The organism is Arthrobacter nitrophenolicus (assembly GCF_000332815.1).
In the GTDB taxonomy this organism is placed as follows: domain Bacteria; phylum Actinomycetota; class Actinomycetes; order Actinomycetales; family Micrococcaceae; genus Arthrobacter; species Arthrobacter nitrophenolicus.
On the sequence record NZ_AOFD01000039.1, the window covers coordinates 1 to 42116 of the forward strand.

Consider the following 42116-nt stretch of genomic DNA (forward strand, 5'->3'; position numbering starts at 1 on the left):
TTGGTCGTGAAGGAGACAGCCTGCCTGACCGTGGAGGACCGAATGGCGGTGGACGAGGAACTCGCCGCGGACACCGCCGCCCTGGACGGTGCCGGGGACCGCGCCATCATCACCGCCGTCCGCGCGGCAGCGTACCGGCGTGACCCCCGGTCTGTCGCACGCAGGGCGGCGCATGCGGTGACGGAGCGGACGGTGTCGTTGCGGCCGGCGCCGGATGCGATGACGTACCTGACCGCGCTGATGCCCGTCGCCCAGGGTGTGGCCGCCTACGCCGTGCTGGTCCGGGAGGCCGATGGCGCCCGGGCGGGAGGGGATGAACGGTCCCGGGGGCAGGTCATGGCCGACACCCTGGTCGAACGCGTCACCGGCACCCGGGCCGGGATCACGGGTATCGACCTCCAGGTCGTGATGACGGACCGGGCCCTGTTCCAGGGCGACAGCGAACCGGCCAGGATCCCCGGCTACGGCATCATCCCCGCCGAAACCGCCCGCACCCTCCTCCTTGATCCCGAACGCACCGGTACCGAAGTCCATGACAGGCAGGACCTGGCCCTCTGGATCCGCCGGCTCTACACCGCACCCGGAACGGGCGAGCTTGTCGCGATGGACTCCCGGGCGCGGCTCTTCCCGGCCGGGCTCAAACGGTTCCTCCAGGTCCGGGACGACACCTGCCGCACGCCCTACTGCGACGCGCCGATCCGCCACCACGACCACATTCTCAGCTGGGCCAACGGCGGAACCACCACCGCAGGCAACGGCCAGGGGCTTTGCGAGGCCTGCAACCACACCAAGGAAACCCCCGGCTGGTCGGCAAAACCACTCCCGCTGCCCGGCCTCCGGCACACAGTCGAAATGCGCACCCCCACCGGCCACACCTACCACTCCACCGCACCGCCCTTGCCGGGAACACCCTGGTCAGCTGTGGATCTGTGGGCCATCCATACTCGCAGCCCTGGATCACTACCGCCTCCTGCGGCGGTGAAGAACGGGGTCCAGGTGCTGGGACGGGTCATCCAGCCGGCATGACCTTGACCTATCGAGCATCACTCACCCACAAACAGCTCCGTCTTAAACAGCTCCGTCCCGGAAGGAACCCGTGGTTCCTGCCGGGACGGTGCTGCCACCCGCCGTCGGACGCTGTGGGCGGAGGAGGCTTCCACCCAACTGTCCGGAGCCGTGTTGGCGGTGTGGGGTCTAGCTGCTGATGGCCGACTTCATTTCGTCATGGGCCTTCTTGCCTGCTTCTTGCGGGGACAGCCGTTCGAAGAGGACTTCCGAGGTGTACCGCTTGATGATCTCCTGGATGGAGCCTGCGCCCTTCGGCGGCGGTGCCGGAGCCTCGCCAAGTTCATCCTTGATCTGGTCGATGAACTTGACCACCTTGACGTCGGCGGGGGTCAGCTTGGGCTCGATGGCTGCCCGGACTTCGGAGTTCGGGTAGACACCGCGGTCGGCCAGGAGGGTTTCGCCGGCCTTGACATCGTTTGCCAGGAAGTTGATGAACTTGGCCACTTCCTCAGGGTGCTTGGTGCGTGAGGAGGCTGACCAGAACTGGGATGCCTTGTACCAGAGCCCGGCATCGGCGGCGTCACCGGTCTTGGTGGGGAACCGGAGGATCTTCAGGTCGCCACCGGAAGCCTTCTCCAGTGCGGGTGCCTGGTTGGACCACCAGAAGGCCAGGGCGTTCTTGCCCGTTGCCAGTCCGCTCTGGTCAAGCGGCGCGGCTTCGGCCTCAACCACCTCGGATGCGGTCGGCACCGCCTTGTTCTCGCTCAACTGCTTCAGGTTGGCCCACCAGCCGGCGATATCGGCGGGCTCAAAGCCCAGCTTTCCATCAGATGTGTAGAGGGACTTTCCGTCCTGGCGGAGCCAGACACCCAGCGAGGCCTCGTCGGTGCCGTAGGCTGCAGCACCGTAGGTGCCCTTGGGCGACTTCTCCGTGATTTCGGCGGCGATGCGGCCGAAGTCCTCCCAGGTCCAGGTGGAGTCATCCGGCAGCGGAACGCCGGCGGCCTCGAAGACAGCCGGGTTGGCCAGGATGGTGGCGGCATTGATGCCGGCGGCAATGCCCGTCAGTCCGTCTTCGCTCTTGCCGGCGTTCAGGGCGGCTTCATCTAGCTTGGAGGTGTCAATGTCGTACTTCGACAGGTCCAGGAGGGCGCCGCGGCTTGAGTACTCGGTGATGTACTTCTCGTCCATCTGGATGATGTCCGGGGCGTCATTGGCGGCCACCTGGGTAGCCAGCTTGTCCCAGTAGCCGCTCCAGTCGCCGAACTCCGGCTTGATCTTGATGTTCGGGTTCTCGGCCTCGAACTTCTTGATGGCTTCCTGGGTCAGCTGGGCGCGCTTGTCGCCACCCCACCACGAGAAGCGCAGCTCAACAGGGCCGTCGTCACTTTGCGCACTTCCTCCGCCGCCACATGCACTGAGGGCCATGACGACGGCGGCGGCCGCGGCCACCACGCCGGTCTTGCGGATGCGGCGGGCTGCGCCGGAGGATGAATTTTCTGCCTGCCTCTCAGCAGATGCAGAACGGGGGAAAAACGGCACTTGGTACTCCGATCTTCGTTGATCTTGATGCTGGGGATTTGTGTGGGAATCGGTTCCGCTCTGCAGGATACGAGGGAACTGCATCCGGCGCCGGGAAAACGCTTTCTGCATCTAATGCTACAAGTGTACGACTTGTAATACAAGACATTGGATGGGGAGTTTTCGAAAGTCCGCCGGGACGGCCGAACGGCCCGCCACGGGGACGGGCCGTTCAAATGTGATGCCGGCGCCGGGTGCAGAACCACGGGTTATGGGGTTCTGCGGCAGGGCTGGGCCTACTTGATGCCGGTGGTGGCGATGCCCTTGATGAGGAACCGCTGGCCAAACAGGAAGACCAGGAAGACAGGCAGGAGGGAGACGATGGACATGGCGAACAGCGATCCCCAGCTGGTGGCGGACTGGGAGTCCACGAACGCACGCAGGGCCACCGGCACCGTGAACATATCCGGGTCCGTGAGGTAGATCAGGGCGCCGAAGAAGTCGTTCCAGGTCCAGATGAACGTGAAGATGGTGGTGGTGGCCAGGGCGGGCACCATCAGCGGCAGGATGACCCGCAGGAAGATACGCGGGTGGCCGGCACCGTCGATCCGGGCGGCCTCATCGAGTTCGCGGGGAATACCGCGGATGAACTGGACCATCAGGAAGACGAAGAACGCGTCCGTGGCGAGCAGCTTGGGCACCAGCAGCGGCCAGAAAGTGTTCACCCAGCCAATCTGCGAGAACAGGATGTACTGCGGAACGATCACCACGTGGAAGGGAAGCATGATGGTCAGCAGCATGATGCCGAAGAACAGCTTCTTCCCCGTGAACTGCAGCCGGGCAAAGGCGTAGGCGGCCATGGAGCAGGAAATCAGGTTGCCCAGGATCGAGCCGATCACCACGATGGCCGAGTTGATCATGTAATGCCCGAACGGGTGGGTCAGGGCGGACCAGCCGTCCGTGTAGTTGCTCATTTCCAGGCTGTTCAGCCACAGGCCCGGCTCCCGGAAGATCATCTCGTTGGGACGGAGCGAGGAGACCACCATCCAGAGGAGTGGGTAGATCATCAGGCCGCCGGCGAGGATCAGGATGCCGTGCTTCATCAGCGACTTGCCGCGCTGGGCCCGGCTGAAGGCCAGGGTCCCGCGGGATTCACGGGGCTTGCGGTGGTTCGTAGGCTTACCGGCGTTCCCGGACTTCTTGTCCGAGGCGGGCAGCGTCTCCAGGTTAGTCGTCATAGAAAACCCAATACTTAGAAGCGATGAAGTTGATGGCGGTGAAAACACCGATGATGACCAGCAGGAACCATGCCATGGCCGACGCGTAGCCCATATCGAACTGGCCGAAGCCCTTTTGGTAGAGGTACAGCGTGAAGAACATCGTGGAGTCCGAAGGACCGCCGTTGCCGCCGGAGACGATGAACGCCTGCGTAAACGACTGGAACGAACCGATGATCTGCAAAACCAGGTTGAAGAAGATGATGGGGCTCAGCATCGGCATGGTGATCCGCCAGAACTGCTGGAGCGTGGTGGCCCCGTCCACCCTGGCGGCCTCGTAGTACATGTGCGGAATCTGCCTCAAGCCTGCCAGGAAGATGATCATGGGGGCGCCGAACGTCCAGACGTGGAGCAGGATGATGGAGCCCAGGGCGGTGCTGGGGTCCGAGATCCAGCCCGGGCCCTGGATGCCGAACATCGCCAGGACCTGGTTCACCAGGCCGGTGGTGCCGAAGATCTGCTTCCAAAGGATGGCCACAGCCACCGAACCGCCCAGCAGGGACGGCAGGTAGAACACCGAGCGGTAGAACGGCAGTCCGCGCAGGCCCTTGTCCAGGACCAGGGCGATCAGCAGTGCGACGGCGAGCTGCAGCGGAACGCCGATAAAGACGTAGGTGAACGTCACACCGAGCGAGTTGTGCAGCCGGGCATCGGTCAGCATCCGGGTGAAGTTGTCCAGCCCGGTCCATTCCGGCGGCTGAAGCAGGTTGTAGTCCGTGAAGGACAGGTAGAGGGACATCAGCATGGGGCCGATGGTGATGGCTACCAGGCCAACCAGCCACGGCAGCAGGAAGATGTACGCGGCTTTGTTGTCGCGGCCGTTCGCCTTCTTCTCCTCGGCAGTGGCTTTGCCCTTCCGCCGGGACAGAGTACTCAGTTCACTGATGGCGCTCACTGCAGGTGCCCCGTCGGGTACGGGCCGGCTGCGGCCGGCTGAAGTGCCGGACGCAGGGCCCTGGGTATGTGCTTCGCGGCCATGTGGTCTCCTTTGGTCATCGTGGCCTCCACGTTTTTGTCATCGCGGTGCGATGGTTGCGGGCACCTGTGGCGCCGGTTGTGAGGGCGAATCCGCAGAATCTGCGGAATGCGCTTGCCGAGCGCCGCCCGAGGTGCTGGATGAAAAGCGGCTCGCTACCAAAGTAAACGGTTTCTTGACTGATGTATAGCCCTTTGCTAATTTTTGAGAAAGCGTTTTCTGTAACCGGCATCACTCAACTCTAGAACAGTAGCTATGGAACACCAGCAAGGGGGCAGGACCATGAAGTTCGTTCGCAAAAGGTCAGTACTAGGAGTGGCGGCAGCCACCGCCAGCCTGGCCCTGGCCCTGACCGGCTGCGGCAGCAGCCCCCAGGCCGGAAAGGTGGGCACCGAAGAGGACCCGGTGACCATCCGCTTCGCCTGGTGGGGCAACGACTCCCGTGCCAAAACGACACTCGAGGTCATCAAGGACTTCGAGGCCGCCAATCCCACCATCAAAGTCCAGGGCGAGAACACCGAGTTCAGCTCCTACTGGGACAAGATGGCCACCCAGATTGCCGGGGGAACCACTCCTGACGTCTTCGCCATGAGCGGTTCCTACCCGAGCGAGTACGCCTCCCGCGGCGTGCTGCTTGACCTGGACACAGTAAAGGACCAGCTCGACACGTCGAAGTTCGCTGAAGGAACGGTGGACCTGGGCAAAATCGACGGCAAGCAGTACACCATCACCGCGGGCGTGAATGCCATGTCCATGGTGCTGGACCCCACTGTTTTCGAGGCAGCCGGCGTCCCCCTGCCGGATGATGAAACCTGGACCTGGGACGATTACGTCGACATCGCTGCGGAGATCACCGCAAAGTCTCCCGCCGGCACGTTCGGCACCACGCCGATGTCCAACGACTCCTTCGTTGCCGTCTGGGCCCGCCAAAACGGCGAGGAGCTCTACACGGAGGACGGAAAGAAGATGGGCATCAGTGAGGACACGCTCACCAAATGGTTCGAGCTCAATAAGAAGCTGATGGACACCGGCGGAGCGCCCTCGGCTTCGCAGACGGTGGAGGACGGCTCGGCCCAACCCGAGATGACCCTCATGGGCCAGGGCAAGCAGGCCATGAAGATTTCCTGGAGCAACCAGATGACCTCCTACTCCGGCGCTCCGCTGATGATGGTGAAGCTTCCCGGCGAAAGCAAGGCTCCCGGCACCTGGCTCCGCTCTTCCATGGAATACGCCATCTCCGCGAAGTCGCCGCAGTCCAAGGAAGCCGCGCTCTTCATCAACTACCTGGTCAACAACATGGACGCTGCCAGCAAGATCAAGAGTGACCGCGGCATGCCCGCCAACACCGAGCTGAAGGCCGGCATCACGCCCCTGCTGAAGGAAACCCAGCAGAAGGAAGCCGCCTACCTGGACCGGATCGCCGAGATGAAGATCGATCCGCCGAAGCCGTTCCCTGCGGGATCCTCCGCCACCATGGAAGTATTGAACCGTTACAACACCGATGTCCTTTTCGGGAAGGTTTCCGCGCGGGACGCCGCCAAGGGCGTTATCAACGAGGTCAACTCGAACCTGGGCTGACCATCCCGGCAGCACCGGCACAATCAGGAAGGAGGCAGGCCAGTGGAGACCGCTGCACGCCCCAGCGCCATCGGCGGGTTCGAGGACTGGCCTGCCTACATCCGCGAACAGCCACGCTTCGCCGCTGCGACGCCCGGCCGCCAGGAGCTTGCTGACGCGTTGGGAGTTCCAGGCACGTCCGGCACGCCCCGTGTGACGGTGGAGTGGGAGAAAACGTACGACGGCGTCACCACCTCCCAGCTCAGCTGGCAGTTGGGGTTCGGGCCGAGAACCACGGGCTGGCTGGTGAGGCCTGCCGGCGAACCCAGCGAACTGCCCGGAGTCCTGGCGCTCCATTGCCATGGCGGCAACAAATTCGGCGGGGCCGACCGGCTGGTCGAACTGCCGGACAACCACCCGTCCGCTGCCGCTGCCCGGGCGGGGCATTATGACGGCCGTGCCCTGGCAACAGAGACCGCCCGGAAGGGATTCGCCGTCCTGGCGCACGACACCTTCGCCTGGGGCAGCCGCCGCTTTAACCTCTCCACCCCGCCCTGGCGGACCGCCGCCGCGCTCGAGGCGTGGCGGGCGCAACGGCGGCAGGACGGCGTCGTGCCTTCGGCAGCGGATGATTACAACGCCGCGGCGGGATTCCACGAGGAAACGGTGGCCAAGACCGCAGGGTTGCTCGGTACCAGCCTGGCTGGCATGGTGGCCCACGATGACCTCGCTGCGCTGGACGTCCTCGCGGACCTTCCCGGCGTGGACCCGCATCGGTTGGGCTGCCTCGGTTTCTCCGGCGGCGGCGGACGGTCCCTGGCCCTCGCCGCACTCAGCCCCAGAATCAAGGCGTCGGTGGTGACCTGCATGATGACGACGTTCGAGTCGCTCCTGCCGGCCTACCTGGACGCCCACTCCTGGCTGCTGCAGACACCCGGACTGTGGAAGCTTGGCGACTGGCCCGAAATCACAGCCCGCTCGGACGCCTCGTTCCTGGTGCAGTACGCCCTGGCCGACGAACTCTTCCCCGAAGAGGGAATGCGCGAAGCCCACCGGATATTGGAGCGGCTGCACGCTGCCGGCAAGGGCGCCAGAACCCCGTACACGGGCAGCTTCTGGCCCGGCGGTCATGTGTTTACTGCCCCCATGCAGGAAGAAGCCACAGACTTCCTTGCCGCCAACCTCGCCCTCAAGACATACGCCTAATCCCTCAACACCCAGCCTGCAAGGATCCTTGATGACTCAACACTCCGCCACTGCCGAACACGGCCACAGCATTCCGGGTGCCGCGCCTGTTCCGGCTGCCGTTCCGCGCATCGCCCTGGTGGGCGTCCACGGCTTTGGCGAGCGGCACCTGGCCAACCTCGCCCGGCTGGAAGAGGCCGGCGTCCTGGAACTTGTGGCGGTGGCTGATCCCAACCCTCCGGCACCTGGCCGGCTCAAGGACTCGGTAGCCGTCTTTCCCGATTTGGACAGGCTGCTCGCCGCCCAATCCGCTGCCAACGCGCCTGCCGACGTCGTCATCCTTGCCACCCCCATCCAGACGCACGCGCCGCTGGCACTTGCCGCCCTGGGCGCAGGCATGGACGTCTACGTGGAAAAGCCGCCGGTTTCCTCGCTGGCCCAGTTCCAGGAGGTACTCGCCGCAGCGGACGCCGCAGGGCGGCTGGTCCAGGTGGGTTTCCAGAGCCTCGGCTCGCAGGCCCTGCCTGCCATCCGCAGCCTGGTGGAGTCTGGTGGCATCGGAGACGTCCTGGGTTTCAGCGCCAAGGGCCAGTGGGTCCGGACCAAGGCATACTTCAGGCGCTCCCGCTGGGCAGGAAAGCGGAGCCTGGACGGCACGGATGTGGTGGACGGCGTGGCCACCAACGCACTCGCCCATGCCGTAGCCACGGCACTGCGCCTGGCCGGCGCACACACGATGGCGGATGTCGCCGCCGTGGAAACAGACCTGTACCGGGCCCACGATACCGAGAGCGATGACACCTCGGTGATCCGCGTCCGCACCGCGCAGGGAGCCACCCTCCTCTGCGGCCTGACCCTCTGCGCACCGGAACAGCTGGATCCCTCGGTGACCCTGCACGGCACCCTGGGCGAGGTGACCCTGTTCTACACACGGGACGAGGTGGTCATCACCACCGCCGACGGCGAGCGCCGGGAGGCCTACGGCCGCACGGACCTGCTGGAAAACCTCCTCGCGGCCCGGTCCACGGGCGCGCCGCTGCTCTGCTCGCTGCCGGATACCGGTGCGTTCACCACTGTCCTGGAAGCCATCCGCACCTCCCCCGCGCCGCAGGCCATCCGGCCGGACCACATCACGTGGGAGGGTGCGGGCGACGACGCGCACCCCGTGGTGCACGGGCATCGCGGACCTTATCGAGCGTGCATCCAAGGCGCAGGCCACGTTTGCCGAGCTCGGGGTCCCCTGGGCCCGCCGGCTTCCGCCGGTCCGGAGCCTGACCGTTGACGGCACGGCCGTGGCGGATTACCAGGACGGCAGCCACATCCGCGCGGTGTCCTCCCCCCGCCCCTACCTGCACCCGGTCCGCACGCTCGGCGGCACCGTGGTGACGGACCACCAGCCGCTGGACCACGTGTGGCACCTGGGCGTCGGGGTGGCGCTGCAGGATGTGGACGGCGTCAACTTCTGGGGCGGCCGCACCTATACCCGGGAGGCGGGCCAGTACATCTGGCGGCCGGACCATGGCAGCATCGCCGTCACCGAAACGCCGGTTGAAGAGACCGCCGCTGTTTCCGGCAGCCCGGGCAGGCTGCGGGAACGCCTCAGCTGGAACGGCCCGGACGGCGCCCCGGTCCTGGCCGAGGACCGCACGTGGACCTGGGCCGGCGTCGGCCCCTCCGTCTGGAGCCTTTCCCTTGAGTTCGCCCTGTCCCCCGCCGGGAGCAAGCCGGTCAGCCTGGGCAGCCCCGGATCCAACGGCCGCCACGAGGGCGGCTACGGCGGCTTCTTCTGGCGGCTGCCGGAATGCCGGTACGCCACTGTATGGACGCCCGCCGGCAGCGGCGAAGCCGGAGTGCATGGCAGCGTGACCCGCTGGCTCGCCTGGGCAGGAAAGTTCGACGGCGGGAAGGACGCCACCCTGGTTTTCGTGGCGCCCCACGACGCCACGGACCCATGGTTCGTCCGCGTGGACGGCTACCCGGGCGTGGGCCAGTCACTGGCCTGGGACGCACCTGTCATCGCTGAACCCGGCAAACCGGTACGCCGGAAAATCACCGTCTTTGTGGCCGACGGCATCCTGGCCACATCCGATATCGACGCTTTGATCAACCAGGGGGACCCCGCATGACCCAGACAACCGCCGCAGCCGCCCCGCCGGCAGTCCCGGCATCCGCCACCGGCCAGGCCGGTTTCACGGCCGCCCGCGACGCCCGGGTTGCGCCCGCCTCCGCCGCAGACCGGGAGGTCAAGCGCCGCCGGGTGCTGGACATCCTGGATGCCGCCGGCCGGGATTCGCTGCTGCTGACCACGCACACGGCCCTTACCTGGTACCTGGACGGCAGCCGCGTCCACATCAGCCTTGCCGGCGACCCGATCGCCGCGGTGCTGGTGGACCGGACGGGCGACCACCTGGTGACCTTCAACAACGAGGCCGCGCGCATTGCGGCCGAGGAACTCCCGGCGGGCGTCTCCCTGCACACCGTCCCCTGGTACGGGAACCTGCACGAGGCTGCCGCCGCCGTCGGAACGTCCGCAGCAGCCGGGCAGCAGCCACTGGCCGAGGCTGAGGTCGCGGCCGAACTGCGGGCCGCGCGCCAGCAGCTGCTGCCGGGCGAAAGTGCCCGGTATGCCCGGCTCAGCGCTGAGCTGGCGGCGATCATGACCGACGTGCTGTCCGCAGCCCGGCCGGACACCACCGAATTCGGGCTGGTTTCACAACTGGCGGAGCGTGTGGTGGCCTCGGGGGCCGAGCCGCTGGTCCTGCTGTGCAACGGCAGTTCCCGGAGCGATTTCCGCCACCCGCTGGCCACGCACTCCCCCCTCGGCCGGCGTGCCATGGCCGTGGTCTGCGCCCGCCGCGACGGCTGGTAGCCAACATCACCCGCTGGGTGCGGTTCGACGCCGGCACCGCCGAAGAGCGCGACGCAGAGGCCCGGATCGCCGCGGTGGAGGCGGACATCTTCGATGCCACGGTCCCCGGCGCGCGGCTGGACCGGATCTTCACCGAAATCAAGGCCGCGTACGTCCACCACGGCTTCGGAATGGACCAGTGGGAACAGCACCACCAGGGCGGACCGGCCGGGTACGCCGGACGTGACCCGCGCGTCACGTCGTCCGCCACCGACACCGTGGTCCCGGGCCAGACCTTCACCTGGAACCCGTCCGGTCCCCGGGTGAAGATCGAGGACACCGTGCAGCTCACCGAATCCGGGCTGCAGGTCCTGACGGTCGACCCCCGCTGGCCTTCGACGGCGGTCAACGGGCTGCAGCGCCCCGTGACGCTCCAGCTGTAACAAAGGTGCAGGCAAGAACCCCGGAGCCGAACGGCTCCGGGGTTCTTCTCTGCCTGACGGCCGCTATCGACGCGCAAACCCACTGTCGACCCGCGCGTATTCTGGCGCACCCCATATTTGGGCGCGTCAGGGAATCTCCGCATCGGAGGAAAATTTGCGCGTCGCCAGCGAAAAACGCTCCCTCAGTGTTACCGGAGCCGCGGTAACAACTGAGGGAGCGTTTGTGCTCGTCCCGTATTAGGTGAGAGAGCGTTTTACGGAAGCACCAGCTCCCCGTCCACGCGGCGCGGGATGCGCAGCGGGTTCTCCTCGTGCAGGGCGGGGTGCAGCACGGATTCCGGAGCATCCTGGTAGGCGACAGGGCGCTGGAACCGGCGGACCGCCGTCGCGCCCACCGAGGTGAACAGCGATGTGGTGGCCGGGTACGGGCCGCCGTGCTGCTGGGCCCAGTTCACTGCTACGCCGGTGGGCCAGCCGTCGAACAGGACCCGGCCGGCAAGTTCGGAGAGCTGCTCCACCAGGGCGACGACGTCCTCGCCAGGCTGGGCGTGCAGGGTGGCCGTGAGGCTGCCGGGCACCTTGGCCAGCACCGCGGACAGCTCGGCCTGGTCCGTGTATTCGATCAGCATGGTGGTGGGGCCGAAGCACTCCTCCAGGAGCTGTTCTGGCCGTTCCAGCACCGCGGCCGCGGTGGTGGAGAAGACCACGGGCGCGGCACCGTTGGCGGCGGCGTCCTGGTCCACGCTGCCGCTGACCACCTCAACCCCGGGCACGGACGCGAAGCTCCGCAGACCGTCGGGGTAGGCCTCGGCGATCCTGCTGGTCAGCATGCCGGCGGCGGGCTTGTCCTTGCTGGCCTCGGCCACTTCCCGGGCAAAGGTTGAACCGGCCGGGATGAAGACCAGGCCGGGCTTGGTGCAGAACTGGCCGGCACCGAGGGTGAAGGAAGCGGCCAGTCCGGCGGCGAGCCGGCCGCTGCGTTCGGCCAGTGCTGCCGGGGTGATTACCACCGGGTTGAGGCTCCCCAGTTCCCCGTAGAACGGGATCGGATCGGGACGGGAGGTGGCCAGGTCGAAGAGGGCCCGTCCGCCCGGGATGGACCCGGTGAAGCCCACCGCCTTGATGGCCGGGTCCTGGACCAGGGCGGTGCCCACTTCCCGGCCGCTGACCAGCGCGAACAGGCCTTCGGGCGCACCCGCGGCACGCAGCGCCCCGGCCACGATCTCCGCTGTGCGCTCCGACAGCCGCAGGTGGCCCGAGTGGGCCTTGACGATGACGGAGCAGCCCACCGCAAGCGCGGAGGCGGTGTCGCCGCCGGCCACCGAGAAGGCGAACGGGAAGTTGGAGGCCGAGAAGACGGCCACCGGCCCGATGGGACGCAGGATGCGGCGAAGGTCCGGCCTCGGCGGGGTGGCAGCCGGGTCGGCGTGGTCGATGACGGCTTCCAGGTAGGAGCCCTCCGTGATGACCCGGGCGAAGAGCCGCAGCTGCCCGGTGGTCCGGGCGACCTCGCCGGTCAGGCGGGTGCTGCCCAGGCTAGTCTCCTCGTCTGCGATCTCCACCAGTTCGGCGGCGTTGGCGTCCAGCGCATCAGCGACGGCGGTGAGCCAGCTTGCCCGTTCGGCATCGGAGGCCGCGGCGGAGATCTTGGCTGCTGCCGTGGCAGCCGTGGTGAGTTCGGACAGGGAAAGCGTTGCAGTTGTCACGTCGGATACCTGTTCGTCGTATGGTTCATGGTTACAGCCCGTCCCGGAACCGGAAGCCGAGCCCCGGCTGGCCGGAAAGCGCCACGCGGCTGTCGCGGAAGCGCACCGGCGAGGGCCCGTCCAGGATGCCCAGTTGCTCGAATGATGCTTCCTCGACGTCCTCCACCAGGGTGGGTTCGGCCAGGGTGAGCGCCAACTGCCCGGAGAGCTCCGGAAGCAGGTGGGGCATCACCCGGATGCTGTTGGTCCGGGCCAGTTCAACAATCCGGCGGAACGGGGTGATCCCGCCGACCCGGATGATGTTGGGCTGGATGATGTCCACCGCCTCCGCCTCTATGAAATCGCGGAAGCGGTAGATGGTGTGCAGGTTTTCGCCGAGGGCAATCGGAACCGGGGAATGCTTCCGGAGCCGGCGGTAGGCCCACAGGTCGTCGGCGCGAATGGGCTCCTCCAGCCATTCGAGGCCGAATTCGGACAGGACATCCAGGGCCCGGAAGGTGGTGGGCAGGTCCCAGCGCTGGTTCGCGTCGATCATGAGTTTGCGGTGCGGGCCCAGGACGGCGCGGACAGCCTGCACCCGTTCGTAGTCTTCGCGGAGGTCCGGCTTGCCCACCTTGATCTTGACCGCATGGTGCCCGGCAGCCACCCACCGTTCCGCCTGGGCAACCAGCTCGTCCAGCGTGTAGTGCAGGTTCACCCCGGACCCGTAGACCTCGGCGGACTCCTGCCGCTGGCCGATCAGGCCGGTGACGGTGGTTCCCGCCTGCCGGGCCTGCAGGTCCCACAGGGCCAGGTCGGCGCCGGCCATGGCGATGGTGGTGAGCCCTCCCCCGCCGGCTTCGTGCAGGCGCTTCCAGAGTGCATCCCAGACGGCCTCCGGCTGCGCGGGCAGCCCTGTGACGAACGGGGCGATGTCGTACTCCAGCAGCGCCTTGACCGCCTGCGGCCCAATGGTGGGCGTCCAGGAAAAACCATGCCCCGCACCGCCGTCGTCCGTCTGGATCTCGGTGACGATCACGTGGTTTTCGGGCGCCTCGGCACCCCAGTGCCGCCGCAGGGGCACCGTGAGGAGCCTGCTGCTGAGCCCGGTGATCCGCGGAATTGTACGGACGGCCTCGGTTGCGGGGGCACTCATCAGCGTCCGGCCAGCTCGTAGCCCCTGGCGAGGATGGCCTTGAGCTCCAGTTCCTGGTCCTCGGTGGGGTCCACCAGCGGCGGGCGGACGGAGCCGACAGGAAGGCCGCCCAGCCGCAGCCCCGCCTTGATCAGTGACACGCCGAAGCCAGGGGTCTGGTCGCGGAGGCGGACCAGGGGCGCGTAGAAACCTTCGAGCAGGGCGTTGCGGCGTTCCTCGTCCCCGGAAACATAGGCGTCGTAGTAGGCCTTGGCGATTTCCGGGGCCATGGCGAAGGCAGCGGAGGAGTACAGCGGGATGCCGAGGCCGCGGTAGGCGCCCTGGGTCAGTTCGGCGGTGAGCAGGCCGTTGAAGAAGGCGAAATCTTCCCGGCCGGCGGCCTTGACGGCGGAGACGATCTCCTGCGCCAGGCCAACGTCGCCCAGGCCGTCCTTGAAGCCGATGACCTTGGGGTTTGCTGCCAGCCGTGCCATGGAGGCGGCGGTGAACTTGGCGTTGCCGCGGTGGTAGACGATGACGGGCAGGCTGCTGGCCGCCGCCACGGCCTCGATGTAGGCAACGAGCCCGTCGGTAGGACCGGTCACCAGGTAGGGCGGCAGCACCAGGAGGGCATCGGCCCCGGCTTCCTCGGCCGCGCGGGCGGCGGCGAGGGCGTGGCCCAGCGGTCCGCCGGCTCCGGCGACAACCGGAACCTGACCGGCCACAACCTCGACGGCGGCCGCCACCACGGTGCGGACCTCGTCGATGCTGAGGGCATGGAACTCCCCGGTGCCGCAGGCGGGGAACACGCCGCCGGGGCCATAGGGCAGCCGGGAGCTGATGTGCTCCTTGAGCAGTTCCGTGTCCACGGCGCCTTCGGGCGTGAACGGGGTGACGGGGAAGAAGAGTACGCCGTCGAAATTCATGATGTCTCCTTGGCTCCAGTGCCGGCAGTCACCAGCGTGGAGGTCTCGTCGTTGAGGGTGGGATGGGACTTGAGTTCTGAGCGCCAGCTCCGCTTGGGCTGCCAGCCCAGGAGCGCCTGGGCCTTGGCGATGGAGAAGGCGGGGCTGGTTCCGGTGAGGCCCGCACTGAGCGCCTCGCTGCCGGGCAGGAAGCGCGGCATGAGGTCCGCCAGGGGCGCCGTTGCCAGTGCATCCGCGGCCCCCACGAAGAAGGTTTCCCCGTTGGGAATGGACTCCATCTTCTGCAGCAGCAGGTCCAGGAAGTCCGCCACGTCGCGGGCGTCCACGTAGTTGAACAGGGCCGGGGCGGACAGGGCGGGATCGGCCAGCCGTTCAGCCAGCGTGTGGCCCTGCTGCGTGGGCGCTCCCTCCCATTCCTCGGGTGAAATCACGAAGCAGGGACGGAAGGCCGCGTAGCGGATCCTCTCCCCCTGCGCCGCGGCGAACATCTGCGCCGTCTGTTCCGCGATCAGCTTGGACAGCGCGTAGGCGTTCCACGGTTTCGCCGGTGTCCGTTCGTCGAGCGGGAACGACGGCGGAAGCCAGCCGGCGGGTGAGCCGTAGCCCAGGACGGTGGGGCTGCTGGCGGTGACGATCTTCGGCACCCCGATTTCCGTCGCCGCGCTGATGACGGCGAAGGCGAGCCGGGTGTTCGTGCTGAAAATGACGTCCTCCGGCGCGCTGAAAGGTACGGCGATGGCTGCCAGATGGATGACGGCGTCGGGCTTGGTCTCCCGGAGCAGGCGCTGGGCCTCACCGGGTGCCAGGAGGTCCGCGGTTTCCTGGACGGCGCCGGCCGGCAGCTGGCCGGCGGGCACGGCGTCGCGGTCCACCGAGATGACGTGGTGGCCGGCTTCGGCGAGCCCCGCCACCACGCTGCGTCCCAGCCGGCCGGAGCCGCCGGTCACAAAGATCCTGCTCATGGTTGTTTCCTAACGTTCAGGGCAGGGGCTAGGCGCCGCGGCGGAGGTCGACGCCGAGGTCCAGGTCCTCGATGCGTACGGGCAGGGATGACTCAAGGGACCGGTTGCCGGCGATGCCCACCGACACGGAGCGCAGACCGTCCAGGTAGCCCGAGGGCCGGCCCAGCGGGTCCTCGCCCGGGCCGTTGAAGAGGTCCGAGAGCAGGAGCTCGTCGCCGCCGCCGTGGCCGCCTTCACCGTTGACGATCGGCACCTCGTAGGCTGCTTCCCAGTGGCGCTGGACCACCAGGCGTTCACCGTTGCGGCGGATGGCGTCGTCTTCCTCGATGGGGGTCGCGCTGGGATCCACCACCGTCTTCTTGTCCGTGCTGGACGTGACGGCGGCGCGTTCCACCACTTCCAGTTCCGCGCGGCCCTCGGTGCCGTTGACTGCCACCCGGTAGCCCTCCCAGGGGCTGTGGGCGTTCAGCGAGTAGCTCAGGCGCGGACCGCCCTGGTACTCGACCACCAGAGCGAGGTTGTCCTCGATGGTGATGCCGCCGGTGAAGACGTCCTGGTCGCGGCGGTAGCCGTCGTAGTGCTCGTTGTCCAGGAAGAGGGCCTTCAGCCGCTCGTCCTCGCGCAGGTCAAGCGTGAACGGGTCCTTCTCGGCGGCGGCCGGTGCGTCGGCGGCGGGAGTGCCTCGTTCCGGGCGGGGGCCCAGGCCGCGCTCCGCCGCGTTCTTGTCGCCATAGAACTTCAGGCCGCCCGAGGCGAAGACCCGCTGGGGAACGTCGTCGATCCACCAGTTGACGAGGTCGAAGTGGTGCGAGGCTTTGTGGATCAGCAGGCCGCCGGAGTTTTTCTTCTCGCGGTGCCAGCGGCGGAAGTAGTCCGCCCCGTGGACGGTGTCCAGGACCCAGCTGAAGTCGATGGAGGTGACCTTGCCGATCACGCCGCTCTGGATGATCTCCTTGAGGGCGCTGTTGCGCGGCGAGTAGCGGTAGTTGAAGGTGACCACCACGTTGCGGCCGGCCTCCTGCACGGCCTGGGTGATGCGGCGGCAGCCTCGGCGTCGATCGTGAGGGGCTTTTCGACGACGACGTCGGCGCCTGCCCGGAGGGCCTCCACGATGTAGTCGGCGTGGGTGTAGTCCGGCGTTGTCACCACTACGCGGTCGATGGCGTTGGCCTGGATGAAGGCGGTGAGGTCGGCGGGATCGAACGATGCGACCGGACCCGGCGCGCCCAGTTCCTGGATGAGCTTCTGGTAGAACTCCACGCGGCCGGGGTTCACGTCCGAGAATGCCACCAGCTCCGCCGTCGAGGCGTAGTTGCCAAAGATGGCGCGGATGTACATTTCCGAACGCCCACCGGTGCCGATCAGGGCGATGCGGGCCCTGCCGCCGTTGCCCGGAGCAGCGGCTGCGGAGGTGGCGGTGCCGGCGGCAGCACCGGCACTGGAGACCGTGGCTGCTGAACTCGACTCGGCTGTGTTGACCATGGGGGTCCCTTTCGAAGGCTCAAGACGCGGCCGTTCTGGCGGCCGTTCCGTGGAGGTGGCCGGCGGACTGCTGCACCGGCCTGAGAAAGCGTTTTCTCGGTTCGCTATATGATTTGTATCAACAGCAGCCGGTATCCGTCAACCATTCTGGCTGCTGGAAGAAAGCGTTTTCTGTTGCAGTACCGCGCGGCAGCCCGTGACCGCCGGGAAAATCGGCGGGAAAACACGGGAAAAGGATAGAAATCGGTTTCCCGCCGCGTTATATGCTGTCATTCAGGACACCGCCACCAGACGGCCGGGCACTGCGGCCATTCGCCGCGGAACGGCCCAGGGCCAACAGGCCTGTGGCGCTAAGGAAGGGTCGCTATGGTCAGGAAGTCTGCATCCGGCAGGATCGGCATCGCGGATGTCGCCGCGAAGGCGGGGGTTTCGCATGCCACGGTGTCCCGCGTCATGAACGGCAACTTCACGGTGGATCCGGACATCGCGGCCCGCGTCCGGGCCGCTGCCGCCGAGCTGAAGTACCAGCCCAACCCGGTCGGCCGAAGCCTGGCCCTGGGCAAGACCGACACCATCGGGATCGTGGTTCCGGACCTCGCCAACCCCACCTTCCAGGCCATCCTGCGCGGACTCAGCCGGGCCGCCGCCCAGGACGGATACCGCGTCCTCATCGCCGATTCCTTCGAGGTCTCCAGCGAGGAGGCCATCCTGGCCGGTGAGGCCCGCCGTCGTTGTGACGGCCTGGTCCTCTGCGCACCCCGTATGACGGACGCCGAACTGGAGGAGATCGCCCCGTCGCTGCATCCCCTGGTCCTCATCAACCGCACCACCGCAACGGCCGGGGTTCCCAGCCTGGTGGTCGACTACGGCCAGGGGGTGCAGGACATCGCCGAACACCTGGTGGAACTGGGACACACCCGCCTGGCGTTCCTTGCCGGGCCGCCCCGCAGTGCGTCGAACGGCCTGCGGCTCCAGGGCCTGGAGTCCTTCAAGGCCGCCCATCCGGACGTGGAAGTGATCATGCTCGAGGGCGGCTCGGACTTCGATACGGGACACGGGGCCGTGGACGCCGTCCTGGACAGCGGCGCCACCGGAATCCTGGCCTTCAACGACCTCGTTGCCATGGGCCTGATGAGCGGCCTGCATGAACGCGGGCTCGACGTTCCGAACGATATCTCCGTCACCGGCTTCGACGATATCCCCTTCGCCAAATACACGACGCCGGCCCTCACCACCGCCGCGGTCCCCATCACCGAACTGGGCGAGCAGGCCTGGCAGCAGCTGCGCGCGCTCATCCGCAAGGAGCAGAGCGACACCCCTGGCAGCCGGTACCAGCCCCGGCTCGAAGTGCGCGCCAGCACCGGCCCGGCCAAGGCCGCCCGCAGCGCGGTCCACGGCTAAGCGACCCTACGGGCGCAGCCCGGCCTCCTTGTAGTACCCCTCGATATGTGCTGCCACCAGCTTGGCCGCCAGCGCGCCGTCGTTGTTCCGGATGGCCGCCAGGATGCCGTGGTGCTCGTCCCTAAGCCGGGACACCGTGGCGGCCCAATCCGGAAGGTTGGACGTCAGTTCTGCCGCGTACCCCTGGATTGACTCCCGGAGCGAACCCATCATGGCGCTGACCACCGCGTTGCCCGCCGCATCCGCAAGGGCGAGGTGGAAACGCACGTCAAGTGCCAGGAAGTCCGCCACCGGAAGGTCTTCTGCGGCCATGCCCTCAAGCAGCGCCGCGGCCTCGTCCAGTTCGGGCGCGTCCGGCCGCGCCTTCGCCACCGCCCAGGACTCCAGCAGCACGCGGGTCTCCACGATATCCGCCACCGGCAGGTGCTGGGTGGCCACGTGGAGCCGCAGTGCGGAGCCGAGTGCCGCCGTCGGATCGGAAATGACCACCGTCCCGGCCTCCGGCCCGGAGCCGACGCCTGCCCGCACCACTCCCAACGCTTCCAGGATCCTGATGGCTTCCCGGACGGAGGTCCGCGACACCCGAAGCTGTTCGGCAAGGCTGCGCTCGGCCGGCAGCCGGCCGCCGACGGCCAGCCTGCCCGCGGAGAGCTCATTCTCGATCCAGGACAGGACAAGCTGGTGGGTACGCATGCACCCATGGTAGTTGATGTGGTTGGACCACATGGCCTACAGTGTGGTTAGACCACAGAAGGTTCCGGAACCGGACCTGCCGGCCCAATGGAGGACGCCATGACCCACACCATCCAGCCCAACAACCCGGAGACAACGCCCGCGCCGGATGCCACGGACGTCCCCGCCGCGCCGGCACAGACTTCCCCGGCGCCGTCGTCCGCCATTCCCGCTGCCCTGAAGCGCCGCATCCCCAAGTACGCGGACCTCGCGCCCCTCATGCAGTTCAAGAAGCCGGAGTTCAGCAAGGAAGCCCGGCTCAAGCGCGCCAGCACCATCTGGGAACTCCGGGACATCGCCAAGCGCCGCACGCCGCAGGCACCGTTCGACTACACGGACGGCGCGGCCGAAGAAGAAATCACGCTGCGCCGCGCCCGCCAGGCGTTCCTGGACATCGAGTTCCGCCCCGGCATCCTCCGCAACGTTTCCGCCATCGACCTCAGCACCGGGATCCTGGGCAAGCCGTCGCGGCTGCCCGTGGGCATCGCCCCCACCGGCTTCACCCGCATGATGCAGTCCGAGGGCGAGTACGCCGGTTCGCAGGCAGCCGAAGCGGCAGGCATCCCCTACACCCTCTCCACCATGGGCACGGCCTCCATCGAGGACGTGGCAGCCGCCGCCCCGAACGGCCGCAACTGGTTCCAGCTGTACCTGTGGACGGACCGTGACCGCTCCCTGGAACTGATCGAACGCGCCGCAAGGGCCGGCAACGACACCCTCATGGTCACGGTCGACACCGCCGTGGCCGGCGCCCGCCTCCGCGACGTCCGCAACGGCATGACCATCCCGCCGGCACTGACCCTCAAGACCGTCCTGGATGCGTCCTACCGCCCGGCCTGGTGGTTCAACTTCCTGACCCACGAGCCGCTGACCTTCGCCTCGCTGTCCCGCTACACCGGCACGGTGGCCGACCTGATCAACTCGATGTTCGACCCCACCCTGACGTTCGAGGACCTCGACTGGCTGCGCGAAACCTGGAAGGGCAAGCTGGTGGTCAAGGGCATCCAGACCGTGGAGGACGCCCGGCGCGTGGTGGACCACGGCGCCGACGGCATTGTCCTGTCGAACCACGGCGGCCGCCAGCTGGACCGCGCGCCCATCCCGTTCCACCTGCTCCCGGAGGTCAAGCAGGCCTTCACGGCTGACAACACGGACGCGGCCATCATGCTGGACACCGGCATCATGAGCGGCGCGGACATCGTCGCCGCCCTGGCCCTGGGCGCCGACTTCACCCTGATCGGCCGCGCCTACCTCTATGGCCTGATGGCCGGCGGCCGTGCCGGCGTTGACCGCACCCTGCAGATCCTCGAGAAGGACATGGCCCGCACCATGGCGCTGCTGGGTGTCAGCCGGATCTCCGAGCTCACGCCGGACCACGTGCGGCTGCTGGGGAAGTAGGGGCCGAGCCGGTGGTTGAGCCTGTCGAAACCCGGGTTTCGACAGGCTCAACCACCGGTTAACTACTTCTTCCGCCCGAACTTGGGGAGGTTTGCCAGCAGGTCGGCCGCGCGGGTGGCGGCACGGCCCACGGTGCGTCCGATCTGCTGGGGAACGCTGTCATCGCTGAGCGGGGTGGCGGTACCGCCAGGGATGACGACGGCGGGACTCAGTTCCGCGCCGTCGGGCGCCAGCACGCCTTCGGAGACGGCGCCCGCGGCGACGGCTTCGGGCGTGTCCCCGCCGGCGGCTGCTGCTTCGCGGGGAGCGGCGGGCTGCGCCGCGGCCTTTCCGGACGTGCCGGCCGCTGCCGGGGACCCGACGTCGAACGTTTCAAGCCAGCTGGCGATACCCTCGAGGGGCTTGCGGTTCAGCGCGTAGTACCGCTTTTGGCCCTGGGCGCGCATGCTGACCAGCTGGGCCTCGCGCAGGACCTTCAGGTGCTTGGAAATGGTGGGCTGGCTTGCTGCCAGTTCCTCCACCAGTTCCCCCACGGCCTTGTCCCCGGAACGAAGGGACATCAGGATGTCCCGCCGGGTCGATTCCGCAATGACGGCAAATACGTCGTCTGTCACCATGCCTCCCACCCTAGCGACATATACGCCGAAAGGCATCAACTATTTCGGCCCCGCAGCGGCCTATTGCCCGCTGCCCCGGCCGGTGCTAGAACACAGCATGGACGTCCTGCGCCGGCATCTGTTCAACATCATCGCCTTCGTGTTCCTGGCCCTCTTCGTGGCGGTCTGGGGCACCGTCCTGCTCCGCGTCGGGTTCTGGGTGCCGGACGGGCGGACGGTGGCTCCGCCCCTGAACGGCGCCTTGGTGACGGCGGCGGGTGTCCTGGCGACGTCGCTGAGTTCATTGACCGCGTCCGCACTGGGGTTCACCATCGCGGAGGTCCGCCAGGCCGAGGCGTCCGGACCCGCCGGCCGTGCCGCGGCGCAACGCACCATGCCGTTCGACCCTGCAGAAGTGGCAGCCAGGCTCTCCGGCCGGATCATCGCGGCCATAGTCGTCTACTTGGCGGTGGGGCTGCTGGTCCTGCTCCTGTGGCTGGGCAAGGGAACGGCGTCCACGGACCTGATCGGGGCGTTCGCCCTGTCCCTGCTGGGCTGGCTGATCGGCGCGGCGGGAGTGGTCTTCCAGACCGAAAAGACCACCGCCTGATGCAGGCCTAGTCGAACCAGGGATCCAGGCCGTGCAGCGGAAACACTGCCTTGCGGGTGGCCATCACGGTGCGGTCCACGGCGTCGTTGGGGTCGAAACCCACCTCCCAGGACCGCCACCAGAGCTCCACGTCGTCGCCCATCAGCGCGGGGGCCGCTGCCCCGAACTTGTCCTCCACGTAGTCCCGCCAATCCTGGGGTACGGCGGCACGCAGGGGGACGGGCCGCCCCGCCGCGATGGCCACCAGGTGGCTCCACGACCGGGGAACCACATCCAGGACGTTGTACCCGCCGCCGCCGGTGGCAATCCAGCGGCCTCCGCAGAAGCGTTCGGCGAGTTGCCCGACGGCGCTGGCCGCCTCCCGCTGGCCGTCCACGCTGAGATTGAGGTGCGTCAGCGGATCCGTGCGGTGGGAGTCACAGCCGTGCTGGCTGACGATCACCTCCGGCCCGAAGGCAGCCACAAGCTGCGGAACCACCGCGTAGAAGGCCCGGAGCCAGCCGGCGTCGCCGGTTCCCGCGGGCAGGGAAAGGTTTACCGCTGTCCCCTCCGCCTGGGGCCCGCCGATTTCGTTGGCGAACCCGGTCCCCGGAAACAGGGTGAGGCCGGACTCGTGCAGTGAGAGCGTCAGCACCCGGGGGTCATTCCAGAAGATGCTTTCCGTCCCGTCGCCGTGGTGCGCATCGACGTCGATATATGCCACCTTGCGGATGCCGCCGACGAGCAGCCTTTGCACGGCGAGCGCAGCATCGTTGTAGATGCAGAAGCCGCTGGCACGGTCGCGGGCGGCATGGTGCATGCCTCCGCCGAAGTTGACGGCGTGCAGCGCTGAACCGTCCAGGATCTGGGCGGCACACAGCAGGGACCCGCCGGCCAGCCGGGCGGCCGCCTCATGCATGCCCGCGAACGCCGGATCGTCCTCGGTGCCCAGGCCCCGTGCCTCGTCCGGTTCCGAAGGGTTGGCGCTGACCCGCCGCACGGCCGCCACGAACTCGGGCGAGTGCACCAGCTCAAGTTCCGGGTCGCTGGCCACCTCGGGCGCTTCCACCGAAACGTGGTCCAGGTCGAACAGGCCAAGGCTCTGCGCCAGGCGGGCGGTGAGATCCATTCGCTCCGGCGCCATCGGGTGGCCCGGGCCGAAGTTGTAGGCGGTCATGTCAGGACCCCACGCCACCACCGTTGGCGGGGCGGGCTTGCTGAGACCGGCAGGTATGTCATCAATCACAGGCTACCCGAGCACGGGGCCCGTCCAGCCCGGCCATTACGCGGGCATTAGTGGTTTACTACTGGGGGAAGCAGATTCAACCGAGGAAAAGCCACACATGACGCAAAGCCAGTCGAGGCCGCGGAACCCGGCCAGCTGGCACCCCGCGCAGGAGCGGGAGGGCCTCTGGATACTCACGCGGCTGCGCGACTTCATTGACGACATCGCCAACACCTCCCCCGCCCGGCTTGCCCTGACGGTATTCGCTGCCGTGTGCCTGGTGTTCACTTTCATTCTCTCCCTGCCGGTCTCCTCTGCCTCCGGAACAGCCACCCCGCTCCACCAGGCGATGTTCACAGCCGTCTCTGCGGTGTGCGTCACCGGCCTCACCGTGGTCTCAACGGCTGTCCACTGGTCCTTCTTCGGCCAGCTGGTCATCCTCATCGGTGTGTTTATTGGCGGTTTGGGAACCCTGACCCTGGCCTCGCTCCTGGCGTTGATGGTGAGCAAGCGCCTCGGTGTGCGGGGCAAGATCATCGCGGCAGAGTCCATGAACAATGCCGGCCGCCTGGGTGAAGTGGGCACACTGCTGCGGATCGTCATCACAACGTCCGTGGTGATTGAAGGAATCCTGGCCCTGGTCCTGATCCCCCGGTTCCTGGTCCTGGGGGAGCCGTTCTGGCAGGCTGTCTGGCACGGGATTTTTTACGCCATCTCCTCCTTCAACAATGCAGGCTTCACTCCGCACTCGGACGGCATCGTGCCCTACGAAACAGACCTGTGGATCCTGGTTCCCCTGATGCTCGGTGTCTTCCTGGGCAGCCTGGGCTTTCCCGTGGTGATGGTCCTGCAGCAGAACGGGCTGAACTGGAAAAAGTGGAACCTGCATACCAAACTCACCATCCAGGTTTCTTTCATCCTCTTGGTGGCGGGCACCGTCCTGTGGGCCGTGATGGAGTGGGACAACCTGCGGACCATCGGGACGATGGACATGGGCGACAAGGTCACGCATTCATTGTTCGCGTCCGTCATGATGCGGTCCGGGGGCTTCAACCTGGTGGACCAGAACCAGATGGAATCCACCACCATGCTGCTCACGGACGCACTCATGTTTGCCGGCGGCGGCTCCGCGTCAACGGCCGGCGGCATCAAGGTGACCACCATTGCCGTGATGTTCCTGGCCATCGTCGCAGAAGCCCGCGGTGACAGGGATGTCAAAGTCTATGGCAGGACCATCCCTGAGGGCAGCATGCGGGTGGCCATCTCCGTGATTGTCGCCGGGGCAACCCTGGTGTCGGTTTCGGCGTTCCTGCTGCTCCACATCAGCGGTGCCTCCCTGGACCGGGTGCTGTTCGAAACGATCTCCGCCTTCGCCACCGTGGGGCTGAGTACAAACCTCAGCGCCGAAGTGGCGCCGGAGGGCGTCTACGTCCTGACGGCCCTCATGTTCGCCGGCCGTGTGGGCACCGTGACCCTCGCCGCCGCCCTGGCGCTGCGCCAGCGCAGCCAGCTGTACCACTATCCCGAAGAGAGGCCGATCATTGGCTAGTTCCCCAGACGCCCCACGGCGCCCCGCCCACAATGCCCCCGTGCTGGTGATCGGACTGGGCCGGTTTGGTTCATCCACGGCAGAGCAGCTGGTCAAGCAGGGCCGGGAAGTGCTCGCGATCGAGCGGGACAGGACCCTGGTGCAGAAGTTCGCGCCCCTCCTCACCCACGTGGTGGAAGCAGACGCCACGAACATCGACGCCCTCCGCCAGCTCGGCGCGCAGGAATTCAGCTCCGCGGTGGTGGGCGTCGGCACGTCCATCGAGTCCTCGGTACTGATCACCGTGAACCTGGTGGACCTGGGCATCGAGCACCTGTGGGTCAAGGCGATCACGCCGTCGCACGGCAAGATCCTCACCCGCATCGGTGCCAACCACGTGATTTACCCCGAGGCCGACGCCGGCGTCCGTGCCGCACACCTGGTTTCGGGGCGCATGCTGGACTTCATCGAGTTCGACGACGACTTCGCCATCGTGAAGATGTACCCGCCGCGCGAGACCGTCGGCTTCACCCTGGACGAGTCCAAGGTGCGGTCCAAGTACGGTGTGACGATCGTGGGGGTGAAGTCCCCGGGCGAGGACTTCACCTATGCACGCCCGGAAACCAAGGTGTCCTCCCGCGACATGCTGATCGTGTCCGGGCATGTGGACCTGCTGGAACGGTTCGCCGCCCGCCCCTAGCCCTGCCGGAGAGTTTTCGTCCAGATACGGTGACTTCCGGGCCGGGAAAGCCGCCCTATCTGGACAAAAACTACGGGTCAGCCGAGCTGGCGGGTGATCTCCGCTGCCCGGTCTGCAGCCGCACGGGCGCCCGCGGCGATGATGGAGGGCATGCCCCGCTCGTCAAACGTGGCGATGGCCCGTTCCGTGGTGCCCTTGGGACTGGTGACGGCTTTGCGGAGGGCGGACGGATCAGCGCCCGGCTCTGCGAGCATGAGCCCGGCCCCGGCGACCGTTTCGCGGGCCAGGAGCAGGGACAGTTCGCGGTCCAGGCCCAGTTCCTCGCCGGCCGCGGCCATCGCCTCAGCAAGGTAGAACGCGTAGGCGGGACCTGAGCCGCTAATGGCCGAAAGGGCGTCCACCTGCTCTTCAGGGACCTCGACGACGGTTCCGGCGCCCTGCAGGATGTCCTTGACCTTTTGCAGCTGTTCCGGGCTGCAGTTGGTTCCCGGGGACACGGACACCACGCCGCGGCCCAGCTTGGCCGGGGTGTTGGGCATGGTCCGGATGACCGGCTGGCCTGCAGGGAGGGCGGCCTCGAGCTGGGCGATGGACACGGCCGCCGCCACGCTCACCACCACGGTGTCCGGGGCCAGGGCTCCGCTGATTTCCCGGGCAAGATCGGTAATTCCGACCGGCTTGACCCCGAGGATCACCACGCCGGACCCCTTGGTGGCCTGCTTGTTGTTGTCCGGCTCCTCGTCGCCGGCGATGGCCGTGATCCCGTGGTACCGCTCGGCCAGTTCCGCGGCCCGCTCGGCGCGCCGGACGGTGGCGACGATGTCCGCCGGATCCGTCCCCGCTTCCAGCAAACCACTCAGGATGGCTTCGTTCATGGACCCACAGCCAAGGAAGGCGATTCGGTTGCTCATGGCTCCATCATTGCAGTTAGGCATGGTGCGTGCCGATTCCTTACGCGCCCGCATTGCAACGCACTATTCACAGGTTGCTCCCATGTTCACTGCAGGTAGCTCACATCTGGCACCCCTACTGTAGTTATTACCTCATTGAGGGTGCGAGTGATGCGGCAGGCATGGGGATGCCTGCCAGGACACCGGCGGCCGGCAACAGGTTTTCCCCCATTTTTCCTGTTGCCGGCCCCGGTGTTTCCGCTTTTAAACAGCAGCCTTTAGTACCGGCTCCCCCGAGCCGGGTCACTGGATGGCGGCGACCCCTGCAGCCTGGGGCGGCGTAATGTGCGGCGCAGGCTCGAGCGGCCCGTCAAACACCAGTTGGTCGAGCCGCCGGAGGATGAGGCCCTCGCGCAAGGCCCAGGGACAGATCCGCAGCTTCTTGAACTTGAACAGTTCCAGTGCGGCCTCGGCCACCAGCGCGCCGGCCAGCAGCTGGTGGGCACGCGCTTCCGAGACACCCGGCAGGTGCAGACGGTCCTCGGCCTTCATGGCGGAGATGCGCTGGGCCCAGATGCCCAGGTCCGTGGCGTTGAGCTCGCGTTTGACGTAGGGACCGGCGTCGCTGGGGGCTGCCCCGGCAATCCGGGCAAGGGACCGGAAAGTCTTCGACGTGCCGGCAACCACGTTGGCCCTGCCCAGCCCGTCGAACTCACGGACAGCCGGCTTCAGCGTGGCCCGGATATAGCGCCGGAGTTCCTTGACGCTTTTGGCAGTGGGCGGATCATCGGGGAGCCAATCCCGGGTGAGCCTGCTGGCGCCGAGCGGCACCGAAGTGGCCAGCTCGGGCAGCTCATCCTGCCGAAGGCCATTTCAAAGGACCCGCCGCCGATATCCAGGTTCAGGATGGGCCCGGCGCCCCAGCCGTGCCAGCGCCGGACGGCGAAGAACGTCATGGACGCCTCTTCGCTGCCGCTGAGCTCCTGCAGCGTCACCGTTGTTTCATGCTTGACCCGGGCCAGCACCTCCGGCCCGTTGGTGGCTTCACGGATGGCCGAGGTACAGAACGCCAGCAGGTCCTCGGCCTTATGCCTGGCTGCGAACTCCCAGGCTTCCAGGACAAACTCCGTGAGTTCGTGCTGCCCGGCGTCGCTGATGCTGCGTCCGGTTCCAGGTACTGGACCAGGGACAGGGGGCGCTTGTGCGAGGCAAAAGGAACCGGCCGCGCGCCAGGGTGGGCATCCACCAGCAGAAGATGGACAGTGTTGGACCCGATATCGAGGACGCCTAGCCGCATGGTGACATTATTCACCGGCGCAGGCGCCGTATTCCAACTCGGCGCGCAGCCCGTTGACCTGCTTAGTTGCCTGCGGGGTTCTCCGGAGCGCCGTCCGAAAGTTCATCCGCACGCTTGAAGTCGCGCTTGATGTTGGCCACGCCCTCCGGGTTGATTTCGAAGCCGTAGGCAGCGCCGGGATTTATCACCATGCCCAGCTCCTCACCGATGTTGGCGATGATCGCTGCGCCCTGGGTGCCCAGCACGTTCGGCGCGGCGTCCAGGTACGGCCGGTCCACCCGGCTCGGGTGCGAGAAGACAGCCAGTACGGGGTCACCCTCGGCGTTGGCCAGGACCAGCGGCTCCACCTGGGAGTCTTCGCCCTCCACAGTGTCCGAGCTGATGATGTAGACCTCGCTGTTGAGGAAGGACAGGATGACGTCCACGGGGCTTGCATCAGGCTGTCCGCCTTTGGCGAGCTGCTCCTCGAGGTCGTTCAGCGGAGTGGGGTCGGCAATTGCAGGCTGTTCAGTCATCCCCCTACCCGATCACGTTCGGGTAGGCCCGCGCAATTCCCCGCCGGTGTTGGGCCACGGCCCAACCACCGGCGTGAACTACTTCTTGGCTGTGGCCTTCTTCTTGGCCGGTGCCTTGCGCGTGGCGGTGCGCTTGACCGGCCCCTTGGCACGCTTCTCGGCGAGGAGCTCCACCGCCTGTTCCCGCGTCAGTTCCTCCAGGGAGGTGGCGCGCGGAACAGTGATGTTGGTGATGCCGTCGGTGATATACGGGCCGAAGCGGCCCTCTTTCACCACAATGTTCTTCTCGGACACCGGGTCCGGGCCGAACTCCGCAAGCGGCGGCACGGCCGCACGGGCACCGCGCTGCTTCGGCTGGGAGTAGATCTCCAGTGCCTGCTCCAGCGTGATGGTGAAAATTTCCTCTTCCGAGCCGATGGACCGGGAGTCCGTGCCCTTCTTCAGGTACGGGCCGAAACGGCCGTTCTGCACGGTGATGGGGTTGCCCTCAGCGTCCTCGCCCAGGACCCGCGGCAGGCTCATGAGCTGCAGGGCTTCGTCCAAAGTCACCGACTCCACCGTCATGGACTTGAAGAGCGAACCGGTGCGCGGCTTGGCCTTGACCGGCTTCTTGGGCGGCTTGGGCTTGCCGTTCTTGTAGTACTCGACGGGCTGCGCGGCGATCTGTTCCTCGGTCATCTCGGGGATGATCTCGGTGACATACGCGCCGTAGCGGCCGTTCTTGGCCACGATGGTGTGACCGGTGTGCGGATCGGTGCCCAGCACGCGTTCCTCGGGGGCGGCGGTCTCCATCAGCTCGATGGCCTTTGCCGCGGTCAGTTCATCCGGGGCAAGGTCCTCGGGCACGTTCGCGCGCGCCGATTCCACGATCTCCCCCGTCTTGGGGTCGACGGTGGCCGCGGAGCTCTCCAGGTAGGGTCCGAACTTGCCCACCCGAAGGGTGATCTCGTCGGTAATGGGAATGGAGTTGATTTCCCGGGCGTCGATCTCGCCCAGGTTGTTGACGATGCTCAGCAGGCCGGGGTCCGAATCCTCGCCAAAGTAGAAATGGCGCAGCCAGGAGGCGCCCACGGCCTGGCCGTTTGCGATCTTGTCCAGGTCGCCTTCCATGTCGGCCGTGAATTCGTAGTCCACGTAGTCGCTGAAGTGCTGCTCCAGCAGGCGGATGACGGAGAACGCGATCCAACTGGGCACCAGGGCGGAGCCCTGCTTCCGGACGTAGCCGCGGTCCTGGATGGTGGAGATGGTGGACGCGTAGGTGGACGGCCGGCCGATGCCCTTCTTTTCCAGCTCGGCGGTCAGGGACGCTTCGGTGTACCGCGGCGGCGGGGATGTCTCGTGGCCCACGGCCACGATCTCCGAGGCCGTGAGGGCGTCGACCTTGGCCACGTTGGGCAGCCGGCGGCCTTCGTCGGAGTCGTCGTCGCCGCGGGTCTCGTCCTTGCCCTCTTCATAGGCGGCCAGGAAGCCGGGGAAGGTGATGACGGTGCCGGAAGCGGAAAATTCTGCGTCCCGGCCGTCCGAAGCCACCGCACCGAGGCGGATGGTGGCGGTCGAGCCCTTGGCGTCGGCCATCTGGGAGGCGACGGTCCGCTTCCAGATCAGTTCGTAGAGCCGGAATTCGTCGCCGGACAACTGCTTGGCCACCTGGGCCGGGGTTCGGAACGAGTCGCCGGCGGGACGGATGGCCTCGTGGGCTTCCTGCGCGTTCGCGGCCTTGTTGGAGTAGACCCGGGGCGAGCCCGGAATGTATTCGGGGCCGTACAGCTCCGACGCCTGCCGGCGGGCGGCCGTGATGGCCTCGTCGCTCAGCGCGGAGGAGTCCGTACGCATATAGGTGATGTAGCCGTTTTCATACAGCCGCTGCGCGATCTGCATGGTGCTTTTGGAGGAGAACCGCAGCTTGCGGCCCGCTTCCTGCTGCAGCGTGGAGGTGGTGAACGGTGCGGCGGGGCGCCGGGTGTACGGCTTGGTGTCCACCGACCGGACGCGGAAGTCCGCGTCCTGCAGGCCGGCGGCCAGGGACGCCGCCAGTTCCTCGTTGAGGTGGGCGACGTTCTTGGAGACGAGGACGCCGTCGTCGTTGAAGTCGCGGCCGGTGGCGACCTTCGCGCCGTCCACGGCGGCGAGCTTGGCCTTGAAGGAGCCGGAGTCGGCGCCGAACTGGCCGGTCAGGTCCCAGTAGGACGCGGCCTTGAACGCCATGCGTTCGCGTTCGCGGTCCACCACCATGCGGGTGACCACGGACTGCACGCGGCCGGCGGACAGGCCGCGGGCCACCTTGCGCCACAGGACGGGCGAGATCTCGTAGCCGTAAAGGCGGTCCAGGATGCGCCGGGTTTCCTGGGCGTCCACCAGTGCGGAGTCGACGTCGCGCAGGTTCCCCATGGCGCGCTGGATGGCTTCCTTGGTGATTTCGCCGAACGTCATCCGGTACACCGGGACCTTGGGCTTGAGCACTTCCAGCAGGTGCCACGCGATGGCTTCGCCCTCGCGGTCCCCATCGGTTGCGAGGTAGAGTTCGTCGGCGTCTTTGAGCGCCGCCTTCAGTTCGGTGACCTTTTTCTTCTTGTCCGCGGACACCACGTAGTAGGGCTTGAAGTCGTGCTCGATGTCGACGGCGAACTTGCCTACCGAGGTTTTCTTCAGCTCTGCGGGGAGCTCCGAAGGCTGCGGCAGGTCGCGGATGTGACCGATGGAGGCCTCGACAATGAAGCCCTCGCCCAGGTACTTGGCGATGGTCTTGCTCTTGGCCGGAGACTCCACAATCACGAGTTTCTTGCCGGTTTTGGCCTTGCTTGGCACGGTGCTCCTACAGAAAAAGGTTGCTGGGGCAGATGAGCCATATTGGCCTAGTTCACCATATTTTGGACAATTGTGCGCATTCGGTGTGGAAAACCCTGTGGCGCACAAAGGCTGCGGAAGGCTCAGGCGCGGGCCGGAACCAGGAAGCCGTCGCGGACCAGGTTTTCCACGTCTGCCAGCAGCGTGCTGCGGAAGCTGCCGGCATCGAATCCCGCGCCGTCGCCGTCCATGCCGCCGCCGAGGAGCGCCTCCAGGGCGCCGGCGATCTGCCCGGCGGTCAGGTCGCCGTCGCAGGCCGAAACGAACCCGGCAAGCTCGGTGCTGAGCAGGTTGGTCCGCCGCAGCCCTGCCCCCTGGCGCAGCAGGATCACGCCGGGATGCTCCGCGCCGGGCCGCTGGTGCCGTTCTTCGGTGACGTCTTCGGCCACCAGCAGGTGCGTGTCCTCGAGCGTGTTGGCGGCGAGCCAGTCGCAGCGTTCGACGGCGGCGTCCAGGTGGGGGCCGATGGGCTGCTCGATGGGGTAGGTGATTTCCTCGAAGCGGCTCACGGTCGGTTCTCCGCCGGGGAGGGGACGGCGCAGCCAGACCATGCCGAAGCCGATCCCTTCCACGTTCCGGGACTCGAAGTCGGTGAGGTAGGCGGCGTAGGCATCCCGGTAATGTTCCCGGTCACGGCCTTCGGACGCGTCCTGCAGCCAGGTTTCGGCGTACTGCTCCGGGGCGACCTGCTCGCGCTGGATGAACCACGCGTCCGTGCCGGGCCTGACCCAACTGCGGGGCCGCTCGTGCCACTCCGCCCCGGCGGGCACCTCCCAGTTGCCGAGCATCTGTGCGGTGCCGCCCGGCGCCAGGACCCCGGGAAGATCGGCCACCAGCGAGGAGACGATGTCATCGCCCGGCAGCCCGCCGTCGCGGTACGTGAACTGTCCCTCGGCATCCTCCCCGGCGCGGCGGGGCGTGATGACGAAGGGCGGGTTGGACACCACAAGGTCGAACTCCTCGCCCCCCACCGGTTCCAGGAGCGATCCCAGGCGGAGGCTCACGCGGTCCTCGAACCGGGCCGGGTCCACGGAAAGGGCCTCGGCGTTGAGGAGGATGTTGAAGCGGGTGAAGGCGAGGGCACGTTCTGAAATGTCCGTGGCCGTCACGTGCTCGCAGTGGTGCAGCAGGTGGAACGCCTGGATCCCGCACCCCGTACCAAGATCAAGGGCCCGCCGTGTGTGGCGGCGGACGGTGGTCTGCACCAGGGTGGTGGAAGCCTGCCCGATGCCCAGGACGTGGTCATGCCGGAGGACCCCCTCCTGCTGGTGGGCCGCGAGGTCGCTGGCCACCCACAGCTCGGCGCCGCCGCTGCCATCCTCATTTGCGTCCCAGCCGTAGGGCCGCAGGTCAGCCTTTGCCGCCAGCAGCGTAGTGCCGGGCACGGGCTGCACCAGCCCCAGTTCCAGGAGGCCCTCGCTGCCGACGCCCGGCAGGGCCGCGTCCAGCACGCCCCGTTCCTGCGGTTCGGCCAGGAGCCACAGCCGGACGACGGCGGCCAGCGGCCGGGCGCTTTCGTCCCGCCGGACCGCGTGTTCGGTGGCCAGGAGGGCCGGGATGATCTGGTCCCTGTTGAGCGCGGCAGAGGCTGCTGGCCCGAGGAGCTGCGCGACGCCGTCGAGCGTGTAGCCGGTCCGGCGCAGGTCTGCTGCCAGGGCTGACAGCAGCTGGGGACGGTCGCTGCGGGGGGCGTCGGGGATGCTGCCGGCGGAAAACTCGTATGGGGATCTAGGCACCGGTCAAGTTTAGTCCGGCGGTCCTGGACGGGGCGCCGTACTGGCCTGTCCTGTCCGCGGGGTAGCGTTGAAGCATGCCTTCTCCGCTGCCCCTCCTTCCGCGTGCCCGCCGCCGGGCTGCCGTCCGCCGCCGCCCGCTGAAGTCCGCAGGGCAGCTGCTGGCTGCCGTCATGCCCGCCGCGGCCCTCGCCCTGGCGGCCTGCTCCCCGGTGGTCTCAATCGAGAACGCGGATGTGCCGGAATGGCAGGCCACTGCCCTGCCGTCCCCCGCGGAAGCCGTGCTGGCGGACGCCGGGAAGATCCTGAACCGGGACCACATCGTGCAGGAAGCGTCCAGCGTTCCGGCCGGACGCTACACCCTCACGGCCACGTGCGAAGGCGGCGGGAAAGCCTTCTTCGCGCTGTCGCTTAACGGCACCCAGGTGGTGGACGCCGGGGCGGCCTGCAACGGCAGCCGGGAAGTCACCAGGATCACGCTGCCCGGGCCCGGCAAGGTGGAGATCAGCACCTCCAGCGTGGATGCACCCCTCATCTACGCCTACCACCTGGTGCCTGCCGAATAGCGGTCCTCCCGGTATGGCCCGCCGGGCCTGCGGGCTTAAAGTCGGACTATGCCCACCGTGCGGAGATTCTCCGCGCCCCTTTCCGGAGGGACAGCACGGGCACCGCTGGCGCGGAAGCCGGCGGCCGCCGTCGTCCTGGGCCTTGTGCTGGCAGCCGGGATGGCGTTGGGCGGCTGTGAATATACGTACGACGACGGCGGGGGCTGGTCCGGCGTCCCCGCGGAACCTACCGCTGCTCCCGCTCCCGTTTTCACCCGCGACGCGCTGCGGCGCGACCCCGTGCCTGAAGGGGAACTGGAGACGTGGGTGGAGCGGACCCTGCCCGACACCCCGCAGCCGGTAGTCCATGCAGGGGCTGGGCTCCTTGCCGCGGCGGAAGTGCGGACGGAAACCACCCCGGTGCTGGAAACCGGCACCTATGCACTGGCCCTGGCCTGCCGGAGCCAGCGGCGGGTCAATTTCGTTGTCCGCAGTGACGCGCTGACGCTGGTGGACCTGGGCCTGAGATGCGGGGTCAACCGGGAGAACGTCATCTACCTCTCGGCAGAGACGTCGTTGAGCATCACGGTGGAGGCCAGGACCGGAGCCAACTTTGCCTACCGGGTGCGGCGGCTTTGAGGGTGGCTTTCGGGCTGCCACCGGATGCTGCCTAGGCCGCGCAGCCCTCGGGGCAGCGCAGCGTGTCGGGGCTCGCGGCGCACTCCGCGCAATACAGCGTCAGGGTGCGGCAGCTGGGGTTGGAGCAGTTCTCGAACTTGCTGGTGGGCGCCGAGCAGCGCGCGCATTCGCCGATGGTCTTGGCCTCCTCGCTGAACTCGAGGTGCATGCGCTTGTCGAAGACGTAGAGCGAGCCTTCCCAGAGGCCCTGGTCCTTGAAGGTTTCGCCGTACCGGACGATGCCGCCGTCCAGCTGGTAGACCTCCTTGAAGCCCCGGTTCACCATCAGGCTAGAAAGCACCTCGCAGCGGATGCCGCCGGTGCAGTAGGTCACCACGGGTTTGTCCTTCAGGGAGTCGTACTTGCCTGAGTCCAGTTCCTTGATGAAGTCATGGGTGGTGGCGACGTCCGGGACCACAGCGTCCTTGAACCGGCCGATCTGGGCTTCAAAGGCGTTCCGGCCGTCGAAGAAGACCACCTCTTCGCCGTCCTGTTTCCGGGCGTCCACCAGCTGGTGCAGTTCCTCGGGCTTGAGGTGCTTGCCGCCGCCCACCACACCGTTCTGGTCCACCTTGAGCTCGCCGGGCGCGCCGAAGGAGACGATCTCGTCGCGGACCTTGACGCTGAGCCTCGGAAAGTCCTCCGCGCCGCCGTCGGACCATTTAACGTCGATGCCGTGAAAGCCCTTGTATTCGCGCGTTGTCTTGACGTACTGCTTTACAGCGCCGATCTCGCCGCCCACGGTGGCATTGATGCCGTCCTTGGAGATGATGATGCGCCCGGTGAGGCCCAGCTTTTCGCAGAGAGCACGCTGCCAGAGACGCACGGCGTCCGGGTCAGCGATGGGGGTAAAGCCGTAGAAGAGCACGATTCGGTTCAAAGCCACGTATTTAAGGGTACCGGCTGGGGTCCGGGCACCTGCCCGCCCGGGCTGGCCCATGCACCCGGACCTCCTCCATCACAATTGCGTAAGCACCTGTTGCTGGAGTTCCGGCTGGAATAGTGTTCATGCCATGAGTCCGGAAACCATGATTGAAGACATCACTGGCCTTCTTGAAGTGTGGGTGGCGGGCTGGGCCGGCTGCCGCGGGTACCAGACATCCAAAGAGGGCCGTTTCCCCGCTGCACTCCGGGCGGACACGAGCGGCGAATGGGAATACTTCGCGTCCGACCCCACCGACGGCGAATTCGCCGCCCTGGCTGCCAAGACCGCAGAGGTTCCGCCCCGCGTCCTGACGATCCTCACCAACGACATCCCCCGCTACGCAGCCCTGGCCGGCAGGCACGGGCTGAACGTCACGTCGGACACCCAGACCATGATGATTGTGGACATGGAGACGCAGGACGCCGAGGACCCCTGGCTTTCCGACGACGACCTGACCTTTTCCGCATCCGAGCAGAACGGGGTCCACTACGCCGAGGTACGCTCCGGCGAAGCCGTGGCCGCGAGCGGCCGGGTATACGTGGTGGGTGACACCGCCGTGTTCGACAAGATCATCACCGAACCGGGGTTCCAGCGCCGCGGGCTGGGCAGTTTCATCATGCGGGCCCTCGCCGCGCAGGCATTCGAGCATGACGTCACCACGGGGCTGCTGCTGGCCTCCGTCGACGGCCAGAAGCTCTATTCGCATTTGGGCTGGAGCACGGTCTCCCGCGTGCTGATGCTGTCTGCCTCCCACGACGGTTCCGATCTGTCCCTGAGCTGACCGTTCCCTTTCGTTGTCCCGCAGCCCGGTTCGCCCTTGGGGGAACCGGGCTGCGGCCTTCCACGCGGGTGAAACAATGTTGGGGTGAACCCCCATGACTCCCTGATTCCCATGCTGGGCCGCGGCCCGGATCCGGAACAGCTCCGTCATGTCCGTACCCTGCCGGCGCGTGCGGCGGTCCACGCACCGTGGCCGGCCTGGGTCCATCCGGACCTGGTGGACGCCTACGCTTCGCTGGGCATCGGGGAGCCCTACCGGCACCAGGTGGAGGCTGCCGATATCGCACACGACGGCGGCCATGTGGTGGTGGCCACCGGCACCGCTTCAGGAAAATCACTGGCGTACCAGCTGCCTGCTCTGGATGCCATCCACCGGTCTGAATTGCGCGTCCTCGCTGATCCGGGCAAGATCCACGACGACGGCGCCGTCACCCTGTACCTCTCCCCCACCAAGGCTCTGGCCGCCGACCAGCTGAACGCCATCCGCGCCCTGAAGCTTCCCACCGTCCGGGCCGAGACATACGACGGCGACACCGACCCCGCCTCCCGGCGCTGGATCCGCGACCATGCAAACTTCATCCTGGCCAACCCTGACATGCTCCATTTCGGCATCCTCCCCAACCATGCCTGGTGGGCCGGGTTCTTCCGCCGGCTGCGCTACGTGATCGTCGACGAAGCCCACAGCTACCGGGGCGTGTTCGGGTCCCACGTGGCAAACCTGATGCGGCGGCTGCGGCGGATCTGCGCGTATTACGGAGCCGGCACCTCCTTCCCGGAGCCGGTGTTCATCGCGGCCTCCGCCACGGCTTCGGACCCCGATGCCTCCTTCTCCCGGCTGATCGGCGCCCCGGTGCAGGCCGTTTCCAGCGACTGCTCACCCCACGGGGCCACCACGGTGGCCTTCTGGGAGCCGGCGCTGAGCGACGTCCGAGGCGAGAACGGCGCGAAGGAACGGCGGACTGCCGTGGCCGAAACAGCTGACCTGCTCGCCAACCTCGTGTCCGCCCAGGTGCGGACCATCGCCTTCATCAAATCGCGCCGCGGCGCGGAAAGCATCTCCACCATCACCAAGCGCCTCCTGGACGAGGTGGATCCGAGCCTCCCGCAGCGGGTGGCCGCTTACCGCTCCGGGTACCTCCCGGAGGAACGCCGCGCCGTGGAACGGGCCCTCCGCTCCGGCCAGCTCCTGGGCGTATCCAGCACCTCCGCCCTCGAACTGGGGATCGACATTTCGGGCCTGGACGCTGTCCTGGTGGCGGGCTGGCCCGGCACCCGGGCCTCCCTGTTCCAGCAGATCGGGCGTGCCGGCAGGGCCGGCCAGGAGGCCATCGCCGCCTTTGTGGCCAGCGACGATCCCCTGGACACCTTCCTGGTGAACCATCCGGAAGCGATTTTCGACGTGTCCGTGGAGGCCACGGTCTTTGATCCCTCCAATCCCTATGTGCTTGGCCCGCACCTCTGCGCAGCGGCCGCCGAACTCCCCCTTGGTCCCGGCGAACTGGACCTTTTCGGCGGAACGGCAGAGGCGCTGCTGGACAAACTCGTGGCGCAGGGCTACCTCCGCCGCAGGCCCGCGGGCTGGTTCTGGACGCACGCCCAGAGCGCCGCGGCGATGGTCAACCTGCGGGCCGACGGCGGCGGGCCGGTGAGCATCGTGGACGCGGACACCGGTTCCCTGCTGGGCACCATGGACTCGCCGCAGACCCACTACCAGGCGCACAACGGCGCGGTGTACATCCACCAGGGCGACAGCTACGTGGTGGAGGACCTGAACGAGGAGGACCACTGCGTGGTGGTGCGCCGGGCCAACCCGGACTACTACACCACTGCCCGGGACGTCACGCAGATCGAGGTGCTAGAGACCCAGCGCACCATGCAGTGGGGTGACATCACCGTCCACTTCGGCGACGTCAAGGTCACCACGCAGGTGGTGTCCTTCCAGCGCAAGGCCCTGATATCAAACGAGATCCTGGGCGAGGAACCACTGGACCTCGGAGCCCGGGACCTCTTCACCAAGGCCGTGTGGTTCGTGGTGGACAACAGGTCGCTCACAGCCGCCGGCCTCATCGAAGCCCAGTTCCCCGGCGCGCTGCACGCCGCCGAGCACGCCGCGATCGGGCTCCTGCCGCTGGTGGCGTCGAGCGACCGGTGGGACATCGGTGGCGTCTCCACTGCCCTGCACGCCGACACCGGGGTGCCCACCATTTTTGTCTATGACGGTCACCCCGGCGGGGCCGGCTTTGCCGAACGGGGTTTCGACAAGGCAAAGGTGTGGCTGGCGGCCACCCGGGATGCGATCAAGGCCTGCGAGTGCGACTCCGGCTGTCCGTCCTGCGTGCAGTCCCCCAAATGCGGGAACAAGAACAACCCTTTGGACAAGGACGCCGCCGTCACGCTGCTGGACGTTCTGCTGAGGGACGCCACGGAACACCCGGATATCACTGGGCGGCCGGACGTCACAGGACAGCCGGACGTCACAGGACAGCGGGCGGCTGCAGGGCAACAAGAATCCACCGGGGAGCAGGGCATCGGCGAACCAAGCGCCAGCTCACGGCGCGCCTAGGGAACTCCACCGGGTGGAGGCCCTGCCCGGGCATGGCCGCTGGCCGGACCCAATACGGACTCGTTCAGCCGTGTCCGGACCTCGAGTGTCTGACCAGGCCCCGACACGCAGCTGACCACCACCGCTGAGTGGCGGGCAGCCACCGCTGCTGCCACTGCGCAAGGCTGGCCGTCGGCGAGGCCGCGGAGCGCATCGGCGCCCGCCAGGGCAGCGAGGTCGGCTGCCGAAGCTGCCCTGCTGGCCAGCACCGCCGATTGGGCCAGCAGCATCACCATGGCCGCGATGAGCAGGACCACCAGCGCCAGGCCGGCGGCAAGTACCGTGCCGGAGCCCCGCTCGGCCTGGTCGCCAGGTGGTGGAGCCAGCGGAGCAATGAGGCCGCTGCCGGGCCGTCCGGAGGCACTCCGGTAGCCAGGCACGGGTCCGCTGCGCCGCTGAACTCCGATCATCTGTTGCCCCTCCCGTCCGTCAGCCCGCCGGTTGCGGCTGCTGCGGGCGCTTCGCTGCGGGTGGTGGCGCGGGCCGTCAGGATCCAAGGAATCGAGGAGCCCAGCGGCCCGCCCACGCGGTCCGTGACCGTGATGCTGTACCAGCCGCCTTCCGCTGCGACCGTGGCTGCTGCAGTGCCGCCGGCCAGTGTCCTGACGGTTCTCTCGACCCTGGCGGGATCCTCGCCCCTCGCCAGGGCCCGCGCACCGGCCCGCGCCCCCTCCTCGATCCGCAGCTGGGTTGCCCCGGCCGCAGCCCCCGCCAGCAGCATGGCCAACAGGGCAAGCACCGCGGGAAGCGCCACGGCGAACTCGGCGGTGACCGCGCCGCGTGCCGCGTTCGACGTGCCGCTTCCGAGTCCGGTTCCGGCGTTCCGGCGTCCCGTCATGCCGGCGCCCCGGCCTCGCCGGCCGAAGGGAACGGTCCGGGGTGTACGGCGCTGGAGCGCGGCCGGTGCAGCGGTCACGGCAGTGCCAGTGCGGTGCGGATCAGGGTCAGCAGGAAGCCGCGGACCTCGTCGCTGCGGAGGATGAAGACAAGGAGGCCGGCCAGGCCGACCGCAGCAAGGGTGGCGATGGCGTATTCGGCGGTGGCCATGCCCGCTTCCGAGCCCATCAGCCGGCCAGGGCGGCTGTGCTTTTGAACCAGGCGTGCACCCGGGTAGAGCTCCACAACGTTGGCCGGCAGCGTGCTGCCGGTGGTCGTCCCTGCCTTGCCGGACCAGTTGTGTTCCCGGCCCGGAGCGGCCGGGCGGGACAGCGCCGGGCGGGACAGCGCCGGACGGGCAGGTCCGGCGTAGTAACTGCGGTGGTGGTTCATGGACATATGGTGTTTCCTTTCATGGGGCCGGTGATGTTGCCGGCTGTCTTGACTCTTCCGGTCCCCAACAGGACCGGTAAGTGCGCGGGCGGCCTAAGTGGAAAAGGCCGGTTTCCGGGCCGGTGTGGAGGAAAGGACGTGGCTAACTGCCGGATGGCACCAGGGCCAGCAACACGGGAACCACGCCCAGGCAGATGAAGGCCGGAAGCGAGCAGAGGCCCAGCGGGACCACGAGTTTTACGCCCAACGAGGCGGCGCGCTTCTCTGCTGCCCGGAATCTCTCCCGGCGCAGCCTTGCGGCCTGGGCATAGAGGATGGCCGAGGACGGCGCGCCGGTCAGGGCCGCGAAGCCGAGGGCGTCGCGCAATTCCAGGATCTCGGGGAGCCGGACGGCTGAGCTGCGCCAGGCGGTCTCCCAGTCGGCGCCGATGGACAGGGCGGAGACCACCGGTCGGAGCGCCGCGCGGTACCGGATTGAGGCCGAGGCTGCCACGAGTTCCAGTGACCGCCCGATGCCGGAGCCTGCGTCCAGCATCGCCGCCACCAGTTCGAGCATCATGGCGGTATCACGCAGGCCCGTCCCACCCCGTGTGCGTGTGGTTTCTCCTTGACCCGCGGACAGGGCAGCCGGGTCCGGTCCGGTGATGCGCAGGTGACGAAGCCGTTTCCTCGCCGTCCACCTGCCGGAGCAGATGAGGCAGGCGGCAGCTGCAAGTGCCAGGAAGACGGCGGCGGCCAGCGGGCCGTTTCCGCTCATGGCACTCCCGCCCCGGCGGCGGCCGACACCAGGCGCGCCGACCACACCCGGCCGGCGGCAGTGAGCGCTAGTCCGGCTGCCAGCGCTGCCAGGCCCAGGGGTGTTCCCAGCAGAACGGCAACTGGATCCACGCCCAGCGCCACTCCCAGGCCCAACCCCATCAGCGGCAGCCATGTCAGCAGGGTGACGGTGGCCTTCGGCCCTGCCAGTGCCGTCTGCCGGGCAGCATCGGCGTCATCCTCCACTTCAAGCTGGGCCGCAAATCGGGTGAGCACATCGGCGAGGGGGCATCCGCTGGCTTCCGCGATGTCGAGACAGGCCGCCAGCTCGGACCAGATCCGTGCTTCGCGGTTCCGGACCGCCGGCGTCGCATCCAATGTCCTGCGGATTGCCTCGGATACGGGCGTCCCGCCTGCTGCTGCAGCCCTGGCAGAGGCAAGCACTGCCACGGAACCCGCCGACAATCCGGCGCCGGGCCGGCCTTCCGGCCGGCTGGCGGCAGAGCCGCTGGCGGCAGAGCCGCTGGCGGCAGAGCGGCTGGCGACTGAATTCCCGTCCGGGGACCGCGCGGGGTGCAGCCGGAACGGACTGGCCGGAAAGTGTCCCGGGTGACCGCCGCCTTCCGCCCCATACAGCACCCACAGTTCGTCCCACAGCCGGCCGGGCGTCCGGCCGCCTTTCAACAGGGCTGCGAGTTGCTGGACCACCAGGGTCAGGGCCGCGGCGGCGGGCATGCTTCCCATTCCTGCCGAACCCCGCCGCTTCCGCCCAATCCATGGCCGGGTCAGTCCAGCCCCGGGGAAAGGGACAGCCCGGCTGTGTCCTGCCGCGCGGCGCAGCCTGGCCGGTGCCCCGTGTGGCGGCTTCAGCAGCAGGACGGCTGCCATGACGAGGACGGCGGCCAGCAGCAGGATCATCACGGCTCCCCCGCCTGGACACCCAGGCGTGCGGCAAGCGCCGGCCATGCGGGACCGGGCGCGCGGGCGGCGGCTTCGAGCGCGGGAACGACCGCCAGCCCGTCCGGGCCGTCGCCAATGACGCCGATACAGGAGACTTCCCGTCCCCGGGAAGTCCGCTCAACGTGGATGACGACGTCAAGGGCGCTTGCTGCCTGGAGCCGCACTGCATCCGGGCCCAGTCCGGCCAGGGCGCCGTGCGCCGTCAGCCTTGCAGGCACTGCGGTTGCGGTGTTCGCATGGATGGTGCCGCCCCCGCCGCTGTGGCCGGTGTTCATGGCCGTGAGGAGCTCGCGTACCTCCGCCCCGCGGCATTCGCCGACCACCAGCCGGTCCGGGCGCATGCGCAGTGCCTGCCGAACCAGTTCGCCGAGGTCCACCTCGCCACCGCCTTCCAGGTTTCCGTGCCGCGACTCGAGCGACACCACGTGCGGATGGCGTGGATTGAGTTCCGCCGCATCCTCGATCAGGACCAGCCTCTCCTCCGGCCGGCACAGCCCCAGCAGGGTCGACAGCAGGGTGGTCTTGCCCGATCCGGTGGCACCGCTGACCAGGAAGCTCAACCTGTGCTCCACCACTTTTTCGAGGACATCCTGCAGCCGCGGACTGAACATTCCGGCCGCGCCAAGTTCGGCCATGGTGAAGACCCGTTCCCGGCGGATCCGGACGCTGATCAGGGTCCCTGCCGTGGAGACCGGAGGGAGGACGGCGTGGACGCGGTAGCCCCCGGCCAGGCGCACATCCACGCAGGGTGAGCCGTCGTCCAGCCGCCGTCCGCCGGCTGCCACCAGCCTGCAGGCCAGTGCCCGCAGCTGGGATTCGCTGTCGAAAACGATGGCCGTGCGCTCGATGCCCCGGCCCCGGTCCACCCACACGGAATCCGGCGCGTTCACGAAGATGTCCGTGGTGGCCGGATCGCGCGTGAGTTCCTGAAGCGGACCCAGGCCGTTCAGCTCCGCACTGATCCGTTCCGCCGCGGCCAGGGCGCCGGCGGTGCCCAGGAGCTTTCCGGTGGCCTGCACGGCGGCTGCCACCCGCGACGGCGTGACCGCACCTGCCTCGGCCATCATCGATTCGCGCACGGATTCCAGCAGCCCGGCGTCGACCCGGCGCCGGCTGTCCTGTCCGCGGTTGTCGCGCCGCCGGACGGG

33 protein-coding genes and 4 pseudogenes are annotated in these 42116 nt (G+C 67.7%); 14 read left to right on the forward strand and 23 right to left on the reverse strand.

The window, feature by feature from the left end; genetic code table 11:
* Positions 1–1026 (forward strand): HNH endonuclease (locus G205_RS13865; RefSeq protein WP_235046922.1); only part of this gene is annotated, 1026 nt, incomplete at its 5' end.
* Between the two features lie 168 nt (positions 1027–1194).
* Here G205_RS13865 and G205_RS13870 read toward each other — a convergent pair.
* The 3 genes from G205_RS13870 to G205_RS13880 form a co-directional block, all read right to left on the reverse strand.
* Positions 1195–2550, reverse strand: a complete 1356-nt coding sequence (locus G205_RS13870; protein WP_009358524.1) for an ABC transporter substrate-binding protein — start codon at positions 2548–2550, stop codon at positions 1195–1197.
* 275 nt (positions 2551–2825) lie between these two features.
* Positions 2826–3767, reverse strand: coding sequence for a carbohydrate ABC transporter permease (locus G205_RS13875; protein WP_009358525.1), 942 nt, complete (start codon positions 3765–3767; stop codon positions 2826–2828).
* Complete coding sequence (locus tag G205_RS13880) at positions 3757–4701, reverse strand: carbohydrate ABC transporter permease (RefSeq protein ID WP_009358526.1); 945 nt, start codon at positions 4699–4701, stop codon at positions 3757–3759. Before G205_RS13880 ends, G205_RS13875 begins: the two co-directional genes overlap by 11 nt.
* A 363-nt stretch (positions 4702–5064) precedes the next feature.
* Between G205_RS13880 and G205_RS13885 the strand changes: the two genes are divergently transcribed.
* The 4 genes and pseudogenes from G205_RS13885 (at position 5065) to G205_RS13900 (ending at position 10815) form a co-directional block, all read left to right on the forward strand.
* On the forward strand, positions 5065–6360 hold the full coding sequence (locus tag G205_RS13885; RefSeq protein WP_035753123.1) for an ABC transporter substrate-binding protein: 1296 nt from the start codon (positions 5065–5067) through the stop codon (positions 6358–6360).
* 42 nt (positions 6361–6402) lie between these two features.
* Positions 6403–7545, forward strand: coding sequence for an acetylxylan esterase (locus tag G205_RS13890; RefSeq protein ID WP_009358528.1), 1143 nt, complete (start codon positions 6403–6405; stop codon positions 7543–7545).
* Between the two features lie 31 nt (positions 7546–7576).
* A pseudogene (locus tag G205_RS13895) lies at positions 7577–9650 on the forward strand (DUF6807 family protein).
* Positions 9647–10815, forward strand: a pseudogene (locus G205_RS13900) (M24 family metallopeptidase). Before G205_RS13895 ends, G205_RS13900 begins: the two co-directional pseudogenes overlap by 4 nt.
* Before the next feature lie 254 nt (positions 10816–11069).
* Here G205_RS13900 and G205_RS13905 read toward each other — a convergent pair.
* From G205_RS13905 to G205_RS13925, 5 genes and pseudogenes are all read right to left on the reverse strand, one after another.
* Positions 11070–12521, reverse strand: coding sequence for an aldehyde dehydrogenase (NADP(+)) (locus G205_RS13905; protein ID WP_009358529.1), 1452 nt, complete (start codon positions 12519–12521; stop codon positions 11070–11072).
* 31 nt (positions 12522–12552) lie between these two features.
* The gene (locus tag G205_RS13910) at positions 12553–13656 is read right to left on the reverse strand and encodes a mandelate racemase/muconate lactonizing enzyme family protein (protein ID WP_009358530.1); all 1104 of its coding nucleotides are present in this window, start codon (positions 13654–13656) and stop codon (positions 12553–12555) included.
* Complete coding sequence (locus G205_RS13915) at positions 13656–14561, reverse strand: 5-dehydro-4-deoxyglucarate dehydratase (protein ID WP_009358531.1); 906 nt, start codon at positions 14559–14561, stop codon at positions 13656–13658. The genes G205_RS13910 and G205_RS13915 overlap by 1 nt, the downstream gene beginning before the upstream one ends.
* On the reverse strand, positions 14558–15523 hold the full coding sequence (locus G205_RS13920) for an NAD-dependent epimerase/dehydratase family protein (RefSeq protein ID WP_009358532.1): 966 nt from the start codon (positions 15521–15523) through the stop codon (positions 14558–14560). Before G205_RS13920 ends, G205_RS13915 begins: the two co-directional genes overlap by 4 nt.
* A 28-nt stretch (positions 15524–15551) precedes the next feature.
* Positions 15552–17005: pseudogene (locus tag G205_RS13925) on the reverse strand (Gfo/Idh/MocA family protein).
* Between the two features lie 366 nt (positions 17006–17371).
* Here G205_RS13925 and G205_RS13930 point away from each other — a divergent pair.
* The gene (locus G205_RS13930) at positions 17372–18406 is read left to right on the forward strand and encodes a LacI family DNA-binding transcriptional regulator (protein ID WP_009358533.1); all 1035 of its coding nucleotides are present in this window, start codon (positions 17372–17374) and stop codon (positions 18404–18406) included.
* Positions 18407–18412: 6 nt separating this feature from the next.
* Here the strand turns inward: G205_RS13930 and G205_RS13935 are convergent, their stop codons facing one another.
* Positions 18413–19099 carry a FadR/GntR family transcriptional regulator gene (locus G205_RS13935; RefSeq protein ID WP_035753132.1) on the reverse strand — a complete coding sequence of 229 codons (687 nt, stop codon included), beginning with the start codon at positions 19097–19099 and terminating at the stop codon, positions 18413–18415.
* Positions 19100–19198: 99 nt separating this feature from the next.
* Between G205_RS13935 and G205_RS13940 the strand changes: the two genes are divergently transcribed.
* Entirely contained in the window at positions 19199–20536 is a 1338-nt protein-coding gene (locus G205_RS13940) for an alpha-hydroxy acid oxidase (RefSeq protein ID WP_009358535.1), read from the forward strand.
* A 62-nt stretch (positions 20537–20598) separates the two neighbouring features.
* Here the strand turns inward: G205_RS13940 and G205_RS13945 are convergent, their stop codons facing one another.
* The gene (locus G205_RS13945) at positions 20599–21153 is read right to left on the reverse strand and encodes an ArsR/SmtB family transcription factor (RefSeq protein WP_009358536.1); all 555 of its coding nucleotides are present in this window, start codon (positions 21151–21153) and stop codon (positions 20599–20601) included.
* Positions 21154–21250: 97 nt separating this feature from the next.
* Here G205_RS13945 and G205_RS13950 point away from each other — a divergent pair, with 97 nt between their 5' ends.
* Complete coding sequence (locus tag G205_RS13950; RefSeq protein WP_009358537.1) at positions 21251–21742, forward strand: hypothetical protein; 492 nt, start codon at positions 21251–21253, stop codon at positions 21740–21742.
* A 7-nt stretch (positions 21743–21749) separates the two neighbouring features.
* On the opposite strand, the gene G205_RS13955 is transcribed toward G205_RS13950, so the two are convergent.
* A complete protein-coding gene (locus G205_RS13955) occupies positions 21750–22898 on the reverse strand; it encodes an acetoin utilization protein AcuC (RefSeq protein WP_083875071.1) in 1149 nt (382 codons plus the stop codon).
* Between the two features lie 166 nt (positions 22899–23064).
* On the opposite strand from G205_RS13955, the gene G205_RS13960 reads away from it, so the two are divergent.
* Complete coding sequence (locus G205_RS13960; protein ID WP_009358539.1) at positions 23065–24495, forward strand: TrkH family potassium uptake protein; 1431 nt, start codon at positions 23065–23067, stop codon at positions 24493–24495.
* 40 nt (positions 24496–24535) lie between these two features.
* On the forward strand, positions 24536–25174 hold the full coding sequence (locus tag G205_RS13965) for a potassium channel family protein (protein WP_009358540.1): 639 nt from the start codon (positions 24536–24538) through the stop codon (positions 25172–25174).
* Between the two features lie 77 nt (positions 25175–25251).
* Here the strand turns inward: G205_RS13965 and proC are convergent, their stop codons facing one another.
* From proC to G205_RS13990, 5 genes and pseudogenes are all read right to left on the reverse strand, one after another.
* The gene (gene proC / locus G205_RS13970) at positions 25252–26085 is read right to left on the reverse strand and encodes a pyrroline-5-carboxylate reductase (protein ID WP_009358541.1); all 834 of its coding nucleotides are present in this window, start codon (positions 26083–26085) and stop codon (positions 25252–25254) included.
* Between the two features lie 282 nt (positions 26086–26367).
* Positions 26368–27361, reverse strand: a pseudogene (locus G205_RS13975) (Ppx/GppA phosphatase family protein).
* A 62-nt stretch (positions 27362–27423) separates the two neighbouring features.
* Positions 27424–27876 (reverse strand): SseB family protein, encoded by a 453-nt coding sequence (locus G205_RS13980; RefSeq protein ID WP_009358543.1) that lies wholly within the window; start codon positions 27874–27876, stop codon positions 27424–27426.
* A 78-nt stretch (positions 27877–27954) separates the two neighbouring features.
* Positions 27955–30681 (reverse strand): type I DNA topoisomerase, encoded by a 2727-nt coding sequence (gene topA, locus G205_RS13985; protein ID WP_009358544.1) that lies wholly within the window; start codon positions 30679–30681, stop codon positions 27955–27957.
* Positions 30682–30803: 122 nt separating this feature from the next.
* A complete protein-coding gene (locus G205_RS13990) occupies positions 30804–32456 on the reverse strand; it encodes a DUF7059 domain-containing protein (RefSeq protein WP_009358545.1) in 1653 nt (550 codons plus the stop codon).
* Positions 32457–32530: 74 nt separating this feature from the next.
* Here G205_RS13990 and G205_RS13995 point away from each other — a divergent pair, with 74 nt between their 5' ends.
* Together G205_RS13995 and G205_RS14000 are read left to right on the forward strand one after the other, a co-directional pair.
* On the forward strand, positions 32531–33019 hold the full coding sequence (locus tag G205_RS13995) for a hypothetical protein (RefSeq protein ID WP_009358546.1): 489 nt from the start codon (positions 32531–32533) through the stop codon (positions 33017–33019).
* A gap of 48 nt (positions 33020–33067) precedes the next feature.
* Positions 33068–33637 (forward strand): hypothetical protein, encoded by a 570-nt coding sequence (locus G205_RS14000; RefSeq protein WP_009358547.1) that lies wholly within the window; start codon positions 33068–33070, stop codon positions 33635–33637.
* A 31-nt stretch (positions 33638–33668) separates the two neighbouring features.
* On the opposite strand, the gene trhO is transcribed toward G205_RS14000, so the two are convergent.
* On the reverse strand, positions 33669–34562 hold the full coding sequence (gene trhO, locus G205_RS14005) for an oxygen-dependent tRNA uridine(34) hydroxylase TrhO (RefSeq protein WP_035753137.1): 894 nt from the start codon (positions 34560–34562) through the stop codon (positions 33669–33671).
* Between the two features lie 127 nt (positions 34563–34689).
* Here trhO and G205_RS14010 point away from each other — a divergent pair, with 127 nt between their 5' ends.
* Together G205_RS14010 and G205_RS14015 are read left to right on the forward strand one after the other, a co-directional pair.
* Positions 34690–35382, forward strand: coding sequence for a GNAT family N-acetyltransferase (locus G205_RS14010; protein WP_009358549.1), 693 nt, complete (start codon positions 34690–34692; stop codon positions 35380–35382).
* A gap of 84 nt (positions 35383–35466) precedes the next feature.
* Positions 35467–37944: a DEAD/DEAH box helicase gene (locus G205_RS14015; RefSeq protein ID WP_009358550.1), complete on the forward strand. Its 2478-nt coding sequence runs from the start codon at positions 35467–35469 to the stop codon at positions 37942–37944.
* On the opposite strand, the gene G205_RS14020 is transcribed toward G205_RS14015, so the two are convergent.
* From G205_RS14020 to G205_RS14045, 6 genes are all read right to left on the reverse strand, one after another.
* A complete protein-coding gene (locus tag G205_RS14020; RefSeq protein ID WP_009358551.1) occupies positions 37941–38393 on the reverse strand; it encodes an Rv3654c family TadE-like protein in 453 nt (150 codons plus the stop codon). The two genes, G205_RS14015 and G205_RS14020, sit on opposite strands and share 4 nt — an antisense overlap.
* A complete protein-coding gene (locus tag G205_RS14025) occupies positions 38390–38899 on the reverse strand; it encodes a TadE family type IV pilus minor pilin (protein WP_235046924.1) in 510 nt (169 codons plus the stop codon). The genes G205_RS14020 and G205_RS14025 overlap by 4 nt, the downstream gene beginning before the upstream one ends.
* Positions 38896–39258: a DUF4244 domain-containing protein gene (locus tag G205_RS22115; RefSeq protein WP_009358553.1), complete on the reverse strand. Its 363-nt coding sequence runs from the start codon at positions 39256–39258 to the stop codon at positions 38896–38898. The genes G205_RS14025 and G205_RS22115 overlap by 4 nt, the downstream gene beginning before the upstream one ends.
* A gap of 136 nt (positions 39259–39394) precedes the next feature.
* On the reverse strand, positions 39395–40009 hold the full coding sequence (locus G205_RS14035) for a type II secretion system F family protein (protein WP_009358554.1): 615 nt from the start codon (positions 40007–40009) through the stop codon (positions 39395–39397).
* A complete protein-coding gene (locus G205_RS14040) occupies positions 40006–40926 on the reverse strand; it encodes a hypothetical protein (RefSeq protein ID WP_035753128.1) in 921 nt (306 codons plus the stop codon). Before G205_RS14040 ends, G205_RS14035 begins: the two co-directional genes overlap by 4 nt.
* A complete protein-coding gene (locus tag G205_RS14045; protein WP_235046925.1) occupies positions 40926–42059 on the reverse strand; it encodes a TadA family conjugal transfer-associated ATPase in 1134 nt (377 codons plus the stop codon). The genes G205_RS14040 and G205_RS14045 overlap by 1 nt, the downstream gene beginning before the upstream one ends.
* Between the last annotated feature and the right edge of the window lie 57 nt (positions 42060–42116).

Coding starts and splice junctions, on each gene's coding strand:
- G205_RS13875 (WP_009358525.1), bottom strand. CDS start 3,767: ATGACGACTAACCTGGAGACGCTGCCCGCCTCGGACAAGAAGTCCGGG.
- G205_RS13885 (WP_035753123.1), top strand. CDS start 5,065: ATGAAGTTCGTTCGCAAAAGGTCAGTACTAGGAGTGGCGGCAGCCACC.
- G205_RS13910 (WP_009358530.1), bottom strand. CDS start 13,656: ATGAGTGCCCCCGCAACCGAGGCCGTCCGTACAATTCCGCGGATCACC.
- G205_RS13915 (WP_009358531.1), bottom strand. CDS start 14,561: ATGAATTTCGACGGCGTACTCTTCTTCCCCGTCACCCCGTTCACGCCC.
- G205_RS13920 (WP_009358532.1), bottom strand. CDS start 15,523: ATGAGCAGGATCTTTGTGACCGGCGGCTCCGGCCGGCTGGGACGCAGC.
- G205_RS13930 (WP_009358533.1), top strand. CDS start 17,372: ATGGTCAGGAAGTCTGCATCCGGCAGGATCGGCATCGCGGATGTCGCC.
- G205_RS13935 (WP_035753132.1), bottom strand. CDS start 19,099: ATGCGTACCCACCAGCTTGTCCTGTCCTGGATCGAGAATGAGCTCTCC.
- G205_RS13940 (WP_009358535.1), top strand. CDS start 19,199: ATGACCCACACCATCCAGCCCAACAACCCGGAGACAACGCCCGCGCCG.
- G205_RS13945 (WP_009358536.1), bottom strand. CDS start 21,153: ATGGTGACAGACGACGTATTTGCCGTCATTGCGGAATCGACCCGGCGG.
- G205_RS13950 (WP_009358537.1), top strand. CDS start 21,251: ATGGACGTCCTGCGCCGGCATCTGTTCAACATCATCGCCTTCGTGTTC.
- G205_RS13955 (WP_083875071.1), bottom strand. CDS start 22,898: ATGACCGCCTACAACTTCGGCCCGGGCCACCCGATGGCGCCGGAGCGA.
- G205_RS13960 (WP_009358539.1), top strand. CDS start 23,065: ATGACGCAAAGCCAGTCGAGGCCGCGGAACCCGGCCAGCTGGCACCCC.
- proC (WP_009358541.1), bottom strand. CDS start 26,085: ATGAGCAACCGAATCGCCTTCCTTGGCTGTGGGTCCATGAACGAAGCC.
- G205_RS13980 (WP_009358543.1), bottom strand. CDS start 27,876: ATGACTGAACAGCCTGCAATTGCCGACCCCACTCCGCTGAACGACCTC.
- G205_RS13995 (WP_009358546.1), top strand. CDS start 32,531: ATGCCTTCTCCGCTGCCCCTCCTTCCGCGTGCCCGCCGCCGGGCTGCC.
- G205_RS14000 (WP_009358547.1), top strand. CDS start 33,068: ATGCCCACCGTGCGGAGATTCTCCGCGCCCCTTTCCGGAGGGACAGCA.
- G205_RS14010 (WP_009358549.1), top strand. CDS start 34,690: ATGAGTCCGGAAACCATGATTGAAGACATCACTGGCCTTCTTGAAGTG.
- G205_RS14020 (WP_009358551.1), bottom strand. CDS start 38,393: ATGATCGGAGTTCAGCGGCGCAGCGGACCCGTGCCTGGCTACCGGAGT.
- G205_RS22115 (WP_009358553.1), bottom strand. CDS start 39,258: ATGTCCATGAACCACCACCGCAGTTACTACGCCGGACCTGCCCGTCCG.
- G205_RS14035 (WP_009358554.1), bottom strand. CDS start 40,009: ATGAGCGGAAACGGCCCGCTGGCCGCCGCCGTCTTCCTGGCACTTGCA.
- G205_RS14040 (WP_035753128.1), bottom strand. CDS start 40,926: ATGATCCTGCTGCTGGCCGCCGTCCTCGTCATGGCAGCCGTCCTGCTG.